This window comes from Pseudoalteromonas sp. 13-15 (genome assembly GCF_001468205.2).
Classification (GTDB): domain Bacteria; phylum Pseudomonadota; class Gammaproteobacteria; order Enterobacterales; family Alteromonadaceae; genus Pseudoalteromonas; species Pseudoalteromonas marina.
In genome coordinates this window covers 1,902,343-1,960,013 of the sequence record NZ_CP019162.1, presented here as the reverse complement: position 1 = coordinate 1,960,013, position 57,671 = coordinate 1,902,343, and the positions used below count along the sequence as shown (strand labels likewise).

The 57,671-nt window shown below is 40.5% G+C and carries 58 protein-coding genes and 1 riboswitch (1 of these 59 running past the window's edge); of the genes, 30 read left to right on the top strand and 28 right to left on the bottom strand.

What is annotated here, in order from left to right; genetic code table 11:
- The 7 genes from ATS72_RS09145 to ATS72_RS09115 all read right to left on the bottom strand — a co-directional run.
- On the bottom strand, positions 1-823 hold the start of the coding sequence (locus ATS72_RS09145; RefSeq protein ID WP_058429703.1) for a DUF885 domain-containing protein. 1,010 nt of this gene lie to the left of the window's left edge; the window shows 823 of its 1,833 coding nt (coding positions 1-823); it begins with the start codon at positions 821-823; its stop codon lies beyond the left edge, outside the window.
- A gap of 85 nt (positions 824-908) precedes the next feature.
- The gene (gene hemW / locus ATS72_RS09140; RefSeq protein ID WP_058429704.1) at positions 909-2,045 is read right to left on the bottom strand and encodes a radical SAM family heme chaperone HemW; all 1,137 of its coding nucleotides are present in this window, start codon (positions 2,043-2,045) and stop codon (positions 909-911) included.
- Positions 2,042-2,641 carry an XTP/dITP diphosphatase gene (locus tag ATS72_RS09135; protein WP_008132404.1) on the bottom strand — a complete coding sequence of 200 codons (600 nt, stop codon included), beginning with the start codon at positions 2,639-2,641 and terminating at the stop codon, positions 2,042-2,044. Before ATS72_RS09135 ends, hemW begins: the two co-directional genes overlap by 4 nt.
- Before the next feature lie 4 nt (positions 2,642-2,645).
- The gene (locus ATS72_RS09130) at positions 2,646-3,092 is read right to left on the bottom strand and encodes a DUF4426 domain-containing protein (protein WP_058429705.1); all 447 of its coding nucleotides are present in this window, start codon (positions 3,090-3,092) and stop codon (positions 2,646-2,648) included.
- A 59-nt stretch (positions 3,093-3,151) separates the two neighbouring features.
- The gene (locus tag ATS72_RS09125; RefSeq protein WP_006793194.1) at positions 3,152-3,685 is read right to left on the bottom strand and encodes a YggT family protein; all 534 of its coding nucleotides are present in this window, start codon (positions 3,683-3,685) and stop codon (positions 3,152-3,154) included.
- Positions 3,686-3,712: 27 nt separating this feature from the next.
- Positions 3,713-4,534 (bottom strand): pyrroline-5-carboxylate reductase, encoded by an 822-nt coding sequence (gene proC, locus ATS72_RS09120; RefSeq protein ID WP_006793193.1) that lies wholly within the window; start codon positions 4,532-4,534, stop codon positions 3,713-3,715.
- 17 nt (positions 4,535-4,551) lie between these two features.
- A complete protein-coding gene (locus ATS72_RS09115; RefSeq protein ID WP_058429706.1) occupies positions 4,552-5,265 on the bottom strand; it encodes a YggS family pyridoxal phosphate-dependent enzyme in 714 nt (237 codons plus the stop codon).
- 2 nt (positions 5,266-5,267) lie between these two features.
- Here ATS72_RS09115 and ATS72_RS09110 point away from each other — a divergent pair, with 2 nt between their 5' ends.
- Together ATS72_RS09110 and ATS72_RS09105 are read left to right on the top strand one after the other, a co-directional pair.
- Positions 5,268-6,308 (top strand): type IV pilus twitching motility protein PilT, encoded by a 1,041-nt coding sequence (locus tag ATS72_RS09110; RefSeq protein WP_006793191.1) that lies wholly within the window; start codon positions 5,268-5,270, stop codon positions 6,306-6,308.
- Between the two features lie 9 nt (positions 6,309-6,317).
- Positions 6,318-7,448, top strand: coding sequence for a PilT/PilU family type 4a pilus ATPase (locus tag ATS72_RS09105; protein WP_010556578.1), 1,131 nt, complete (start codon positions 6,318-6,320; stop codon positions 7,446-7,448).
- A 73-nt stretch (positions 7,449-7,521) separates the two neighbouring features.
- On the opposite strand, the gene ruvX is transcribed toward ATS72_RS09105, so the two are convergent.
- The 6 genes from ruvX to ATS72_RS09075 form a co-directional block, all read right to left on the bottom strand.
- Positions 7,522-7,971 (bottom strand): Holliday junction resolvase RuvX, encoded by a 450-nt coding sequence (ruvX, locus tag ATS72_RS09100; protein WP_058429707.1) that lies wholly within the window; start codon positions 7,969-7,971, stop codon positions 7,522-7,524.
- Positions 7,972-8,099: 128 nt separating this feature from the next.
- Positions 8,100-8,657, bottom strand: coding sequence for a YqgE/AlgH family protein (locus ATS72_RS09095; protein ID WP_008132397.1), 558 nt, complete (start codon positions 8,655-8,657; stop codon positions 8,100-8,102).
- Positions 8,658-8,825: 168 nt separating this feature from the next.
- On the bottom strand, positions 8,826-9,776 hold the full coding sequence (gene gshB / locus ATS72_RS09090; RefSeq protein WP_008132396.1) for a glutathione synthase: 951 nt from the start codon (positions 9,774-9,776) through the stop codon (positions 8,826-8,828).
- A gap of 76 nt (positions 9,777-9,852) precedes the next feature.
- Positions 9,853-10,587: a 16S rRNA (uracil(1498)-N(3))-methyltransferase gene (gene rsmE, locus ATS72_RS09085; RefSeq protein ID WP_006793186.1), complete on the bottom strand. Its 735-nt coding sequence runs from the start codon at positions 10,585-10,587 to the stop codon at positions 9,853-9,855.
- Between the two features lie 74 nt (positions 10,588-10,661).
- Positions 10,662-11,138: a hypothetical protein gene (locus ATS72_RS09080; RefSeq protein ID WP_006793185.1), complete on the bottom strand. Its 477-nt coding sequence runs from the start codon at positions 11,136-11,138 to the stop codon at positions 10,662-10,664.
- Between the two features lie 73 nt (positions 11,139-11,211).
- Entirely contained in the window at positions 11,212-12,105 is an 894-nt protein-coding gene (locus ATS72_RS09075) for a DUF350 domain-containing protein (protein ID WP_006793184.1), read from the bottom strand.
- A 77-nt stretch (positions 12,106-12,182) separates the two neighbouring features.
- Between ATS72_RS09075 and glnE the strand changes: the two genes are divergently transcribed.
- Positions 12,183-14,975 carry a bifunctional [glutamate--ammonia ligase]-adenylyl-L-tyrosine phosphorylase/[glutamate--ammonia-ligase] adenylyltransferase gene (gene glnE, locus ATS72_RS09070; RefSeq protein WP_058429708.1) on the top strand — a complete coding sequence of 931 codons (2,793 nt, stop codon included), beginning with the start codon at positions 12,183-12,185 and terminating at the stop codon, positions 14,973-14,975.
- Positions 14,976-15,072: 97 nt separating this feature from the next.
- On the opposite strand, the gene ATS72_RS09065 is transcribed toward glnE, so the two are convergent.
- The 3 genes from ATS72_RS09065 to tolC all read right to left on the bottom strand — a co-directional run bounded on the left by ATS72_RS09065 (position 15,073) and on the right by tolC (position 18,055).
- The gene (locus ATS72_RS09065) at positions 15,073-15,645 is read right to left on the bottom strand and encodes a toxin co-regulated pilus biosynthesis Q family protein (RefSeq protein WP_033025327.1); all 573 of its coding nucleotides are present in this window, start codon (positions 15,643-15,645) and stop codon (positions 15,073-15,075) included.
- A 44-nt stretch (positions 15,646-15,689) separates the two neighbouring features.
- Complete coding sequence (gene lpxL, locus ATS72_RS09060; RefSeq protein WP_058429709.1) at positions 15,690-16,616, bottom strand: LpxL/LpxP family Kdo(2)-lipid IV(A) lauroyl/palmitoleoyl acyltransferase; 927 nt, start codon at positions 16,614-16,616, stop codon at positions 15,690-15,692.
- Between the two features lie 98 nt (positions 16,617-16,714).
- A complete protein-coding gene (tolC, locus tag ATS72_RS09055) occupies positions 16,715-18,055 on the bottom strand; it encodes an outer membrane channel protein TolC (RefSeq protein ID WP_058429710.1) in 1,341 nt (446 codons plus the stop codon).
- A 151-nt stretch (positions 18,056-18,206) separates the two neighbouring features.
- On the opposite strand from tolC, the gene ATS72_RS09050 reads away from it, so the two are divergent.
- From ATS72_RS09050 to rraB, 9 genes are all read left to right on the top strand, one after another.
- Complete coding sequence (locus ATS72_RS09050; protein WP_008110587.1) at positions 18,207-18,845, top strand: NUDIX domain-containing protein; 639 nt, start codon at positions 18,207-18,209, stop codon at positions 18,843-18,845.
- 33 nt (positions 18,846-18,878) lie between these two features.
- The gene (locus ATS72_RS09045) at positions 18,879-19,337 is read left to right on the top strand and encodes a DUF1249 domain-containing protein (RefSeq protein ID WP_058429711.1); all 459 of its coding nucleotides are present in this window, start codon (positions 18,879-18,881) and stop codon (positions 19,335-19,337) included.
- Positions 19,324-20,109: a metallophosphoesterase gene (locus ATS72_RS09040; protein WP_058429712.1), complete on the top strand. Its 786-nt coding sequence runs from the start codon at positions 19,324-19,326 to the stop codon at positions 20,107-20,109. The genes ATS72_RS09045 and ATS72_RS09040 overlap by 14 nt, the downstream gene beginning before the upstream one ends.
- Entirely contained in the window at positions 20,094-20,654 is a 561-nt protein-coding gene (locus ATS72_RS09035) for a YqiA/YcfP family alpha/beta fold hydrolase (RefSeq protein ID WP_058429713.1), read from the top strand. Before ATS72_RS09040 ends, ATS72_RS09035 begins: the two co-directional genes overlap by 16 nt.
- A gap of 42 nt (positions 20,655-20,696) precedes the next feature.
- Positions 20,697-22,586: a DNA topoisomerase IV subunit B gene (gene parE / locus ATS72_RS09030; RefSeq protein WP_010556570.1), complete on the top strand. Its 1,890-nt coding sequence runs from the start codon at positions 20,697-20,699 to the stop codon at positions 22,584-22,586.
- Between the two features lie 29 nt (positions 22,587-22,615).
- Positions 22,616-23,710, top strand: a complete 1,095-nt coding sequence (locus ATS72_RS09025; protein WP_058429714.1) for a PQQ-dependent sugar dehydrogenase — start codon at positions 22,616-22,618, stop codon at positions 23,708-23,710.
- Positions 23,711-23,720: 10 nt separating this feature from the next.
- On the top strand, positions 23,721-26,018 hold the full coding sequence (parC, locus tag ATS72_RS09020) for a DNA topoisomerase IV subunit A (protein ID WP_058429715.1): 2,298 nt from the start codon (positions 23,721-23,723) through the stop codon (positions 26,016-26,018).
- 225 nt (positions 26,019-26,243) lie between these two features.
- On the top strand, positions 26,244-26,957 hold the full coding sequence (locus tag ATS72_RS09015; protein WP_006793172.1) for a 1-acylglycerol-3-phosphate O-acyltransferase: 714 nt from the start codon (positions 26,244-26,246) through the stop codon (positions 26,955-26,957).
- The gene (gene rraB, locus ATS72_RS09010; protein WP_006793171.1) at positions 26,957-27,292 is read left to right on the top strand and encodes a ribonuclease E inhibitor RraB; all 336 of its coding nucleotides are present in this window, start codon (positions 26,957-26,959) and stop codon (positions 27,290-27,292) included. Before ATS72_RS09015 ends, rraB begins: the two co-directional genes overlap by 1 nt.
- Before the next feature lie 218 nt (positions 27,293-27,510).
- On the opposite strand, the gene ATS72_RS09005 is transcribed toward rraB, so the two are convergent.
- Positions 27,511-28,482 carry a zinc transporter ZntB gene (locus tag ATS72_RS09005; protein WP_010556568.1) on the bottom strand — a complete coding sequence of 324 codons (972 nt, stop codon included), beginning with the start codon at positions 28,480-28,482 and terminating at the stop codon, positions 27,511-27,513.
- A 266-nt stretch (positions 28,483-28,748) separates the two neighbouring features.
- Between ATS72_RS09005 and ATS72_RS09000 the strand changes: the two genes are divergently transcribed.
- The 3 genes from ATS72_RS09000 (at position 28,749) to ATS72_RS08990 (ending at position 31,197) form a co-directional block, all read left to right on the top strand.
- Entirely contained in the window at positions 28,749-29,171 is a 423-nt protein-coding gene (locus ATS72_RS09000; RefSeq protein WP_006793169.1) for an ATP-dependent zinc protease family protein, read from the top strand.
- Between the two features lie 75 nt (positions 29,172-29,246).
- Entirely contained in the window at positions 29,247-30,152 is a 906-nt protein-coding gene (gene rimK / locus ATS72_RS08995; protein WP_006793168.1) for a 30S ribosomal protein S6--L-glutamate ligase, read from the top strand.
- Positions 30,139-31,197 (top strand): succinylglutamate desuccinylase/aspartoacylase family protein, encoded by a 1,059-nt coding sequence (locus tag ATS72_RS08990; protein WP_006793167.1) that lies wholly within the window; start codon positions 30,139-30,141, stop codon positions 31,195-31,197. Before rimK ends, ATS72_RS08990 begins: the two co-directional genes overlap by 14 nt.
- A gap of 61 nt (positions 31,198-31,258) precedes the next feature.
- Here the strand turns inward: ATS72_RS08990 and ATS72_RS08985 are convergent, their stop codons facing one another.
- From ATS72_RS08985 to recQ, 4 genes are all read right to left on the bottom strand, one after another.
- Positions 31,259-31,831 (bottom strand): mechanosensitive ion channel domain-containing protein, encoded by a 573-nt coding sequence (locus tag ATS72_RS08985; RefSeq protein ID WP_058429716.1) that lies wholly within the window; start codon positions 31,829-31,831, stop codon positions 31,259-31,261.
- A 119-nt stretch (positions 31,832-31,950) separates the two neighbouring features.
- Positions 31,951-33,600, bottom strand: coding sequence for a ShlB/FhaC/HecB family hemolysin secretion/activation protein (locus tag ATS72_RS08980; protein WP_425320031.1), 1,650 nt, complete (start codon positions 33,598-33,600; stop codon positions 31,951-31,953).
- A gap of 164 nt (positions 33,601-33,764) precedes the next feature.
- Positions 33,765-34,049, bottom strand: coding sequence for a DUF3630 family protein (locus ATS72_RS08975; RefSeq protein ID WP_058429718.1), 285 nt, complete (start codon positions 34,047-34,049; stop codon positions 33,765-33,767).
- A gap of 7 nt (positions 34,050-34,056) precedes the next feature.
- Positions 34,057-35,880: a DNA helicase RecQ gene (recQ, locus tag ATS72_RS08970; protein WP_008128967.1), complete on the bottom strand. Its 1,824-nt coding sequence runs from the start codon at positions 35,878-35,880 to the stop codon at positions 34,057-34,059.
- Positions 35,881-35,987: 107 nt separating this feature from the next.
- On the opposite strand from recQ, the gene ATS72_RS08965 reads away from it, so the two are divergent.
- The gene (locus ATS72_RS08965; protein WP_006793162.1) at positions 35,988-36,443 is read left to right on the top strand and encodes a thioesterase family protein; all 456 of its coding nucleotides are present in this window, start codon (positions 35,988-35,990) and stop codon (positions 36,441-36,443) included.
- A 51-nt stretch (positions 36,444-36,494) separates the two neighbouring features.
- On the top strand, positions 36,495-37,415 hold the full coding sequence (rarD, locus tag ATS72_RS08960; RefSeq protein WP_058429719.1) for an EamA family transporter RarD: 921 nt from the start codon (positions 36,495-36,497) through the stop codon (positions 37,413-37,415).
- Positions 37,416-37,423: 8 nt separating this feature from the next.
- Here rarD and ATS72_RS08955 read toward each other — a convergent pair whose 3' ends face one another.
- On the bottom strand, positions 37,424-38,659 hold the full coding sequence (locus tag ATS72_RS08955; protein WP_058429720.1) for a diguanylate cyclase: 1,236 nt from the start codon (positions 38,657-38,659) through the stop codon (positions 37,424-37,426).
- An 85-nt stretch (positions 38,660-38,744) separates the two neighbouring features.
- Positions 38,745-39,119, bottom strand: coding sequence for a DUF413 domain-containing protein (locus ATS72_RS08950; RefSeq protein WP_058429721.1), 375 nt, complete (start codon positions 39,117-39,119; stop codon positions 38,745-38,747).
- A gap of 91 nt (positions 39,120-39,210) precedes the next feature.
- Between ATS72_RS08950 and ATS72_RS08945 the strand changes: the two genes are divergently transcribed.
- The 8 genes from ATS72_RS08945 to ung all read left to right on the top strand — a co-directional run bounded on the left by ATS72_RS08945 (position 39,211) and on the right by ung (position 46,844).
- Complete coding sequence (locus ATS72_RS08945) at positions 39,211-40,065, top strand: LysR family transcriptional regulator (protein ID WP_008128976.1); 855 nt, start codon at positions 39,211-39,213, stop codon at positions 40,063-40,065.
- Between the two features lie 185 nt (positions 40,066-40,250).
- Positions 40,251-41,180: a porin gene (locus ATS72_RS08940; protein WP_039038258.1), complete on the top strand. Its 930-nt coding sequence runs from the start codon at positions 40,251-40,253 to the stop codon at positions 41,178-41,180.
- 47 nt (positions 41,181-41,227) lie between these two features.
- Positions 41,228-41,366, top strand: a riboswitch (cobalamin riboswitch).
- Positions 41,367-41,442: 76 nt separating this feature from the next.
- Positions 41,443-42,243 (top strand): ABC transporter ATP-binding protein, encoded by an 801-nt coding sequence (locus ATS72_RS08935; protein ID WP_058429722.1) that lies wholly within the window; start codon positions 41,443-41,445, stop codon positions 42,241-42,243.
- Between the two features lies 1 nt (position 42,244).
- The gene (locus ATS72_RS08930) at positions 42,245-43,249 is read left to right on the top strand and encodes a FecCD family ABC transporter permease (protein WP_058429751.1); all 1,005 of its coding nucleotides are present in this window, start codon (positions 42,245-42,247) and stop codon (positions 43,247-43,249) included.
- Positions 43,250-43,251: 2 nt separating this feature from the next.
- A complete protein-coding gene (locus tag ATS72_RS08925) occupies positions 43,252-44,733 on the top strand; it encodes a cobyric acid synthase (RefSeq protein WP_058429723.1) in 1,482 nt (493 codons plus the stop codon).
- Entirely contained in the window at positions 44,726-45,325 is a 600-nt protein-coding gene (gene cobO, locus ATS72_RS08920) for a cob(I)yrinic acid a,c-diamide adenosyltransferase (protein ID WP_006793153.1), read from the top strand. The genes ATS72_RS08925 and cobO overlap by 8 nt, the downstream gene beginning before the upstream one ends.
- A complete protein-coding gene (locus ATS72_RS08915) occupies positions 45,325-46,182 on the top strand; it encodes a cobalamin-binding protein (RefSeq protein ID WP_058429724.1) in 858 nt (285 codons plus the stop codon). The genes cobO and ATS72_RS08915 overlap by 1 nt, the downstream gene beginning before the upstream one ends.
- Positions 46,182-46,844, top strand: a complete 663-nt coding sequence (gene ung, locus ATS72_RS08910) for a uracil-DNA glycosylase (protein ID WP_058429725.1) — start codon at positions 46,182-46,184, stop codon at positions 46,842-46,844. The genes ATS72_RS08915 and ung overlap by 1 nt, the downstream gene beginning before the upstream one ends.
- 68 nt (positions 46,845-46,912) lie before the next feature.
- Here ung and ATS72_RS08905 read toward each other — a convergent pair whose 3' ends face one another.
- Entirely contained in the window at positions 46,913-47,101 is a 189-nt protein-coding gene (locus ATS72_RS08905; protein WP_006793150.1) for a DUF3545 family protein, read from the bottom strand.
- A gap of 301 nt (positions 47,102-47,402) precedes the next feature.
- The gene (gene tal / locus ATS72_RS08900) at positions 47,403-48,353 is read right to left on the bottom strand and encodes a transaldolase (RefSeq protein ID WP_006793149.1); all 951 of its coding nucleotides are present in this window, start codon (positions 48,351-48,353) and stop codon (positions 47,403-47,405) included.
- Between the two features lie 221 nt (positions 48,354-48,574).
- Between tal and yaaA the strand changes: the two genes are divergently transcribed.
- Positions 48,575-49,354, top strand: a complete 780-nt coding sequence (gene yaaA, locus ATS72_RS08895) for a peroxide stress protein YaaA (RefSeq protein ID WP_058429726.1) — start codon at positions 48,575-48,577, stop codon at positions 49,352-49,354.
- 125 nt (positions 49,355-49,479) lie between these two features.
- Entirely contained in the window at positions 49,480-50,436 is a 957-nt protein-coding gene (locus tag ATS72_RS08890; RefSeq protein WP_058429727.1) for a mechanosensitive ion channel family protein, read from the top strand.
- Positions 50,437-51,209: 773 nt separating this feature from the next.
- Here the strand turns inward: ATS72_RS08890 and ATS72_RS08885 are convergent.
- Both ATS72_RS08885 and srmB read right to left on the bottom strand, forming a co-directional pair.
- Entirely contained in the window at positions 51,210-51,530 is a 321-nt protein-coding gene (locus ATS72_RS08885; protein ID WP_006793146.1) for a BON domain-containing protein, read from the bottom strand.
- 241 nt (positions 51,531-51,771) lie between these two features.
- Positions 51,772-52,998: an ATP-dependent RNA helicase SrmB gene (gene srmB, locus ATS72_RS08880; protein WP_058429728.1), complete on the bottom strand. Its 1,227-nt coding sequence runs from the start codon at positions 52,996-52,998 to the stop codon at positions 51,772-51,774.
- A 75-nt stretch (positions 52,999-53,073) separates the two neighbouring features.
- On the opposite strand from srmB, the gene ATS72_RS08875 reads away from it, so the two are divergent.
- Positions 53,074-53,775: a tRNA1(Val) (adenine(37)-N6)-methyltransferase gene (locus ATS72_RS08875; protein WP_008129000.1), complete on the top strand. Its 702-nt coding sequence runs from the start codon at positions 53,074-53,076 to the stop codon at positions 53,773-53,775.
- Positions 53,776-53,926: 151 nt separating this feature from the next.
- Positions 53,927-55,936, top strand: a complete 2,010-nt coding sequence (locus ATS72_RS08870) for an alpha-amylase (protein ID WP_058429729.1) — start codon at positions 53,927-53,929, stop codon at positions 55,934-55,936.
- A 136-nt stretch (positions 55,937-56,072) separates the two neighbouring features.
- Here the strand turns inward: ATS72_RS08870 and fldB are convergent, their stop codons facing one another.
- The gene (gene fldB / locus ATS72_RS08865) at positions 56,073-56,594 is read right to left on the bottom strand and encodes a flavodoxin FldB (protein ID WP_058429730.1); all 522 of its coding nucleotides are present in this window, start codon (positions 56,592-56,594) and stop codon (positions 56,073-56,075) included.
- A 94-nt stretch (positions 56,595-56,688) separates the two neighbouring features.
- On the opposite strand from fldB, the gene xerD reads away from it, so the two are divergent.
- Entirely contained in the window at positions 56,689-57,615 is a 927-nt protein-coding gene (gene xerD, locus ATS72_RS08860) for a site-specific tyrosine recombinase XerD (RefSeq protein WP_006793141.1), read from the top strand.
- Positions 57,616-57,671: the final 56 nt, after the last annotated feature.

Below are 57,671 nucleotides of genomic sequence, written 5' to 3'. Positions count from 1 at the left end.
CGTCAGCACGTTTTTCAAGTTGTGCTAGGTAGTTAATAAGCTTTGAGTAAGCTGGTTTAACTGCTGATTTTAACGCGTCAGTTGCCTCACTGATAAGTGCATCTTTTTCGTCTTGGCTGATTTCAAGTGCCGTTACTTTGCGTTTAAAGTCTGCTAAAAGTGTTGAATCGTCACCTTTTTCAAATGGTGCACCTTGAATAATGTTTTTGCTTGAATCAATAACATGTGGAAACACAAACTTAGGTGCAATAATGCCTTTGTTTGCTCGTGTTTCTAAGTCAGTTACTAATTGGTCAAATACCGTAGGCACCCCATTTAAACGCGAAATGTAATCTTTTGCTTCTTTAACATTACTAATTGAATGTTGGTTTATTAAAAATGCAGGCACCATAGAGTGTGTACCAAACATTTGGTTTACCGGGTAGTTGTGGTAACGCCATTTAAAGTCAGCAATTGAGCTTTCTAAGTCTTGTTTTTTTAAGTCGTAGCTTACTTTAGTTGCATTGTCTAGCAGGTCGCGGTTAATCGCGTTTAGGGCAACTAAGTCGGCTTTAGTTTCAGCGAGGTCTTTGAGTTTTTGCTCTTCGCTGCCGTCATCCCACTTATCGTAATCTTTTTTAATACCCATGTAAGTTTGGTAAACCGGGCTGCTCATCACATCACGGTTAAAGGTATCTTCAAAAAACGCATTGGCTTTGTCAATTTCGCTTTGTACAGGTTGCGCTTGTACAATTGGAGTGGTTACAGATTGTTGTGGTGCTTGTTGGCAACCAGCAAGGAGTGCAACACTCACAGCTGCTGCAATAAAGGTAAGTTTACGCATTGTTTTCCCTTTTGTTGTTAGAAACCCATTAGGGTATTTTAATTTTTCATGTATTCGCTTTACATGACGTATAACGCCCAATGCATTATACGAACAATTCTAGCAGGTCATTTAAAAAGCGATGCCCTTTAAGGCTCACTTGCCAGTGACCGTCTTTTTCTATTAATAAACCGGTTTTTATGGCTTTATTTAAAGCTGCTTGTTGGCTTTGCAATGGCTGATTAGTCAGCGCACTGTAGTCTTCAATTGGGCATGGTTCGACAAGGCGAAAGCGATTCATAAAAAACTCGAAAGCCAAATCGTCTTGCTCAACGTGCCAGCTTTTATACAAATAAGGCTTTACCATATCCATGTAGCCACGGGGATGTTTGACCTTTTCTGTTCGGGTAATTATGCCGGTTTTTGCATTGGTAACCTTACCATGAGCACCACAGCCAATCCCCAGATAATCGCCAAACCGCCAATAATTTAAGTTATGTTGGCATTGATAGCCTGGTTTTGCATACCCTGAAATTTCGTATTGTATATAACCTGCTTCTGCAAGTAGTGCTTGGCCTTGTTCTTGAATATCCCACAGAGTTTCATCTTGAGGAAGTGTTGGGGGTTTAGATGCAAACTGAGTATTAGGCTCTATGGTAAGTTGGTACCACGAAATATGTGGCGGATCGAGGGCAATAATTTGCTTTAAATCACTTAATGCATCGTCTAAGGTTTGCCCTGGTAAGCCGTGCATTAAATCAAGATTAAAGCTATTTAAACCAGCTTCTTTGGCTTGCTCTGCTGCATAGGTTGCCTCGTTAGCGCCATGAATGCGGCCAAGCGCTTTTAACTTGTCGCTTTGCAGGCTCTGTATGCCAATTGAAATGCGGTTTATACCTGCTTTCACATACTCTTTAAATCGGCCCGTTTCTACTGTGCCTGGGTTTGCTTCGAGGGTTATTTCACAATTATCGGCAAGGCCTATAAGGCTATCTACTTCGCTTAGTAGGCGTGTATAAGCATCACCGGTCAATAAACTTGGGGTACCGCCACCAATAAATATACTGTGAATTTTTCGCCCTTGGACTAAGTGTAAGTCGGCTTTTAAATCGTCTATTAAATGCTGAACATATTCTGCTTCTGGTATGTCGCCTTTTTGCCCGTGGCTATTAAAGTCGCAATAAGGGCATTTTTGCACGCACCAAGGTACGTGCACATATAAACTTAGAGAAGGAAGAGTCACAGGCCGCCTTTTAGTTGTAGCTTATTTAGCAAAGCCTGTAGTGCTTGACCGCGATGGCTCACAGCATTTTTTTGCTCTTTGGTTAACTCGGCGCTGGTACAGTTTTGCTCTTCAACAAAAAATACCGGGTCGTAACCAAACCCGCCTTCGCCATGTTGGGTTTGTGTAATTTCGCCTTCCCAGCTTGCGCTGCAAATAAGCGGGGTAGGGTCATCGGCGTGGCGCATTAATACTAATACACACCAAAAACGCGCTTTACGATTTGGGTTATTACCTAAATCATTAAGTAGTTTATCTATGTTGTCTTGATCGCTTGCGCTCTCACCAGCAAAGCGAGCAGAGTAAACCCCCGGTGCACCATTTAAACCATCAACCTCTAAGCCGGAATCATCAGCTATGGCTGGCATACCCGTAATTTTAGCTGCATGGCGGGCTTTAATAATGGCATTTTCAACAAAGGTAGTACCGGTTTCGGCTACTTCACTAACGTTAAAATCACTTTGTGGAACTACATTAATATTAAGTGGGCTTAACATGTTGGCCAGCTCACTTACTTTGCCAGGGTTACCCGTGGCAAGGACTAAAGTTTTGTTCATAATATTATTTATCTACGTAAAATTTTTGCTGAAATTGCAGTGTTTGAAATTGATTACTTTGCTGTATTTCAATTTCAAAGCGCAGTATTTCTTCGTTTGTAAAATCGACTTGGGCAAGGTAATAAATCGACTCGCCTTCAATTACTTCTTTAAAGTTAAGCGTTTGTTTGTTGCCAAGTAGGTTTCTGGCTGTGCCAGATAACTTGGCCTTTTGAGCTGTATTGCCTGTATTGTTTTTTAACACAGAAATATTAACAATCCCTTTATATCCACTGCGCTCAAGCCCATAAGCCTTGGCAATTTGTGGCTGAATAAAGGTTGATGGAAAAGCAATGTAATGTACTTGCCACGCGCCAAGTTCTTTATATTGCCCGCCCAATGTTTGTTCGCTGTGTGCGTTAAATGCGAATGTTAAACAAGCAATAAAACAAAATTTAATTAATCGATTCATTGTTCACTCCAAAAATATAAAAAAGAGGCCATAAGGCCTCTTTTACTTAAAACAAAAGCTTAAGCTAAAAAGTCCATTAACAGCATTTGCAAAAACTGAATACCAATAATTAATACAAGTACTGATAAATCTAACCCACCCATTGGTGGAATAATTTTACGAAGTGGCTTGAGCATTGGCTCAGTAAGCTGGTGGAAAACCGCTTCAATAGGGTTGTAGCCTTGGCTTACCCAGCTGAGAATTGCGCGGATAATTAATACCCAAAATACTAAGTTTAAGCCTTCTTTTATTACGGTAATTAGAGCTTGAATAAACACGGGTTGCGCAGCCCATGCGCCGTAAATTACTAACATTAAGGTACTAATTTTGGCAATAGCTACAATAAATGCCAGCAATAGTGAGGCTAGATCAAGCCCACCTAACCCGGGTATAATTTTACGTAAAGGGTTGACTGCAAACGACGTTGCTTTAACCACAAATTGGCTCATTGGGTTGTAAAAATCGGCTTTTGCCCACTGTAGCCAAAAACGCAGTAGTACCACCATTAAAAACAAATCAAACAGAGTACTGATCAAAAATTGCATGGCATTCATAGTGTAACCTTTAATAATAAAGTAGTTTTAAAGTTCTTTTTCCATTTGCATCGCGCGAGCAATACACGCATCCATCGCATCGCCAACGGTTTTAGTTAAGCCTTCGTCTTTTAAATGCTCAACTGCGGCATGTGTAGTACCGCCTTTAGATGTTACGTTTGCGCGTAGCTGAGAAATGCTAATTTCTGGTTGGCTTAATGCCATTTCTGCTGCGCCAAGTGCTGTTTGTTGTACTAAACGACGAGCATCTTCATCATTAAAGCCAAGCGCTTTAGCTTTTTCTTCAATGGCTTCCATAAATAAGAAAAAGTAAGCTGGTGATGAACCTGTTACTGCAATGATATCGTTAATTTGCGCTTCTTGTTCGACCCACACCACAATACCTGTGCACTCAAATACTTGTTGAACAAATTCATGTTCTTGCTGCGTTTCGCCAGCGCCAAATAAGCCAGAGACGCCACGCCCTAATAAAGACGGTGTATTAGGCATGCAACGTACAATTTTTACATCTTGCCCTAACATTTCGCGCAAGCGGCTTACTGTTAAACCAGCAGCTACTGAGATAAATAGTTTATTACTGAAATCGATGCCAGACTCTTGAAACGATTTACATAAATCGCCCATCATTTGTGGCTTTACAGACAAAACAATTACATCAGCATCGCGTAGGGCTTCGTTATTGTCACTGGTGGTTTGCACCTTGAAATCGGCTGCTACCTTTGCAAGCTTTTCTTGGTTGCGGTTAGTCGCAATGATGTTGTTTGCGTCAAAGCCGTTTTTTACCATGCCACCAATAATAGCGTAGCTCATGTTACCTGTGCCTATAAATGCGATTTTTTTATCTGACATAAATCTGTTTTTACCTTTTAAGTTCGTGTTCCAAAAATGTCTGTTCCGATCCTCACCATAGTTGAGCCTGCACTAATTGCGGCTTCAACGTCATTACTCATACCCATAGATAGAGTGTCTAACTGTGGATATTGGGCCTTTAGTTTATCAAAGCAAGTTTGTAATTGCTCAAAATATTGAGTTTGTGTCGTTGGATCGTCACTTTTTGCAGGAATAGCCATCAAACCACGTAATCTTAACTGATCACATTGGCTAATAAATTCAGCAAGATTTGCGATGTCATCGGGATGACAGCCCGACTTTGCCTCCTCGGCGCTAATATTTACCTGAATAAGTACATTGATTGGTGGTTTACTAGTTGGGCGCTGAGCGTTGACGCGCTTGGCTATTTTGATTCGATCAACGCTTTGTACCCAATCAAAATTTTCTGCCACTAAAGCACTTTTATTTGACTGGATAGGGCCAATGAAATGCCAAATGATATCGCTATATGTGTGCAGTTGAGCTATTTTATCTACAGCTTCTTGAACATAAGACTCACCAAACTGGCGTTGGCCATAATTGTAGGCAGCAACGATATCGTCGCTAGGTTTGGTTTTAGACACCGCCAGCAAGGTTATTTCATCTTTGCTTCTGTGCGTGTTTTTTGCCGCGTTTGAAATTCTTGCGTAGGCGCAAGTGAGTCGTTCTGCTATTGTAACCATATAATTATCAGCCAGTTGTGGAGTCATAAATGGATATTACCGAATTATTAGCGTTTAGTGTGCAACACAATGCATCCGATTTACATTTATCGTCGGGTGTTTCACCTATGATACGCGTAGATGGTGATGTTCGCCGCATTAATATACCAGCCCTTGCAGATAAAGACGTAAACAGTTTAGTTTACGATATTATGAACGATACTCAGCGCAAAGATTACGAACAAAACCTTGAGGTGGATTTTTCGTTTGAGGTTCCTAATCTTGCTCGCTTTCGTGTTAATGCCTTTAATTCAAACCGCGGTCCTGCGGCAGTATTTCGTACAATACCGAGTGAAGTATTAACACTTGATGATTTAGGCGCGCCAGATATTTTTAAAACAATATCAGACAACCCGCGTGGGTTAGTGCTTGTTACCGGGCCAACAGGGTCGGGTAAATCAACAACACTTGCGGCCATGGTTGACTACATAAATCAAAATAAACACCACCATATTTTAACGATTGAAGATCCAATCGAATTTGTTCACGATAACAAGTTAAGCTTAGTTAACCAACGTGAAGTTCATCGTGATACACACAGTTTTTCAAACGCACTACGTAGTGCGCTGCGTGAAGACCCCGATGTAATATTAGTGGGTGAGTTGCGTGATTTAGAAACTATTCGCCTAGCGATGACCGCTGCTGAAACCGGTCATTTAGTGTTTGGTACGTTGCATACAACCTCAGCGCCAAAAACCATTGACCGTATTATTGATGTATTCCCTGGTGAGGAAAAAGCAATGGTACGCTCTATGTTGTCAGAGTCATTGCGTGCGGTTATTTCACAAACACTCCTTAAAAAAATTGGCGGTGGGCGAGTGGCTGCTCATGAAATTATGATTGGTGTACCCGCCATACGTAACTTAATTCGTGAAGACAAAATTGCACAAATGTACTCGTCTATTCAAACGGGGGCATCAATTGGTATGCAAACAATGGATCAATGTTTAACAAACTTAGTTAACCGAGGCATTGTGACCAACACCGCAGCGCAAGCTAAAGCGCAAGACAAAACACAATTTGGTGGTTAAGGAATTATCATGACTTTATCTTTAAACCGTTACTTAATCACTATGATTGAGAAAAAAGGCTCTGATTTATTTGTATCTAGCCGTTTACCTGTTAGTGCAAAAATAAACGGTGAATTAATTCCTTTGGGCGACGACAAACTCACTGACGAAGAGTCTTTACAGTTGGTTGAGTCTGCGATGAGCGAAAAGCAAAAAGCGGAGTTTCATGCTACTAAAGAATGTAACTTTGCTATTGCAACCGACGAAGGGCGTTTTCGTATTTCTGCGTTTTGGCAGCGCGATAGAGCAGGTATGGTTATTCGCCGAATTGTGACACAGATCCCCGATGTCAGTGATTTGGGCCTACCTTCTACACTTACCGACGTCATTATGGCTAAGCGCGGTTTAGTTTTGTTTGTTGGTGGAACAGGAACCGGTAAGTCGACCTCATTAGCAGCCTTAATTGGCTACAGAAACCGAAACCAACGAGGTCATATTTTAACAATTGAAGATCCTATTGAGTTTGTTCATGAGCATCGCAAAAGTATTATTACTCAACGCGAAGTAGGGCTCGATACAGATAGTTTTGAGTCGGCGCTTAAAAGCTCATTACGTCAAGCTCCTGATGTTATTTTAATTGGTGAAATACGCTCGCAAGAAACCATGGAATACGCATTAAGCTTTGCTGAAACAGGGCATTTATGTGTGGCTACACTGCATGCCAACAATGCCAATCAAGCCATTGACCGTATTATGCATTTGGTACCAAAAGAAAAGCATGACAAGCTAAAATACGATCTAGCCCTTAACTTACGCGCCATTGTAGCTCAACAATTAATACCTACCTCAGATGGTGACGGCCGCGTTGCCGCCATAGAAATATTGCTTAATTCACCTATGGTGGCAGAGCTGATTAAAAACGGCGATATTGGCGGCATTAAAGAGGCCATGGCTAAATCTAACGATATGGGCATGCAAACCTTTGACCAAGCCCTTTTTGAGTTATACAGGCAGCAACGTATTAATTACGCAGATGCACTGCATCATGCTGATTCACCAAATGACTTACGCTTGATGATTAAACTGCGCAATAACGAACAACAAGGTGCGGGCTTTTTACAAGGTGTCACTATTGATGGAATGGGGGATGACGATAACTAATTAGTTATTGTTATTAAAAAAGCGCGACTTTCCAGCCGCGCTTTTTTAGTATTTAACACACCTAATTACAGCGTTACTCACCGTAAAATGATTCAAAAAAACTTTCTAAAATAATTACCGCAGACATATTATCTACATTTCCTTTACCTAAATTTTTATAACCACCTTGCTCAAATAAACGGGCTTTTGCGTCAGCAGTTGTTAGGCGCTCATCTTGTGTTTGTACAGGAATGCCATAGTGATTATGTAATCTGTTAGCAAACTTTTTAGCTTTGAATGTCACCTCTTGTGAAGTGCCATCCATATTAAGCGGTAAACCGACCACCATTAAATCTGGCTGCCATTCGTTTACTTGTACTGCGATATGATCCCAGTTTGGAATACCATCTTGCGCTTTTACGGCTTTAAGGCTTGATGCGCTGCCAGTGAGTTCTTGCCCTACGGCAATACCAATACTTTTAGTGCCAAAATCAAACCCCATTACGGTGCGCTCGCCTTGTGGCTTAAGTGTTCTTTTTGTCATTGATAATGTTTTTCTTAGGCTGCTTTTCAAGCCGTTATGTTAAAGGTTTACATAAAAAAATTCACTTGTAATAGCGTATCTATTTCCAAGTGAATTTATATTATGAACTTAATTTAGAAAGGGGATATTTAAGCATGCCCGGCTTCAGGGCTGAGTTGGCCTATATCAAAGCCAAGCATTGAAACGGCTTTTTCCCATCGTTTTTCAGCGGGCGTGTTAAAAATAATGGCCGGATCCGCTTCTATAATTAGCCAGCTGTTATCAAGCAGTTCTTGTTCTAGTTGGCCTTGTTCCCAACCTGCATACCCTAAGGTGATAATAAACTGCTCAGGGGCATGTGCTGTCGTTAAGCTTGCAAGCACATCTTTAGAGGTGGTGATCATAATATCACTACTGAGCTTTTGGCTTGAGGTATACCCGAGTTTAGGGGAGTGAAGCACAAAACCTCTATCTGTTTTAACTGGACCACCTGCAAACACAGCCACTTTAGCTGCTTGCTGGGTTTTGTCGTTATCGATTTCTATTTTATCAAGTAGCTCACCAACGGTTACGTTGATGGGTTGGTTTATCACCAATCCCATTGCCCCATCTTCATTGTGCTCGCAAATATACGTAACAGCACGTTTAAAAAAAGGGTCTTGCATTGACGGCATGGCGATTAAAAAATGATTTTCTAATGACTGCATAGATTTCACCCTTTCAGTTAATGAATTTTGAGTATGGCACAACCCTGTATTTTATAACTAAATAAGTTAACTGATTTTATTAAAATATTAATACAGCAAGTGCTGCATTAATATTTAAACGTTAAACGCATTGCGTTAAGCCAATTTAACTTATTTAACCTGAGGCTACTATTTAGCTAATTTTCTCTCAATAGCATCAAACAGAATACCTGTGATTGATATATCATACGCGGCTTCAATTTCACGCACACACGTAGGTGCTGTTACATTAATTTCGGTTAGCTTGTCGCCAATAATATCAAGGCCAACAAATACAAGACCTTTTTCTTTAAGAGTGGGCGCAACGGCCTGTGCAATTCTCATATCTGACTCGCTCAATGGGCGAGCTTCACCACGACCGCCTGCGGCTAGATTTCCGCGAGTTTCACCGTTTTGTGGAATTCGCGCTAAGCAGTAGGGAATGACTTCGCCGTCAACCACAAGAACGCGTTTATCGCCTTGTGTAATAGCAGGAACATAATTTTGTACCATGGCATAACGGCTACCGTGTTCGGTCAAGGTCTCGCAAATAACACCTATGTTTGCATCATCTTCTTTTACACGAAAAATAGACGCGCCGCCCATACCGTCAAGTGGCTTTAAAATAATGTCTTTATGCTCAGCTAAAAATTCACGAATTTGTTTTTGGCTGCGCGTAACTAAGGTATCTGGCGTGTGTTCGCTAAACCATGCAGTAAACAGCTTTTCGTTAGCATCACGCAAGCTTTGTGGTTTATTAATAATTAACGTGCCTTCATCTTCAGCGCGCTCTAAAAGATACGTTGCGTAAATGTATTCAGTGTCAAACGGCGGATCTTTGCGCATTAAAATTACATCAAGATCGGCAAGGGCAATGGTGGTTTTTTCTTCTAGTTCGTACCATTTTTCTTCGTTGTTAAATACACGCGCTTTGGCAGCGGTGGCATAAGACTTACCTTTACGAAGTGATAAATCATCCATCTCCATATAGTAAATTTCGTAGCCACGCTCTTGCGCCTGCATCATCATTGCAAAGCCGGTGTCTTTTTTGATGTTAAACCCACTAATAGGATCTGAAATAATACCTAATTTAATTGCCATGCGCTGTGCCTTAATCTATGTGTAATTACTACTAGAGTTTACTAATAGCTTTGATATGAGGGTGTTTTTAGCTATTTCAATTAGCTAAATCACCAAATTGTAGCTGTAATGCACTTAAGACCGTTAAAGCGGCGGTTTCAGTTCGTAAAACACGTGGCCCTAAACGAATATCAACAAATTCTTGTTGTTTAGTTTGTGCCATTTCTTCGTCAGTAAAGCCGCCTTCTGGGCCGACTAAAAACCGAACGCCATCTTCAGGTACAGTAATGGTTTTAATGCTGTGTTCTGCGCGAGGGTGAAGCGTGAGCTTTATCGCGTTAGTTGATTGCTCAAGCCACTGTTTTATGTCTATAGGGGGGTGAACAACCGGTACATAATTTCGCCCCGACTGCTCGGCTGCCGCAATCGCTATTTTTTGCCATTGTTGATGCTTTTTATCAAGGCGGTCGCCAATGAGCTTTACGCCACAGCGCTGACTAAAAATAGGGGTGATTTCGGTAATACCTAACTCAACTGACTTTTGAATTGTAAAATCCATTTTATCACCACGCGATACGCATTGGCCTAAGTGAATTTTTAATGGTGATTCTACGTCGTGAGGATTAAATTGCTGTGGCATAACCACTACATTTTTTTTACTCACTTCTATAATTTCACTTAGGTATTCACCCCCTTCACCATTAAAAATAGACACATGTTCGCCTACTTTCATACGAAGTACTCTGCCTATGTGGCCAGCTGCATCGTCATCGAGTGACACGGGAGTGTTTAGTGTAATAGAAGACGCTTGGTAAATATGAGGAACTCGCATGTGATTTCACTTATAAGTTGGCGATAAAGTTATATACCGCTATGTTAAGTAAGCTGCGAGCTAGGTGCAATTATTTATTGTTTATTAAGTAACTCTGTTAACTCAATAATATCGACTGATGTATCGGCTATGTCGGTATGACAAGATAGGTGGTTTGAAAAGCCTTCGTCTTTTACAGGGCTAAAAGCAAAACCGCTTTCATCTTGAGTGACTAAAAAACGTTTTTCATGCAGTGAGTTATAAATAAAACGTTGTTTTTCATCAGCCAGTAAATAATCGGTTTGATTAAACAATACACCTTTAATGTCATGATGTTCATGCAAATAACTGGCAAGCTCAGAAACGCTAATTTCGTTTTCAAAATCGCAATAACAATAATCTTTAATGAGTTCATCAAACATCATTTTAACTAACTGGCGAGTATTAGCACCTGCAATGACTAAGGTACTTGGGGCATCTCGCTTTGCACTATTAAAATAGTGACCAGCAAACGCTCTGCTAAATTCGTTATCTATATCGATTAATAGATAGTTAGTAACTTCAAATGGCATAATGTCCCAGTGCAATTAAGCAAAGTGTTATGTAAGCAAGTTTTGTGTAAGCCCAAGCGAAAAATGTTTAATGTTAAATAGAAAACATGCTAATTAGTAAATAGCCTATTGCACAAAAAACAGCAAATTCAATACAAGCAATACCTATGTTGTCTTGATGATCAACTTCAAGTGCTGCATCAATATTGGGTAGTGATATTTTTTTTACAATAAATGTTAACGCATATAACAGTATCCACATTACACCGCAATGCATTACCAGTGTAAACAGGTTTTCAACCATTTTACCGTTTTGAAACGTAGCACTCGACAAGCCAGCATACGAGGCAAGCGCTAAACCAATTGATTTACCAGCATAGCGAATACCAATAGAGGTATTTTCTAAATTAAAATTACTTTGTAGCGAAGCGCCTTGATTGGCTTTTGCAAAACGATGTTCGCGTATTTTACTATCAAGTGCAAACATACCTTGCAGTAAAAAAAAGCTGACTAACGCGATTAATAAGTTACTGAAGCCTTGAGTGTGGGTCCATGTATAAAGGCCTAAGGTCATAATGAAATTAGCTATTAGCATGCCAGAGTCTACTAAGGCGGCGCATACATTTTGTTTTAAAATAGCCGCTTCTTCGTTAAAACGATGCAAAATCCACTTTCGGTGAATCAAATGTCCCACTTTTATAAATGAAAACAACAGCAACACTAATATTGCTACTTTAAGTGGATTGGATTGTGCGGTACTTACACTTATTTCATCAAATAAAAAGGCAATGGTTGCAATAACAACCGAAATCTCTGAAGCAAAATTGATCCCCATGGCAAAGTTATCATGCTGGGCTAATTCATCTTTAAGCGCTTGTTTTAATTTAATTTGAGTTATTATTCTTAATGAAAAAATAGTTAAGCAAATAACAGCAAAACTAATAGTAATCGCAACAAAACTAGTGTTAGATAAAGATAAATATGACATGGTTGTCCTAATTAGAGTTAACCTTAAAGGTTTTAATCATTCTAGTACGGTTACTGATGATATAAAAGAGAGGATTGATGAGTAACGCAATACAACTTCCTATTCAATTACAAAAACTTGGGTTAAAGCGCTATGAGCAGCTGTACCCGCAGCACCCTATAGAAAGCGAAGTTGTAAGGTTATTAGCGTTAAGCGACTTTGCTTGGCGCTGTATTCAGTCTCAGCCTGATTTAAAAAGCGGGTTACTATGTGAAGACGAAATTAAAAGTAGAGACATACCTTCCCCCTTCGAAAACTTAACACTGGCAGATATAAACGAAGCACAATGTCATCAAATACTTCGCAAATATCGTGAAAAATACTGGCTTAAAGTCGCTTTTTTAGATTTATGTTGTGAAAACCCAATTGCAGATAGCATTGAGTATATTAGCCAGCTCGCTGATAAGTTAATTCAAAGCGCTAACGAGTGGGCCCATGCGCAAGTGGCCACGCTCAATGGTGAGCCTGTAGATGAGCAAGGGCAATCTTTGCCTTTAATGGTACTTGGTATGGGCAAGTTAGGTGGTAAAGAACTTAACTATTCTTCAGATATCGACCTTATATTTGCATACCCTCGTAGTGTTAAAACTCAAGGCGGCCGAAAAAGTATTGAGGCGCAGGTGTTTTACACAAAAGTGGCTCAAAAGCTAATAGCAGCACTTAACCAAACAACAGGGGATGGGCAGGTATTTAGGGTTGATATGCGCCTTAGGCCATTTGGTGAAAGTGGCCCATTGGTCATGAGTTTTAACGCTATTGAAGATTATTACCAAGAGCAAGGGCGTGATTGGGAGCGTTATGCCATGCTTAAAAGTCGTTTAATTGGTAAGCCCAATCATTATTGGGATGAATTTAATCAATTGCTTAAACCTTTCGTATACCGACGCTATATTGATTTTTCAGTTATTGAATCGCTTCGTAAAATGAAACTCATGATTGCGCAAGAAGTTCGCCGTAAACGTTTAACCAATAATATAAAACTGGGGGCTGGCGGAATACGAGAAGTTGAATTTATTGTTCAAGCACTGCAAATGGTACGCGGCGGGCGAGAGGCTAATTTACAGACGCAATCATTACTTAATGCGTTAAACCAGTTAGCACTAAACCAGGTTATTGATGACGACGAAGCAAAAGAGCTGAAAAGTAATTATCTTTATTTACGAAAGGTAGAGCAATACCTGCAAATATTCGACGATCAGCAAACGCAAACTTTGCCTGATGATGAGATAAACCAACAACGGTTAAATTACCTATTAGCGCAACCAGACTTTGCAGCGTCAGTAAATGAAATTGAGCAGGTAATGGCGCAGGTGCACAATGAGTTTATTCAGGTAATAGGGGAAGAAACAGAGCCTCTAGACACGTGTGAAGGTGCATTTATAAGTGCGTGGGATCATTGTGATGTCAGTTTTTTAAATGAACCTAAAGACGAATGGCAAGAACCACTGCAAGACTTTAAATTACGCTTGTCAAAAGTAAAAGTTGGAAATCGAGGGCGTGAGATTCTTGATAAACTCATGCCAGCCATGCTTAAACAGCTAAGCGACTTTAATGCCAGTGCCATAGTATTTGGTACTGTGTGCCAAATTCTTAATAAAATTATTTCGCGTACTGCCTACTTAGAACTGCTATATGAAAACCCAGGCACGTTAAAGCAGTTAGTTTCTTTGTGTTGTCATAGTAAGTGGATTGGTGAGCATATTTCTCGTTACCCAATTTTACTTGATGAATTAATTGACCCTGCCGTGCTTTATAAACCAACACCACTTAGCGCTTATAAAGACGAAATACGTCAATATTTTTTACGCATAGAGCACGACGATTTAGAGCTACAAATGGAGTCGTTAAGGCAGTTTAAACAAACTCATCAATTACGGATAGCTGCCGCAGACGCGACTGGCGTTTTGGATGTTATGAAAGTAAGCGATCACTTAACCTCTTTGGCAGAAGCCATAGTCGAGCAGGCCGTAAACATTGCATGGCATAACACGGTAAAGCGCTTTGGCATGCCGCCAAACACTGACAATGAACACAAGGGTTTTGCCGTAATTGCCTATGGTAAAACGGGTGGTTTTGAAGTGGGCTACGACTCAGATTTAGATCTTGTGTTTGTTCACAATCACGATGGCTCGAGTCAAACCAATGGCGATAAAGCGATTGATTCTCGCCAGTTTTATTTAAAACTTGCCCAACGTTTAATGCACTTATTTAATACGCGAACGGCGTCGGGTATTTTATACGAGTTAGATACACGTCTTCGCCCAGAGGGTGCTTCGGGTTTACTTGCTATCAATTTAGAGAGCTTTAATCACTATCAACAAACACAAGCGTGGACATGGGAGCATCAAGCGCTGGTTCGTGCTCGTATTATTTTAGGTCAAAATGAGTTAGAAGAACGCTTTTCGCAAATACGTAAAAATATACTTTGCCAAGCGCGTGAAACGGCTGTGTTAAAAGATGATGTCATTAAAATGCGAGAGAAAATGCGTGGCCACCTTGCAAAAGGTAACACGCAGTTATTTGACCTAAAACAAGATGCTGGTGGCATGGCCGACATTGAATTTATTACGCAATACCTTGTTCTTAAAAATGCACACGATAGCGAGCAACTAAGCGTATTTTCAGATAATGTAAGAATACTTACTGATGCTGCTAAAATAGGCTGTATTACAAAAGAGCAAAAGCAGCAGTTAATTAAAGCGTATATTGACTACCGTTCGTGTTACCACGTACTCAGCTTAGATCAGCAAGGAAAGTTAGTTGAACGCGAACAGTTTTTACAAGACATCACTAATGTGACTGCCATTTGGAAAGCAGTTTTTGAGCTGTAGGATTTGTTCAATCATATTTGTTTGCTTTATAAGCAAACACGCTCTAAGTGATGTGCTTTGATAAAAAATCACGCAAAAGCGTGATTTTTTATCTAACTCAAATGTTGAGTTTTAAGCAGTTAGCACGCACAAACTCAGAGGGCAATTCAGTAATTACTGCCGCTCTTTGCTTATTACAAAAGTAGGTGTAAACCTCGTGTTCAAAGTCATCATTTATAGCTCTGCCTACTTGGTACAGGGCTGAGGTGAAATTACTGTCCACCCTAAAATGATCTTTAACGACATAGTCTTTACTTAAGTACCAATAGAGCTCAATGCCTTCGCTTTTAGCATACTCAACTAAAACATCTTTCAATGTTGAACCGTTTTCGAAGCGCCTAGGCTCCACACTTCCTGTCCAACTTGCAGGCATGGGGGTAACAGTGCGCGTACGCTGTTCTAAAACTCTATCGACAGTTTGATCTGGCTTTTTTAAACTCAATACGTATTGGTCGCGCTCTTTGTTGCTTTTAACTTGATTTCGAATCGAGGCATAAAAGCGAGATAATCCTTCGGCAGCGGCATTTTTAGATTCTTTTAAATCTAATGTTGGAACATTTCCCATTAAAAAGTACGCAGCAAGCGCTATTAATATGACTGCAAATGACAAGTACCTAATCCAAAACCACATTACAACAACCACCCTTATTTGTTCCTGTTATTGTTATACCATTACTAATTGTAAAATGAAGGAGTATTTTTATCTGGTCGCGTTTTAAAACGGCGATGTAGCCACATGTATTGTTCTGGTGCGGCATTAATTGATAATTCCATGCGTTGATTAACACGCGTGACATCGGCTTTGTCATCACCGCTTGGGAAGTTTTCAAGCTCTGGAACAATTTCTAAATGGTACTTTCCACTTTCGTCTCGGCGGGTAATCAAACTCATAGTTTCGCAATTTTTACTGCCAGCAAACATCAGTGTACCTGTTGTAGTTGCGGTATCTTGCACTGCATAAAAAGGGACGAATTCACAGCGGTTACGGCCGTAGTCTTGATCGGGTAGGTAGTAGCACACTTTTTTATTTTTTAAGGCTTTTAGTAAGCCTTTTACGTCTTTTTTACCGACCAAGTATTCATTAGAGCGAAGGCGACCATTAGTTGTAAAGTACTCCATTAGTGGGTTGTTGTGCGGGCGGTAAAAACCGATACCCATACAGCCCAACCCCATTAATCGGCCTGCCATTTCAAGGTGTAAAACATGAGGTACTAGTAACAGTACGCCTTTTCCAGATTGTTGCACTCGTTCGAAGTGTTCAAGCCCTTTTAAAGACCCTAAAGCTTTTTTCGCTCGCCACTGCGGCCACCACCATGCCATTCCGGTTTCAACCATCGCAATGCCAGTGTTTTCCATATTTTTTAGCACCAATGCTTTTTGATCTTCGTCGCTCATATCAGGAAAGCAGCGTTTAATATTTACTTCGGCAATGTGTCGGCGGCGTTTCATGTATTTATGAACTAAACGGCCAAGTAGTTTGCCCAGGGCTAATTGAAGTTTTTGCGGAAGCCAAGAAATTAGGTATAAGAAAAAAACGCCAATCCACGTTAGCCAGTATCGAGGGCCTAAAAAAGATGCTTTAAAAGGAGATGAGGTGACCACAAAAATTGCTCTAAAATTAAAAACGCTAGTTTAACGCTAAGCGCTGTAAAATACAAAAAGCCAGCATGTAGCTGGCTTTGTATGTGTTTTTTGACTGCTTAGACTGCTTTTAAACCCTGGTTTATAGCTACTAGGTCTTTGCTTGTTAGTGTACCCGCCGCTTGCTTTAAGCGCAGAGTAGACAGGACATAACGATAACGTACATCAGCAAGGTTACGTTTAGCATTGTATAGGTTTTGTGTGCTTACAAGTACATCAACAATTGTACGCGTACCAACCTCAAAACCTGCCTCTGTTGCTTTTAAAGCACTTTGGGCAGAAACAACAGCTTGCTCTAACGCTTTGTAAGTTGCAATGTCAGACACTACTTGATTGTAAGAGGTAATAACCGTGCGGGTAATTGCGCGGTAATTGGCTTCGTAATCTTGGCTAGCTGCCACGTAAAATGCACGTGCTTGATCAGTAGCTGCAACTGTTGCACCCCCAGAGTATAAAGGCAGGCTAAAGTTAAGGCCTACCGAGGTTGAGTCTGCACGAGGTTGTCTAGTTAGGCTTGTACCATCTCTGTCTGCGTCTGTTAAAGAGTCGCCATAACTTGCGCTTAGGGTTAGCTTTGGATAGTGGCCCGCTCTTGCCAGTTTAATTTGATCTTGGGCTATATCTACGGTTACTTTAGCAACTTGCAAGCTAATATTTTTATCTTTAGCAATATTTAAAAAGTCGCTAGAGTCTCGAGCTGGCTTAGTTGTAGAAAATGTCTCTGTATTTAAAAAGTCTAACTTAGCGTGGTATTTACCCGTAATTTCTCGTAGTTGCTCACGCGCTGTTTCTACTGAGTTATTAGCAATAATTTCTTGTGCAACAGAGTTGTCGAACTGTGCTTGTGCTTCGTGTACATCGGTAATTGCCGTTAAACCAACAGCATAACGTTGTTTAGTTTGTTCAAGCTGGCGTTCGATGGCGCGTTTTTCCGTTTTAATAAATTCAAGGTTATCAATCGCACTTAAAACGTTAAAGTAGCCTTCAGCAACACGAACAATTAAGTTTTGTTTAGCCGAGTCGTATTGAGCATTTGCTTGCAACGCTTGTTTGTCTGCAATGTCTAACGAGTTCCATGCGCCTAAGTCGAATAAGGTTTGGCTTAAGCTAAGACCACGGGTGAATTGATTAGAGTCGCTTTCAACTTTTTCATCCACACTTTCAAAAGAGGTTGAGTCACTTTTTGTGTAACCCATTGTTAAACCAATTTGCGGCAATAATGCAGCCATTGCAGTATCTGCTTGGTAAGATTGTGCATCTGCTTGGGCTTTTGCTTTTAAAACGGTAGGATCGTTGGCCGTTGCAATTTCAAAAACTTGTAGTAAATCTTCAGCGTTTGCTGCTGTTGTGCCTAATGCGCATGATAAACTAACTAGCGCCGCAAGAATGTTCTTTTTCATGTGTTGTTCGGTCCTTAGACAATTTTTATACTAAAACCATGGTAACCTGTTTTACGTAATAACTAAAAATAAAAAGAGTAAAACAGTGCGTCGAAATGTAACAGAATATATTAACGTACTTCAAAGTTTTTAATAAGTAGAGGATGCTTACGTGCCAGATAAAAAACTTGTTCAGTTTACGCATAAAGATGTCAGCGTAAAGCCGGTCAAAAATTTGTATAAAGGCTTTTTTCAGGTTGATTTGTATCAGTTTGAACATGCCTTGTTTGCGGGCGGTAAATCAGAACTTATTAGTCGCGAGATTTTAGAGCGTGGAGACGCCATTGCTGTGTTGCCTTACGACCCCATATCAGACACTGTGCTTTTAATAGAACAAATACGTATAGGGGCTATTAAAAGCAAACATTCACCTTGGCTACTAGAATGTATTGCTGGAATGACTGACGGCAGTGACGATTATGAATCGGTCGTAAAGAAAGAAGCGTACGAAGAAGCTGGGCTTAATTTAACAGAGCTTGAATTTATGCTTTCGTACCTTTCAAGCCCTGGTGGTACAACAGAGCGGTTACATTTATATCTTGCACGAGCCGATTTAAGTGACGTTGAGTCTGGTGTGTATGGCCTTGAAACCGAAGGTGAAGATATAAAAACTCATGTACTCAGCGTTGATGATGCGCTAACTCGCCTCAACAATGGTGAAATGGATAATGCTGCAACCGTTATTTGCATGCAGTGGCTTGCGCTTAACCATGAAAAAATGAAACACAAGTGGACAGACTCTTCTTCATAGCCACAAATTGGCTCACAGTATAATGGTGGTATTTTGACAGTACAATTAGCAACAAATAGATATATCCAAAACCTCCCAAAGTATTTAACGCTTTGTGAGCACAATTACTTACGACTTTTAAAATTGTTACCGGCTGAACGAGCGATTGGCTGCAGCCGAGAAGTGAAGTTGGGGAACAGTGAGTTTGCGACTAAGGTTGATGGCAGTGCAAAATACACTATGGATATTTCTATTAAGCAGCTAAGCGGCATGGTAAAGGGGATTGCACCGCTTTATTTAACTGTGAGGTTGTATCACGATGCTAAAGTGGCTGAAATTATCCATCACGATTACCATCAGCGTATTAAGCCTTCTTATGGTTACCCTAATCCAAAAATGCACCAAAAAGATGAAAAATATCAACTTAATGCATTTTTATACGACTGGCTTGTAGCCTGTGTAGAACACGGACAAGCAACGCTGAATTGGGATGTAAATAATGGCTTGGTTTGATGAACCTTACCTCATTGATAAGTCGTCGCTACGCATAGCACATATTACCGATTGTCATTTATTCTCAAATAAAGCAGGTGAGTACTTTGGCGTAAATACGGCGAATTACTTTGAACAGGCGCTGGCTCATATGGCTAAGCAATCCCTTGACTTTGTAATATTTGGCGGCGACCTTACACAAGATCATAGCGCAGAGTCCTATTTTTTATTTAGTGAGCTGATTAACCAAAGTGATTTAAGATGCCCTGTTTTTTGGGTTCCAGGTAACCATGATGATATTGCCCAGCTTAACCGAATGAGTGGTGGGCAAATAAATCGCGCTAAACATATAGTGGCAAATGGCGTTGAGTTACTTCTTATTAATTCTAAAGGGCCAACGCCTGCAGGGTGGGTAACAGGCACGCATTTGAATGAAATTACCGAACGGCTGTTTGCTTCGGCGAGTTCCAAAATTATGTTTTGTCACCATAACCCACTCCCCATTGATGGCTACCTAGACAAACACATGCTCGAAAACGGGCCGCAATTACTTAATATATTAGTTAATAGCGAAAACGTTTTCGGCTTGTTTCATGGTCATGTGCATAACGAATACATGCAAACGTTTAGAGCGCTTCCCATTTACGCGACCCCAGCCAGCTCAGTGCAGTTTAAAAAACACAGCCCCGAATGGATACAGCAAGACCATGGGCCAGCATACAGGCTAATATGTGTAAGCACGAATAAAGAGAATATAAGCACAGATATGGAAGTAGTATGGCTAAACGGGTAATCTATATTCATGGTTTTAATAGCTCAGATAAATCATATAAAGCTGTGCGCTTTGGCGAGCTTATGGCACACTATGACGTTGACTATTGTGTACCGCGCCTAAACCATGAGCCCATACAAGCCATCATAGCGCTTGAGCAATTACTTACACCTAATACTGTTTTATTAGGAAGCTCATTAGGCGGATTTTTTGCCACGTATTTATCGCAGCGTTATCAAATTCCTGCTGTGGTTATAAATCCCGCGGTTGCGCCATACACTTTATTAAAGCCGTTGCTTGGTTTAAATTATAATCCGTATCAAGATTATCATTATGAATTGAATAGCAGCCACATAGCGGCTTTAAAAGCGTTGGCTGTTGATGACCTAAAGCACCCTGAATTACTGTATTTATTACAGCAAACAGGCGATGAAGTGTTAAATTTTCAACACGCAGTAAACTATTATTCGCAATGTAAGCAAAGGGTCGAGTTTGGTGGCGATCATAGCTATCTTGGCTTTGAACAAACCTTTGCAAGTATTGTAGATTTTCTTAAAATCACGTAAAACTAGTTAAGCATAGCCTTAGCGCATATAAAGATAAAAACTATGAGTGATCAAAATTATAACGCCGAAGCCATTGAAGTACTTAATGGATTAGATCCGGTAAAAAGACGCCCCGGGATGTACACCGATACTGTGCGCCCAAATCATTTAGGCCAAGAAGTAATCGATAACAGTGTCGATGAAGCTATGGCGGGCCATGCAACTAAGATTGACGTAATTCTACACGAAGATAACTCGCTTGAAGTCAGTGATGATGGTCGTGGTATGCCCATAGATATTCACCCAGAGGAAGGTATTCCAGGTATAGAGCTTATTTTTACTAAGCTGCATGCCGGTGGTAAATTCTCAAACAAAAACTATCAGTTTTCAGGTGGTTTACACGGGGTAGGTATTTCAGTTGTAAATGCATTATCTACACGTGTAGAAGTAACAGTTCGCCGTGATGCGCAGCAATACAGAATGGCCTTTGAAAACGGTGATAAAGTTGAAGATTTAAACGTTATAGGCACTGTCGGTAAACGTAACACCGGGACTACCGTGCGCTTTTGGGCCGATGCCAGCTATTTTGACTCTGCTAATTACTCTATTACCAAGCTTAATCATTTATTAAAAGCCAAAGCGGTACTTTGTCCTGGTTTGCGTATTAAATTTGTTAATAAACAAACAAAAGAAACGCAAGAATGGTTTTACGAAACCGGCTTAAAAGATTATTTAATTGAAGCGGTTAAAGGTTTCGAAACGCTGCCACAAGACCCATTTGTAGGTGAGTTTAAAAGCGCTATTGAAGGTGTTGATTGGGCTGTGGTATGGCTGCCAGAGGGCGGTGAATCGATAGCTGAAAGCTATGTAAACCTAATCCCCACTGCGCAAGGCGGTACACATGTTAATGGTTTACGCCAAGGCTTACTTGAAGCTATGCGCGAGTTTTGTGAATTTAGAAACCTATTACCTCGTGGTGTAAAACTTACCCCAGACGATATATGGGAGCGCTGTAGTTATGTGCTTTCGGTTAAAATGCAAGACCCTCAGTTTGCCGGCCAAACAAAAGAAAAACTGTCTTCACGCACTTGTGCGGCACTTGTTTCGGGTGTTGTAAAAGATGCATTTAGCCTTTGGTTAAATGAACATACAGATACAGCCGAGTTGTTAGCTGAGCTGTGTATATCAAACGCACAAAGTCGTTTAAAAGCCGCTAAAAAAGTAGTGCGAAAACGCGTTACAGCGGGACCTGCATTACCGGGTAAACTTACCGACTGTAGTGCAGCAGATAACGACCGTACTGAACTGTTTTTAGTAGAGGGTGACTCTGCTGGTGGCTCGGCTAAGCAAGCGCGAGATCGTGAGTTTCAAGCAATAATGCCGCTGCGTGGTAAAATTTTAAATACGTGGGAAGTTGAGTCAGGGCAAATATTAGCATCGCAAGAGGTACATGATATTTCGGTGGCTTTAGGGATCGATCCGGATTCAGCCGACATGAGCGGGCTACGCTACAATAAAATTTGTATATTGGCCGATGCTGACTCCGATGGTCTTCACATTGCCACACTGTTATGTGCTTTGTTTGTTCGACACTTTCCGCAGTTAGTAAAAACAGGTCATGTATACGTAGCAATGCCACCATTATTTAGAATAGATATTGGTAAAGAGGTATTTTACGCCCTAGATGAAGATGAAAAAACCAGTATTTTGGCCCGTATTGAAGCAGAAAAAAAGCGCGGTAAAGTAAACGTACAGCGATTTAAAGGATTGGGTGAAATGAACCCACTGCAACTTCGCGAAACCACCATGGATCCAAATACAAGACGTTTAGTTCAGCTAACACTTGATGAAGAAGTTCAAACCATGGAAATGATGGATATGTTACTTGCTAAAAAGCGTTCGCCAGACAGGCGCCAATGGTTAGAAGATCATGGTAACAAGGCACAAGTATAATGATGCGTGTTGGCCACTAGGAGATAGAAATGAATAAACTACTAGCAAGTATATTGTTACTGAGTTTAATAAGTGCGCCTGCAATGGCTAAAAACATACTAGACAAGCTTAGTGTTGCGCCTGGTTTTGAACTTAGTTTATTTGCAGACGATGTTGAAAATGCGCGCCAAATTGCAGTATCAAAAAAAGGCATTGTTTACGCAGGCTCGCGCAAAGCAGGTAATGTGTATGCGCTTATCGATCATAATAGCGATGGCGTAGCCGATAAAAAAATTGTGATTGCAGAGGGTTTAAATATGCCCTCAGGGCTGGCTATTAAAGAGGGTGATTTATACGTAGGTGAAGTGCATCGTATTATTCGCTTTAAAAATATAGACACCCAATTAAAAGACCCAAAGTTTGATGTGATCTACAACGCATTGCCTTCAGAGCGCCACCATGGCTGGAAGTTTTTACGCTTCACACCCACAGGCGAATTGCTTATTCCTGTAGGTGTACCGTGTAATATTTGCGCCGAAGACGAGCGCTTTGGTCGTATTTTTTCACTAAACGTAGAAACCAAGCAAATTAAAACAATAGCGCAGGGCGTTCGAAATACCGTTGGTTTTGATTTTCACCCAAGCACTCAGGCTTTGTGGTTTAGTGATAATGGCCGCGACATGATGGGCGATGATATTCCACCAGATGAAATAAACCGCGTAAGTAAAGAAGGGGAGCACTTTGGGTTCCCTTATATTCATGCCGGTGCGATTAGTGATCCTGAATTTGGTAAAGGAAAAAATATTGCTGATTACACGTCTCCTGCGCTCGCATTGCCTGCCCATGTGGCACCATTAGGTATTCATTTTTACAACGCAAAACAATTCCCAGCAAGCTACAAAGAGCAGTTATTTGTTGCTGAACATGGCTCATGGAATCGTAGTAAAAAAGCAGGCTACAAAGTAGCTATAGCCACAATAGAGCAAGGCCGTGTGACTAAATACACGCCGTTTATTACCGGCTTTATGAAAGACGAAACAACATTTGGACGCCCAGTTGCATTTGCAGAGTTAGGTGACGGCAGTCTGTTAGTAAGTGACGATTACGCCAATGTAATCTACCGCGTAAGCTATAAGAAAAACTAGGTAAGCTTTAATGAGTGATACAGATACCTTGCTAATGCAAGGAATAGAGCAACAAACAATGGGGCGCTTTACTGAAGACGCCTATTTAAACTATTCCATGTACGTGATCATGGATCGTGCTTTGCCACATGTTGGTGATGGCTTAAAACCAGTGCAGCGTCGTATTATTTACGCGATGAGCGAATTAGGTTTATCGGCCGCAGCTAAATATAAAAAGTCAGCCCGTACCGTGGGTGACGTACTCGGTAAATATCACCCTCATGGCGATAGTGCTTGTTACGAAGCCATGGTACTTATGGCGCAACCGTTTTCGTATCGCTATCCACTTGTCGACGGCCAAGGAAACTGGGGGGCTGCTGATGATCCTAAATCATTTGCTGCAATGCGTTATACTGAAGCGCGTTTATCTAAGTTTTCTGAAGTACTGCTTAAAGAGCTTGGCCAAGGCACGGTAGATTGGACACCAAACTTTGATGGTACACTAGACGAACCAGTTGTATTGCCCTCACGCTTACCGCATATTTTACTTAATGGCATTACCGGTATTGCTGTTGGTATGGCAACTGATATTCCGCCTCATAACGTGAGAGAAGTAGCCAGTGCATGTTGTTTATTACTCGACAAACCAAAGACAGAGCTTGATGAATTATTAGAGCTAGTACACGCACCTGACTACCCAACCGATGCCGAAATAATTACCCCAAAAGCCGATATTCATAAAATATATAAAACCGGCCGAGGCTCAATTAAAATGCGTGCGGTGTATAGTGAAGAGCAAGGCGATATTGTGATCACCGCGCTTCCGCATCAATGTTCAGGCGGTAAGGTACTTGAGCAAATTGCAGCGCAAATGAACGCAAAAAAACTGCCTATGATTGCTGATTTACGTGACGAGTCAGATCACGAAAACCCAACACGTATAGTGATTATACCGCGCTCTAATCGTATTAAAGCAGAGCCATTAATGGCTCACTTGTTTGCGACCACCGATTTAGAAAAAAACTACCGCGTAAACTTAAATATGCTGGGGCTAGATGGTCGTCCGCAGGTTAAAGATTTGCGTAGTATTTTAAGTGAGTGGCTCATATTTAGGCGCGAGACTGTTCGTCGTCGTTTGCAGTATCGTTTAGATAAAGTACTGGCGCGCTTACATATTTTAGAAGGCTTATTAGCAGCATTCTTAAATATTGATGAAGTGATTGAAATTATTCGCAGTGAAGATAAGCCAAAGCCTATTTTAATGCAGCGCTTTGATTTAACCGATATACAAGCAGAAGCTATTTTAGAGTTAAAACTCCGCCATTTAGCTAAACTTGAAGAGTTTAAAATTCGTGGTGAGCAAGACGAGCTTGCTAAAGAGCGTGATAAATTAGAACTCACGCTTGGTTCTGACCGCCGTATGTCAACGTTGCTTAAAAAAGAAATTCAAGAAGCGGCAGAAATGTATGGCGACGATCGTCGTTCTCCTGTTATCGAGCGCTCGGAAGCGAAAGCTTTAAACGAAAAAGATTTAATTCCATCGGAATCAGTGACTGTTGTTCTTTCAGACAAAGGGTGGGCACGCGTTGGTAAAGGCCATGACTTGGATGCAGAAGGGTTAAGTTACCGCTCAGGCGATGCCTACAGAGCTTCAGCTCGCGGTAAGAGTAATCAGCCCGCCGTATTTTTAGATTCAGCAGGGCGTGCATTTGCAACTGATGCACACAGTTTACCGTCGGCACGTAGCCAAGGCGAGCCAATGACTGGGCGTTTTAACTTAACAACAGGTGCAAATTTTGAGCACGTTGTTATGGCTGAAGATAGCCAAGTATTACTAATGGCATCGGACGCGGGTTACGGTTTTATCACTGATTTTAAAGATCTTGTGAGTAAAAACAAAAACGGTAAAGCGTTAGTGAGTGTGCCTAAAGGCGGTATTTTACTCAAACCAATTAGAGTGAGCGATGTAGCTAGCGATTACTGTATGGCTATTTCTAACGAAGGACGCATGCTTTTATTCCCACTACGCGATTTACCTAAACTAGGTAAAGGTAAGGGTAATAAAATTATTTCTATCCCTGGTGCAAAGGTACAGGCTCGTGAAGAGTTTGTAAAAGTACTGGCTGTTGTCCCTCTAGGAAGTAGCGTTACATTGCATGCAGGTAAACGCAAGCTAACCCTTAAACCAACAGATTTAGAGCATTATCATGGTGAACGAGGTCGTCGTGGGAATAAGTTACCGCGAGGCTTGCAGCGTGTTGATGAAGCCGTTGTTGAGCTAACGCCTCAAGATGAAGAGCCTGTTGAAAGTACAGCAGATGAATCATAAGCGTTGAGCTCACGTATTACGGCCTGCAATTGCAGGCCGTTTTTGTTTGTAGAGCCCAATTTTTACCATTTTATTGTTATGTGTTAAGCAATTAATTTTAGCATTGACTCTATTTCAGCGTACAGTTGTTCGCTATTGTCTCGTCTGTGTCACAAAATAACGTTATAATAGTGTCATAGTGCGTAATGACATGCGCACCGCACACAATTGATTTGGAGAACGAGTTTGTTAGCTGTAATACGTGTTTTTATTATGTTTATGTTTATATTGTTGAGTTGTATTTTTGGTTTATTACTTTCATTAGTCAGGCCTTTTCACCCAAATAATGTTCACATAATTGCAGGCTGGTTTGGTTCTATGGCCAAAATGATCGGTGTTAAATTAGTGCTGACACGCCATCAAGATGCCGAAAATATTGGCCCTGCAGTGTACGTTGCAAATCATCAAAATAGTTATGATTTATTTACAGTACCAGCAATGGTACCAAAAAACTGTGTAAGCCTTGGTAAAAAGAGCCTAAAGTGGATCCCATTTTTTGGTCAACTTTATTGGCTGTCGGGCAATATTTTAATAGATAGAGCGAATCGTTCAAAAGCGGCTGGTACTATTTCAAAAGCAGCTGAAAAAATTAAGAAAAATGGGCTATCTATATGGGTATTTGCAGAAGGTACACGAAGCTATGGGCGCGGTTTATTACCTTTTAAAACAGGTGCTTTTCATACCGCGATGAGTGCGGACGTGCCAGTGGTTCCCGTGTGTATGAATACAACGCATAAAACCATTAAGCTAAATCGTTGGGATAATGGTACAATTTACATCGAAATGTTAGCGCCTATATCACTTGATAAAAGTATAAGTGCGCGAGAGCACGCTCAAAACGTACATACTGTTATGGCTGCTAAAATAAACGAATTAGATGCTCAAGTGAGAGAGAAATAATGGAAAACTGGCGCGAAATAAGTGAAGACATCGTAAGTTCACTACTTGAAGATGGATCAGATCCTGAAATACTTTATGAAGTAGAACACCACTTTGTGTGTGAAGACTTCCCTAAACTAGAGCAAGCCGCATTGGCTGCTTTTAAATTAGGCTACGATGTTGAAGAGCCAGCAGAGCTTGAGCTTGAAGACGGCAGCAAAATTTGGAGCTTCGACATAGTAGTAGAAGCTGAGCTAGACGTAGACGTCATTATGGAAGACGTTGATAAACTAGCAGCACTTGCTGTTGAATGCGACGTTGAGTACGACGGTTGGGGCACTTACTTTCAAGAGTAATTAGCGACTCAAGTATGAAAAATAAAAAAGGCGAGCATTTAATAATGCGCGCCTTTTTAGTTTTTAATTGATTGCTATATCAGGTTCATATCAATACTTAATAAACTTGAAGGGCTAAATCTGGGAGGCCATGGTTTAAACTTAGGTATTTAGAATAACTAAACATTTGCCCTGTCATGACATGATTTTTCAGCCTCAAGATAGATTACTTAATACTTTTAGAGCCATTTTTTATTTTTAAAATACACGCCAATACCACCGGTAAGTATCACTAAAAATACAATAAATAGCGTAAATGCGTAAGGGTTGTCTGTTCCAGGTATACCGCCTACGTTAACGCCAAGCAAACCAGTTAAAAAGCCTAAAGGTAAAAACAAGGCTGCCACTACTGACATCACATACATACGTTGGTTTAACTGCTCAGAAACATGGTTAGTAACTGTTTGTTGAATAATTTGTGCACGCTCTATTGAGCTGTCTAATTCTTCAAGGTAGCGAATAAGTAAGTTAGTGGTTTCGTTTAGCTTTGCCTTATCGTCATCTAAAAGCCACTCATAATGACCGTTTACCATTGTAGTGAGCGCCTCTTTTTGAGGCTTTAAATAACGCTTAAGCGCAATAGTTTGGCGGCGTAACTGCGATAGCGCTTGGTTGTCAAAACGCTTACTTGGCTCGTCTATTTCTTCTTCAAAGCCATCAAGTGTTTCATCTAAAGAGTTAATAACACTTTGCATGCGTGAAGTCAGTTTTTGTGTAATAGCACACACAAGCTCTGATATAGAGCACGGGCCTTTATTGTCTTTTAACGAGTTAAGTACATCGTCAATAGATAAAAGGCGACGCTTGCGAGAAGTGATGACTATATTTTCGTTAATAAATAAACGTACCGACACCATGTCCTCGGGGCTTTGCGCTGGGTTTAAGTTTACACCGCGCAAAAACAGCATGTGTCCATTTGCAGACTGCGTGATACGTGGGCGTGTTTCATCCGCCGTAAATGACTCTAGCTCATAATCGGTTAAAAGCTCACAGTGTTTGAGCCAGTTGACTACGTCGGTTTGGCTGTAATCCATATGGACCCATAATTTACCTTGCTCAGGTTGCCAGTTGTGAAGGTCTTCGCTGCTTTTAACAGCACGTGTACCGCCTTTTTCATCAAGCACTAGGGCATGAAGCAAACCATTAATCATAATAAGATCTCAAAAGAGTGTATTTTTAATACTGTAAACTATAGTGTATCTACATACCCAAAACATATTTACTTTTAATAAGTTAAAACATATTCAATTTAAGTAGAGTCATAGTGCTGATTTAATTTTATGCTCAGCAAGGCGCGCATTGTGTGATGAGTTACCTTAAAAGATCAATTTAATTTACTCATCGACTAGATAAATTTATTTCGTTGGTGTTTTTTCACCCGTAGCGTATAAACCTCTTTTTTACTAAGGGCACATTTATGACGACAAAAATAACAATAGGTTGGCGTGAGTGGTTAAGTTTACCTGAGCTTGGTATTGAGCGGATCAAGGCTAAAGTTGACACTGGTGCACGCACTTCATGTATTCATGCAATTAACATTGAAGAATATGAAGTTGATGGCGAAAAGTGGGTTAAATTTACAGCTCAACCGTTACAAGATGACGAAGAAACTCAAATTACTTGTAATGCTAAAGTGAAAAAAATGAAATACGTAACCAGTTCCAGTGGTGAAAAACAGCTGCGTTATTTTATAGAAACAACATTACATGCGGGTGAACATAGCTGGCCTATTGAAGTCACCCTCACAAGCCGTGCAACCATGAAGTTTAGAATGTTGCTAGGTCGAACAGCCATGGAGAATCGTGTCATTGTTGACACGGCTTTATCTCATTTATTATAAAAAGTGTTGGGCTTAAGTTGCATAAAAAGCAGCTATTAAGCACTAATGCTGTAAAATTTAGTTAAGGTTTTAACTATGAAAATCGGTATTTTATCTCGTAACAGAAAGCTATATTCAACACGTCGTTTAATCGAGGCTGCAGAGGCTCGTGGGCACGAAGTGAAAGTGATAGACGCACTTCGCTCGTACATGAATATAAACTCTGAACAGCCTGAAATTCACTATCGCGGTGAAAACTTAAAAGATTTCGATGCCATTGTGCCGCGTATTGGCGCATCGGTAACATTTTATGGCTGTGCCGTTTTACGCCAGTTTGAAATGATGGGGGTATACCCAGTAAACGAATCTGTGGCTATTTCTCGTTCACGCGATAAATTACGTTCGTTACAGTTATTATCACGCAAGGGTGTAGGCATGCCTGTAACGGGGTTTGCGAGCAAGCCTGATGACGTGAAAGATTTACTCGAAATGGTTGGTGGTGCACCGGTTGTGATTAAATTACTAGAGGGCACACAAGGTATTGGTGTTGTACTTGCTGAAACGCGCAAAGCTGCTGAAAGTGTAATCGAAGCTTTCATGGGCTTAAAAGCCAATATTATGGTTCAGGAATACATTAAAGAAGCGGGTGGTGCGGATATTCGCTGTTTTGTGTTAGGCGATAAAGTAATTGCAGCGATGAAGCGCCAAGCGCAAGAAGGTGAGTTCCGTTCAAACCTTCACCGTGGTGGTAGCGCTACACTAGTTCGTATTACGCCTGAAGAGCGTAAAACCGCCGTTGCTGCAGCAAAAGCTATGGGCTTAAATGTAGCGGGTGTAGATTTACTTCGCTCATCTCGTGGGCCTTTAGTGATGGAGGTTAACTCATCACCAGGTCTTGAAGGTATAGAAATAGCAACTGGTAAAGACATTGCGGGCATGGTGATTGATTTCATCGAAAAAAATGCCTCAATCAAAGGAACCGCAACTCGTGGCAAAGGTTAAAATTAACCGTCCTTTCACTTTATTAGGTGAAAGCATTGGTGTTGGTGAACGCAAAACGTTAGCTTTAGAAGCTGCAAAGCTTTACACCCACTCACCCCTTAACATACCTATAGAGGTTGTTAATGGCGTAATGGAAGGCCCTGTACTGATGGTATGTGCCGCTATTCATGGTGATGAATTAAATGGGGTAGAAGTTGTACGTCAATTACTGGCTAAAATAGATCCAAGCCAGCTACGTGGCACGCTTATCGCTGTACCCATTGTTAACGTGTTTGGTTTTATTCATAAGTCGCGCTATTTACCCGACCGTCGTGACATGAACCGCAGTTTTCCAGGTTCTGAAAGAGGGTCGCTAGCGGGTCGTATGGCGTATATGTTTTTCAATCAAGTTGCAGTGCATTGCACACATATTATTGACTTACATACTGGGGCTATACACCGAACAAACTTGCCACAAATACGTGCAAATTTGGCGGATGAAGCTACGGCGCAGATGGCCAAAGCCTTTGGCACACCAGCAGTAATAGATGCGTCATTGCGTAATGGTTCATTAAGAAGTGAAGCGGCGAATTTAGGCATACCGGTTATTACTTACGAAGCGGGTGAAGCGCTTCGTTTTGATCCGATAGCAATAGCCGCAGGTGTACAAGGTGTTGATTATGTAATGCGTCATTTAAAAATGATGCGTGGTAAACGCCCTAAAAAAATACCTGAGCCTATCATTGCGCGTTCAACAAGTTGGGTGCGTGCTGAAGTAGATGGTATTGTGCGCGCTCAAGTTTCGTTAGGAGAGCGTGTTACAAAAGGGCAAGTACTGGCTTTTATAAGTAGTCCACTTGGTGATTCTGAGCTAGAACTGCGTGCGCCACGAAGTGGGATTATTATAGGTCAGCAAACTATGCCATTAGTAAATGAAGGCGATGCTGTATTCCACATTGCTTACTTTGCAAACGACAATAGCGTGGTTGAGCAGCAGCTAGAAACATTTATTGATGGAATAAATGATTTAGAAGATGAGCTAAAAACTGCAGAGCTAAATAACTAATACTTAAGCAATTAGTAAAAAGCCGCTTTAATCATTAAAGCGGCTTTTTTTATATGAAAATTTATGTTTTTTTAGGGCCTATAATACGTTTAACAGCAGGTGCTTTTGATGGTTTAGGTTCTGCGTTTAAAACCAAAACAGGGCGGGTAACAAATAAGTTATTAGGGTAGATGACGCGGTGCCCATCAATATGTTCAAGTACGACATTCATTAAGCCCATTTCGACAATTCGCCCTTCAATATGATTTGCGCCATCGATAATGCGTACCCAAAAGCCAACACGGCAGTCGTTTTGAATAAACATTAATAAAAACGCGGTCAGGTTACTTAATAATGACCATGCTGCAAATAGCGCTACACCTAACATTGCAAATAGTGACGAGCCTAGAACCAATAATCCTCTTAGTTCAATACCCCAAAATACCAGCACTAAACATAACATGACAAAGGCAAGAATAATTTTAAGAAGTAACTCTGCGCGGTATTTACGGTGCAAATCAACTTTACCTTTAATGGCTTTTTCAAGCAGCTTTTTAGTTAGCTTTAAAAGCACTGGAAACAGTAACAAGGCAATAATGGTGACTATGAGTTTATATTGATTGGTGAGTAATTCTAAAACATCTAAAAATTCCAAAATAGCGCCTTTTGCAGTTATGTGACAATTAAAAGTAGTAAATAAAGCAACGTGTTAGATGAGCCTTAACTAGCTTAAAGGCCTTAGTTTAGCGTGTTATTTTGGTGCTAAGTAGCTATTTAAAAAGATTTTTTTACACTGACAAGCCACTGTACAGAGTCGACATCGTCGGCGCTATCTATGGGGGCGGCTATATCAAGGTGGATCATAGTTCCTGCATTTGCTCTACTTGGTGCTAGGCGCAAACCAACGCCTACATTTTTGAGAACATGATTATTTTCACCATTTGTTTGGTCATTAAACCATGCCCTACCAATATCTATAAAGCCTGCGCCACCTACTTTAAATAGTTGTAGCAAATCGTACTCCCAGTAGTAGCGTTTTTCTAGGCTCACTAAAAAGCTACGGTCGCCATGTTGGTAATCCATAGGGTAACCACGCAGGCCTGTCTCGCCACCTAAGGTAAGCTGTTGGTCGGCTGTTAGGTTTTTTGCATATTGCACGCGACCTTTTACATACCAAGACTGATCAACACTTGTATTTAGATAATATTGTACTTGCGAGGTCGCTTTAAAATTTTCGAGTTGTTTTTGTTCTTTATTCCAAAATCCCTCTAGGTTCGTGCTAAAACGCCAAAGCGTATTATCGCCAGAAAAATGCGCTGTTTTAACATTAAGCGAATACACCAAGCGGCTATCGTCATCACTTAATGACTCATCTGAGTAACCGAGTAATGCTTGTGCATTCCAGCCTAGGTTTAAATCTTCAGTGCGATAAATACTGTCAAAATTTCGTACCTTAATAAAATTATCTTCAAACCAATGGCCGCTAATATAGGGATAACTGTAGCTTCTATCTTTAGCTAAAGGCTCAAACGTGGTTTGAATAGCAGTAAATGTATGCTGCTCATCTACATAACCTAAGCTAATTCGCTGGGTCCAGCTATTACTTAATGCTTTAGAATGACCAATAAAAATGCGATTGAGATCGGTTGTTTGATCAAATTCACTAATTTCTTTACCACGCCGGTATAAGGATTCTTCTCGCTGCTCTGAGTAGCTTAAAATACCGTAGCTGTAAGGTGTGTCTATGGCATAAAATGGATAAGTAAGCTCAAGTAAATGACGCTTACCATCGCTGTTATCGGCATACTCTACGCGACCACGGTAACGGCTAGAAAAAATATTAGGATCGTCATATACAAATAAATAGCCACTACGATCGCTATCGGTTGTACGAGAAAAAGACAACCTTTTACCCCACCCAAGCAAGTTTGATTCTCTAAAACCAATGCTCGATTTATTTTCGCCTCCGCTGCGGCTAAAGTTTATTTCTGGCAAGAGTGTCCATAAATCACGGGTAATTACTTTTACATCTATGTCGCCATCACAGTTTTCTGTTGCGCTAATTTGTGCGTCGTATAGGTAGTTTTCTTTTCGCAGCAGACGCTCTGATTCAGAAAGTTTTTTGGCATCGTAAAGGTCGCCAGAGCTAAAAAGTAGTAAATTTTTAATTACCTCAGGCTCAGTTTGAATGTGTGCTCGGTTAGCAAACCTAAACAATGCGTTATTTTCTTCTTCAAGGTGGGTATTAAATACGTTGAGTTGCTCAAGCGTAATGGTGGCAATTTTTGCGTCAGGCTTTGCGGCAATAAGCACTGTTTCATCGTTAAGTTGGCGACGTAGTTTTTCTTCGCTCAAATTTATTGATGACTCAAGAGGACAGCTACCAATGTTTGAAGGAAATTGCTCAGCAAAGGCGCAAGGCATTAATAAAAAAAGACAAATTAACCCACCACAATAGGGCGAAAACCACGTATTACTAACCATTAAGCCTCTTATCTACTGCGTAGCAAACGACTACCGTGATATCAGCTTACATCATTGTTATTTAATTGTAAGTAAAAAGCATGGGTGTTAACAAAATAATTAATTTAGCTTAAGTAATAGGCCAGCGTTGCTAATAAGTGCTCAGCTTCTGGGCCTTCGCCGTTAATCCAAATACTTTGGCTGTAGTGTTCGTAATTTAGGTTAAACGCTTGTTGGCTATAAGAAAAACGTACCTGATGCCTATCCGCTCCCGCCGAATACTCGCTAATAGCGATATCGTCTGAATGTAGGAATAAGGTACTCCACAGCTCAAAGTCTTCATCGTGTGGCGGCTCTGTTGGGGTAATGATGATGCATTGGTGCGTGTGGTCGTAATCTATTTTGCTCATAATTGGCTTATTGTGTGGCTAAGTAGTTGCGAATTGCTGTTAAAAAAGCACCGCCGTATTTGTTTAACTTGGTAAAACCAACGCCTGACACTTTTAAAAACTCACTGTCGTTCGTGGGCATTAGCTGCGCCATTTCGGCTAACGTTTTATCATTAAATACCACATACGGTGGCACATCGTCGGCATCGGCTAGTTCTTTGCGTAATGAACGCAAGCGAGCAAATAGTTTTTTATCATAATTAAATTGCGCTAGTTTATCTTGATATACGTGTTTTGCTTGTAAGCGAGGCTCAGCTAATTGCAGCGCGTATTCGCTTTTTAATATAGCGCGGGCGGCTTCGGTTAAGCGCAAAGAGGCGCCTTGTGTTATATCTTGGCTTAGTAATCCTTGGTGGATTAATTGGCGTAAAATACTTAGCCAAAACTCACTGCTTCTGTCTTTACCAATACCATAGGTGCTCAACTGGTGATGATTGTTATCGCGAATACGACTCGTGTTGGCGCCACGTAATAGCTCTACAATGTATCCTAAACCAAATCGCTGTTCAGCTCTGTATACACACGAAAGCGCTTGTTGGGCAACAAGCGTACCGTCAAAGCTTTTTGGTGGGTTTAAGCAAATATCACAGTTACCACATTGCTCGCGTTGGTATTCACTAAAGTAGTTAAGTAGTATCTGACGGCGGCACGTTTGTGCCTCAGCAAAGCTTGCCATGGCATTAAAGCGCTGCTCTTCTACACGGCGACGTTGCTCGTCGTCAATATCTTCAAAAAAGCGCCTTACACGGCCTATATCGGCAGGATCAAAGTACATAATTGCTTCGGCAGCTAAGCCATCGCGTCCTGCTCTTCCTGTTTCTTGATAGTATGCTTCTATACTTTTGGGAATGTCGTAGTGCAAAACAAAACGTACATTGGGTTTATTAATCCCCATACCAAAAGCGACGGTTGCTACCACTATTTGAATATCGTCACGGGCAAAACCTGTTTGCACAAACTGGCGTTGTTCGTTGCTCATACCTGCATGGTAAGCGGCTGCATTAAGGCCTGCGTCGGCAAGTTTTTCTGCTATGTCGTCAACACGTTTTCGGCTAGTGCAATAAATAATGCCACTTTGGTTTTTTTGTTCTTTTAAGTAGCGTAATAGTTGCACCATAGGTTTAAATTTTTCTTCTATGGTGTAACGAATGTTAGGTCTATCAAAGCTGCCAGTATGAATGTAAGGCTGCTGAAGTTTTAACTGTTCAACAATATCAAAGCGTGTGGCTTTATCGGCCGTCGCTGTAAGGGCCATCATGGGCACATGGGCAAAGCGTTGCTTAAGTTCGTTTAAGCGAAAATAATGCGGTCTAAAATCATGACCCCAATGCGATACACAATGCGCTTCATCGATCGCAAATAAGCTTATTTTTAAATGCGATAATCGCTCTAAAAAATCACGTTGTAATACTTTTTCGGGGGCTACATACAATAGTTTAATAAGCCCTTGGTGAAGTTGCTGATAAACACGTTGCTGTTCTTCGCGAGCTAGGCTGTTATTAACATATGCCGCTTTTACACCCAAAGCTTGAAGCTGCGCGACTTGATCTTGCATAAGCGAAATAAGTGGCGAGATAACAATGGTCACCCCTTCAAGAACTAACGCCGGAATTTGATAACACACAGATTTTCCGCCACCAGTGGGTAGCAAAACAAGTGTGTCCTGAGCATTTAAAGCGGCATCAATAACGGCTTTTTGGCCATCTCGAAACTCGCTGTAACCAAACACTTGTTTGAGGACAGTCTCGGGTTTTCGCACTAAGGTGCTTGAAGGTAGTGTAGATGTATTCATTGGCGGGTATTTTAGTGTTTTTTTTATAAGATGTCTTTAGCTTTACGCTCGTAGTTTTAAACAAGGTATGTTTTACTCGATGTACCTATTAATATCCGAGAATAATAATGAATAAAGAAATGTTAATTGAACAAGTTGGGGCGCTATTCGTAAATGGTATGCCGTTTAATCAATTTTTAAATATATCGGTAGAATCACTTAGCCCAGAACAAGCTAAAATTACATTCCCGTGGCAGGATGTTTTTATAGGTAACCCAGCCCAAAAAATTCTTCATGGTGGGATTATTTCAGCGGTGCTCGATAACGTCGGTGGTATGCTCGCAGCGGCGAGTGTGATAGATAAGCTGACCGATTTAGATATGAACAGTGTACAAAAAAAATTAGCAACACTGGGCACTATTGATTTACGCACCGATTATTTGCGCCCAGGAAAAGGGGATGTGTTTACCGCCAGTGCCACGCTTATTCGTTCAGGTAATAAAGTGTGCGTGTGCCGAATGGAATTACATAATGAGCAATCTGTACAAATCGCTTTTGGCACGGGCACGTATTTAGTTGGATAAAACCTGTTTGGCGAGTAAACTGGCGACCTTTTAAATCACTAAGTGTTTACTATGCCAATTGTTACCGAGCAGCGTAAAGGCGCAATATTTGCCTGTCTTGCTTTTGTTATGTGGGGTCTTGCTCCCATTTACTTCAAGTTAATACAACATGTGACTGCATTTGAAATATTAATGCATCGTGTTGTGTGGTCAGTCGTATTTTTAATTTTAGTGGTGAGTGTTCTAAAGTACTGGCGTAAAATTAAGCACATTATAATACAGCCCAAACTGATGTTAATGCTGGTTGTCACCTCGGGGCTACTTGGTTTTAACTGGGGATTATTTATATGGGCGATTAACAATAACCATATGCTCGATGCAAGTTTAGGCTATTACATAAATCCGCTGTTAAATGTTTTATTAGGCATGCTTTTTTTAGGTGAACGCCTCCGAAAATTTCAAGGTGTGGCTGTTGGGCTTGCGTTCTCGGGTGTGATATTACAGTTGGTGAGTTTTGGCTCGTTCCCTGTTGTTGCTTTTTCACTCGCGGTATCGTTTGCACTTTATGGCCTGTTACGAAAAAAGCTTCCTGTTGAGGCGTTACCGGGCATTTTGCTCGAGGCGTTAATATTGCTACCAGTGGCGTTGGTTTATTGGTGGATGATGGCACCTTCTGCTACTTCAAGCCTGCCAAATAACGATTGGCTTACTAATTTACTTCTTATTAGTGCTGGTATTGTTACCACATTGCCGCTGCTTTGCTTTACAGGTGCCGCTAAGCGCTTGCAATATACAACCCTAGGCTTTTTCCAATATATAGGGCCTAGTTTAATGTTTATACTTGCTGTGGTGTTTTACGATGAGGTATTTGATACAGAAAGGCTTATTACCTTTGCATGTATTTGGAGTGCTCTGGCTATCTTTAGTTGGGATTCTTATCATCAATCACGTAAGCGTAAAAAAGCGGCCATTACAGCCGCCGAAGTTGCTTAACTATTTATTTAGCTAGTTACTTGGTTGCGACCAGCTTCTTTAGCCGCATAAAGTTTTTGGTCGGCCTGTTTTAATAATGTATCCATTTGATAAACGGGCCCGCCAAAAAAGCCAATCGAAATAGTCAGTTTTATTTTTTCTTTACTAAACTCTTGGCTGTTATTTTCTACAAAATATCTAAACCCTTCAAGTCTCTTCAGTGCTTCTGGGGTGTTTTCATCTGCAAAGTAAACGGCAAATTCTTCACCACCTAAACGCGCGACTAAATATTTTTCAAAGTATTTTTTAAAGCAAATAGCCAGTCCTTTTAAAACCTGATCGCCTGCATCATGGCCATATGTGTCGTTAATAGATTTAAAGTGGTCTATATCAATCATAGCCAGTGAGCCGTTTGCCTTTTTGAGGCTGAGCGCTTTTAAAGACGTATTTGCTTGCTCAAAAAAGTAACGACGATTAGGTAGGTCAGTAAGGTAATCCGTATTCGCTTGGCGCTTAATTGTGGCTATTTGTTGAAGCATGTCGACGTTTTGGCTTAGCCTGCAATAAAACTCTTCGTTATTAAAGGGTTTATGGAGGTAGTCATTTGCGCCATTTTTTAAAAATAAAGTAGATAGCTCCGACGAGTCAGCGCCTGAAATACCAATAATTGCTTTTTCGTCGTTATTGTATAATCTGCGAATTTCACTGCATAACTCATCGCCATTCATGTTGGGCATCTCGTTATCAGTGATGATCACTGAGATGTCGGGTGACTTTGCCAACATTTCAAGTGCTTGCTTGCCATCCTCAGCTTCAGATACTTGGTATTTATGACGTAGCAATAAGCTCACAATATAGTGGCGGGTAGATATAGAATCATCAACAACTAATACTTTTACACTTTCGTTGCGAGGCAAACGCTTAAGTTGTTTTTCAAGGTATTGATAAGCTTGTTTATTTTCTTTTATTATGTAATCAATTATTGGGAATTTTTCAACAGTATCACGTGTTCTTTTATCAATGCTACCCGTCATGACAATGGTAGGGATTTCTGCGTTAATTGTGCACGGTACTGCCTCACCATTAGGCGCATCAGGCAAAATAAAATCTACAACAGCGCAAAAGTAATTATTTTGACTAATTAGTATTTTTGTTTGTGCTAACGTTTCTGCTACATCTACTTCGTAGCCTACTTTTAGCGCTATATGTTTCTGCACAAGCGCTATAGCAGGTGTATCTTCAACTATTAATATTTTTCGCTTCACGGAACACCCAGTTTATATTATGCAAAAAAATTGCTTAATACACTTTGTAACCGTAAAAGCGCCAAAAAGCAAATAGCTGAGTGTGTTATAGGCTATCTGATTCTGAAAAACTTTCATGATTTATTGGCGCAGGGCTCGATATTTTTGAGCGGCCAAATAAGGTATGAAACTTCGTTTTACAAGTTGTGAGCTTTAGGTATTTCAGCCATGCTCGCTCAATCGGATTAGTGGGTTCTTGTGAGCCAGTTACTACAGCTACAAAATTTTCTTGGTACTCATTTTGTGGTTCAATCGCTTTACTATATAAACCTTTTAAAACAATGCCATGTTGTTCTAGTATACTGGCTTCTAATAAGGTGAAATTTCCGCTGCGGCTAAAACCACGTGGAAAATTTTGATCATCATAAAATTGACGTTGGCTAACAAATGCTTGGCGTAGTAGTGAAATGTTAATGCTCATAGCTATATCCTCATACCCTATTAATTAGTTGGAGTATGATGCAAGTTTGGCAATTTTTTAAACAAGTTATTTTTATCGTGAGGATAAAAAAGTGGATATCGATTTATTAAAAACATTTGTTGAAGTAGTGCGCACGCGTCATTTCGGTAAAGCCGCAGAGAACCTCTATATAACGCAGTCGGCGGTTAGTTTTCGTATTCGTCAATTAGAGCAAGGGCTTGGTGTTAATTTATTTATTCGCCAGCGTAATAATATTCAATTAACAGCGCCTGGTGAGCGGTTGTTGCCTCATGCGCAAATGATCATAACAGGCATGCAGCGCGCCAAAGTAGATGTAGCCCTTGCTGATAATATGCATAAACAAATTAGCTTGGCAGGGACGCCTAATATTTGGGATGCCTTTTTGCAGTTTGGTATTACTAATATTGTGTCGGCTATGCCTGGAGTCTCTTTGGTTGCTGAAGTTAAAGCCCAGCAAGAAAGCACGCGATTATTGCTTGAGCGCACGCTTGATTTAGCCATTTTATTTGATCCACCAAAAGTAGATGAGTTAGTTGTTGAGCGTATTTGTGAACTGCCTATTATTCCTGTAAGTGGGTATGACACTGCAACAAACGAAAACTTTTTTGATAATCAGTACGTGTATGTTGACTGGGGAACGACATTTTCACTTTGGCATGCACGCCAGTTTACCGGTAAAACGCCTCCTTACTTTAGAACAAGTACCGGACGAATTGCGTTAGATTTAATACTACAATGTGGTGGTAGCGCATTTATTCCACATGTTTTGGTTGAGCAACATTTAGAAAATGGTGAATTATTTCATGTAAAAAATGTAGAAAATACGTCAAGAGATATATTTGTAGCCTACCATAGAGATAACGAACAAAAGGAACTGATAGAAACACTCATAAATTTACTACCTACCATTAAGGCACATGCTTAGTAATTGGGTTTTAAGTGGGTACATATTTGTATGATTGATGTTCATGTCCTTTTGATTTCATAAATAATGCAGTTTTATTAACTTTAAAAGTCAAAAATATTTCATTTGTAATATTTCTGTCATTTAGTGGTGACAAACTGCAGTCGTTTTAAAAATTAGTCTTTTGTGATTATCGAGGAAATAACATGAAATTTGTAAAATCGAGCTTATGTGTCGCTTTGCTAAGTGGTTTATCTTTTAATGTACTTGCTGACGTTGATGTTTACGGTAAAGCAAATGTGACTGTTCAGTCTACAGATGACGGCGAAGGGTCGTTCACTGAAATTAAAAGTAATGCATCTCGTTTTGGCCTTAAAGGTTCAGAAAAAATTACCGATGGCTTAGAAGCAGTTTATAAGTTTGAGTTTCAAGTTGATGTAACAGATGCAGACTCAAAAGGCGACGACGATAATATTTCTGCGCGTAACCAATATGTTGGTGTTAAAGGCTCGTTTGGTCAGGTAGTAGTGGGTCGTAACGACACGGCGTTTAAACAAGCGCAAGGTAAACTCGATTTATTTAATGACCTTGAAGGCGATATTAAAAACGTATTCAAGGGTGAAAACCGTTTAGGTGATTCAATTACATATACTTCAAACTCATACGAAGGTTTTAAAGTACTTGCTACTTTTATTGCTGAGGATGATGTAGATGCTGATAACGGTTACTCAATGGCAGTAACTTACGGTGATTCAGCACTTAAAAAGAGTGCGGTATATGCCTCAATTGCAGCTGACAGCGAAGTAAATGGTTACGATGTTGTACGTGCGTCAATCCAAGGTAAAGTTGAAGACTTTAAACTCGGTGCTATGTACCAAACTCAAGAAAAAGTAGACGGTTCAGCTGAAGGTGACGGTTACTTATTAAATGCAGCATACAGCATGGGTAAAAATACGTTTAAAGTTCAGTACCAAGCAATGGACTTTGACGATAGCGATGATAAAACAGCTATTTCAGTGGGTGTTGATCACAAGCTTAACAAAAACATTAAAGTATTTGGCTTTTACTCAAGCTTTGATATGGACAACAACGTAGACCAAGATTACTTAGGTTTAGGTATGGAATATAAGTTTTAACGACGAGTTAAAACACTCCCTTTTTAACCGCGCTGTAATTAGCGCGGTTTTTTTTGCTTTAAATTATTTACTTACCCGCCCATAATAGAGCTTCATTTGGAATGAGGTGCAATTCCTCAACTGTTCCCGCAACTGTAATTAGCGCTATGCTTTAAGTCAGATACAAATCAATTTTTAATGAGCGGGCCTACTCATGCTAATTTTAATGTACTCCTTTTTGGTGGTTGCATTACAAGTGGGTACTCGTGTCTAGGACAGAGTATTGCAAACTAAAGCACCAATATTAAACGTTCAAAATCTCTCGTGGGGAATAGCAAATAAACCTATTCTCAAACACATTAATGTGCAAATACCCGAAGGTAAATTTGTGGGCTTAATTGGCCCTAATGGCGCAGGTAAGTCGAGTTTACTGCGTTGTTTATATCGTTTTAATAAGCCTAATGAAGGGGTTATAGAGTTTAATAACCATGATATTTGGCAGCTTAAAAGTGATGAATATGCAAAGTGCGTTGCTGTTGTTTTACAAGAGGCGCCATCGCATTTTAATTTGTCGTTATTTGATGTTGTGGCTCTTGGCCTAACGCCTCATAAATCGTTATTTAGTTCAACATCGCAAAGCGAAAAACAACAAATCACTCTAGCTATAAAAACGGTAGGGCTTGAGCTGCACACAAATCAAAATTTTGAATCGCTCTCTGGGGGCGAAAAGCAGCGGGCACTCATTGCACGTGCTATTGTTCAGCAACCTCAGCTGTTAATTATGGATGAGCCCACTAGCCACCTTGATGTTAAATATCAAATACAGGTTATGGAGCTGGCAAAGTCTCTTGGTGTTACAGTATTTGCTTCGTTTCATGATCTTAATTTGGCTAGCGCTATGTGTGATGAGCTTGTCGTCATTAAAAATGGAGAAATAACGCATACCGGCTCTCCTGCAGAGGTACTGACTGAGCACATGCTTGATGATGTATTTGGTGTATGCGCTCAGGTTAGTAACCATCCTCAAGAATCTCAATTGGGTAAAGTTACGCCTCATATTACCTACTTTTATGGTTACAAATAATATGTTAGCAATGCATGTACGCCATTCAGTTGCACTGATTATTTGCATTACTATTGCCTTAGTAAGTTTATTTTTAGCATTGAGCTTTGGTGCTGCAGATACCTCAATACAGGATGTATTTAACAGTTTTATTTATTTAAATGATGCTTCATTCACCAGCCGTATTATTTTTGAATTAAGAATGCCCCGTACATTATTGGCGTTTTTAGCCGGTGCGGGGTTAGCTATTGCTGGGCTAATTTTACAAACCGTGACACGTAACCCACTAGCAGATCCTTACTTATTCGGTATATCGTCAGGTGCTTCGTTTGGTGTAGTTGTACTTATGGCATTTGTAGGAATTAGCGCGGGTTTTATGCTTTCGGCCGCAGCCTTGCTTGGTAGCTTATTAGCAATGAGCTTACTTATATTAATTGCCACAAGGCAGCAGGGCGGGCAAGTTGAGTCTATGTTACTTGCTGGTGTTGCACTCTCGTTTTTATTTAGTGCATTTACGAGTTTGTTGCTTTATTGGAGCGAGCCGCAAGCCGTTGCAGCTATTTTATTTTGGACCTTAGGAAGTTTTGCTCGTGCGCAGTGGGCAACACTTTGGATCCCCTTTTTAGTGATTACACTGTGCACCTGCGTAATGATTAGTTTTAGGCGCCAGCTTAATGCCATGTTATTAGGTGACGAAAGTGCCATAACCCTTGGTGTTAAAGTGCATCGATTTAGGGTGCTGATGCTAATTTTAAGCTCATTAATAACCGCTGTGCTGGTGGCAATGTGTGGCGGTATTGGTTTTGTTGGATTAATGGTGCCACATATTGTGCGCTTTTTTATTTCACAAGGCACCGTAGCAGGGCTATTAATAACAAGCTTAGCAGGAGGCACATTTATGGTGTGGGTCGATGTACTGTCTCGTTCTTTACTTCAAAATCAAGAGTTGCCAGTAGGGGTGATCACGGCCGCTATGGGGAGTGCGTTTTTCTTAAGTTTACTCTTTTTTAGAAAGTCTAAGGTGTAGCCATGAAAACACTCATGATACAGGGTACTACCTCGGATGCGGGAAAAAGCACCTTAGTGGCTGCACTTTGCCGAGTATTTGCAAATCAAGGCATAAAAGTCGCACCGTTTAAGCCACAAAATATGGCACTTAATAGCGCAGTGACAAACGACGGTGGCGAAATTGGCCGTGCGCAAGCTTTGCAAGCTATTGCTGCTAAGGTAGAGCCCGAAACCGACTTTAACCCGATATTACTTAAGCCCAATAGCGATACAGGCGCCCAAGTTATTATTCATGGTAAAGCGATTAGCAACATGGAAGCCGGCAAGTACCACGATTATAAAAAAGTCGCCATGGACGCTGTCATTTCATCACACGAGCGTTTAGCAAAACGGTTTGATCTTTTATTGGTGGAAGGTGCGGGAAGCCCCGCTGAAATAAACCTGCGTGAAAACGACATAGCTAACATGGGCTACGCTGAAAAAGTAGACTGCCCAGTGATTATTATTGCTGATATAGATAAAGGCGGTGTATTTGCTCATTTAGTGGGGACATTGGCATTACTTAGCGAATCAGAGCAAGCACGTGTAAAGGGTTTTGTAATTAACCGTTTTAGAGGCGATATAAGTTTGCTTCAAGGAGGGCTTGACTGGTTAGAGCAATACACGGGTAAGCCTGTTTTAGGAGTACTGCCATACCTTCACGATTTAACTCTCGACGCGGAAGATGCTGTTGCAATAAACAATAACGTTACCCATGCAACTATCAATATTGCAATATTATTAGTGCCGCATATTAGTAATCATACCGATTTTGACGCACTGCGTTTACACCCAAATATTAATGTTAACTATATACGCCATACGCAGGTCATTCCTGATGTTGATCTTATTATATTGCCAGGTAGTAAAAACGTACTTGGCGATTTAACCTTTTTGATAAACGAAGGGTGGGATAATCAGATAAAACGTCACTTACGCTATGGTGGAAAAGTACTTGGAATTTGTGGGGGAATGCAAATGCTGGGTAACATAATTTACGACCCCGAGGGTGTTGAGTCGTCATTAAAAAGTGTGAGTGGGTTGGCATTATGTGAGTTTGAAACCACACTCACATCGCAAAAAGTATTAAGTAAAGTGACGGCCACTTTAAAGCTAAATAATCGACAAACTTTATGTAGTGGTTATGAAATCCATGCGGGAGTAAGTAAAGGCAATGCATTAAAGACCCCTTTAATTACCTTTAGTCAGCATCCAAATGGGTTTAAAACAGATGGTTTTATAAGTGACGATAATGCAATTGCGGGCACTTATTTACACGGTTTATTTGATGAGCCCAACGCCACAATGGAAATTTTAAAATGGGTAAAGCCAGATTTAAATATTGATCCAATAAGTATTGATACACACCGCGAACAGCAGTTAGCGCGTTTAGCAACCATGTGCGAAACACATTTAGATATAGCGCAAATTACCTCGATTTATAAAGGGCATAATAATGACTGAACAAACAAACGACAAACACAAACAGCGCCAGCAAAAAGTAAAAGAACACGTAGATGCCCGTGTTGAAGCCGCGCAAGAGGTTAAAGGTATTTTTCAGGTTATTACTGGCAATGGTAAAGGTAAATCGACTTCTGGATTTGGCGTGGTAGCACGCTGTGTTGGCCACGGTCAAAAAGCCGCTGTGTGTCAATTCATAAAAGGGACATGGGAGTGTGGTGAGCGTAATTTATTACAAGGCGCAGGCGTTGAGTTTGCTGTAATGAATACTGGCTTTACGTGGGATACACAAAATAAAGAAGCCGATACCTTAGCAGCACAAGCAACATGGCAAGAGGCAAAGCGCATGCTTGCTGACAGCAGTATTAACTTAGTGTTACTTGATGAGCTAACCTATATGGTGACTTATGGTTATATCGACTTAGACGAAGTACTAAGCGCACTTAATAATCGCCCTGCTATGCAGTCGGTTATTATCACGGGGCGCGCAGCGCACAGAGCATTGACTGACCTTGCCGATACAGTGAGCGAAGTACGTAATGTAAAACACGCATTCGACTCAGGTGTAAAAGCGTTAGAAGGGTTTGACTACTAGTGTTTAAATTGCTTTTTATAGGTTTCATGCTGCTTAGTTTACAAGGCTATGCTTTGGCGAACTCAGCGCCTGAGATTAAAAAACTACGTATAGTTGCGCTTGCCCCACACATAGTCGAAAACCTATTTGCCATTGGTGCAGGTGACAATATTGTGGGCACCGTTGACTATGCCGATTACCCATATGAAGCAAAAAATATAGCTCGCATTGGCGGGTACTATGGTATTTCTCTTGAGAAATTATTAGCCTTAAAACCTGATTTAGTGATTGCTTGGAAAAGCGGAAATCAGCAGGAAGATATCGCACAAATAGAGCGCTTGGGTATTAAAGTTCATTTAAGTAACCCTACAACCATAGAAGCCGTGCAAACTGAGCTACTAACACTTGGTAAACTAACAGGGTACGAAAAGCAAAGCCAACAGGTTGCTAAAGCTTTTAAGCAAAAGTTAGCCGCTATTATTAAAAACCAGCAAGGGAAGCAGCCTATATCTGGTTTTTATCAGTTATGGGCTGAGCCTATGATGACAATCAGTGAAAGTACATGGATTGGCCAACTAGTAAATACCTGTCACGTAAATAATGTGTTTGCTAATAGCACGACCCCGTATCCACAAATCAGCATTGAAAATGTCATTGTTACTAAGCCTCAAATTATTATTATTCCTGACGAAAAATCTAATACCCCGCAGCCTAATGTTAATTGGCAGGCATGGCCAGAAGTGCCTGCGGTTACAAATAACCAGTTTATTCGCGTTAATGCCGATTTACTTCACCGTTTTACACCGCGTATGTTAGATGGGCTTGCTGATATGTGTGATAAAATAGACACGTCACGAAAAATAATAAAGAGTATGTAATGAGCGACTGGGATACATTTTTACAAAACGAGCTACAGCACCCTTATATGCAGCAAACTTTAAATGCAGTTGAAAACCGCCGAATGGAAGGTATTGCTGTTTACCCTCCCGAGTCGCACGTATTTAATGCATTTAATGCCACGCCGCTAAACAATATTAGGGTGGTAATTTTAGGGCAAGACCCTTACCACGGCGAAGGGCAAGCTCATGGGTTGTGTTTTTCTGTTATGCCCGAGGTAAAAAAACTCCCACCCTCGCTTAAAAATATGTACAAAGAGCTAGCTACAGATATTGATGGCTTTGTTATTCCTGAGCATGGTTACTTACAAAGCTGGGCAGAACAAGGCGTGTTTTTACTAAATACTGTTTTAACGGTAGAGCAAGGGCAGGCCCACTCCCATAAACATTTAGGTTGGGAGCAATTTACTGATAATGTTATTGCCCATATTAACGCGAACTGCGAAGGTGTAGTATTTATTTTATGGGGCGCACATGCGCAAAAAAAAGGTAAAAGTATAAACAGTGCACGTCATCGTATTTTAAAAGGGCCGCATCCGTCGCCGCTGTCGGCTCACCGAGGCTTTTTTGGTTGTAAGCACTTTTCGAAAACTAACGAACTGCTGTTAGCGCAAGGTAAAAAACCTATAAATTGGCAAGTTTAGCTTAATAAGCTTAGCATTAAAAAAGCCCTCATAAATGAGGGCTTTTGTGTAATTGGTGGGTATAGAAATTAAAAATCTAGCTCATCAATTGCAATTGTGTCTGCAAAGTAATCAAATTCCTCTAATTCTTTACGTAGACGTTGTTTATCTTTTATTGCTTCTATTTCGCGCCATTTTCTTTTTTTGTTCTTCTGAGAGGTTTTTCTTTTTTCATCAGGACCTTCTAGTATCTCTAATATATCGTTTAGGCTATCCATGAACTTCTCCTATTGATTTTATTGACCTCAAGAGTACCTATACCACAGGCCCAGCTAAAATAGAATAAAAAAGTGACAGAGATGTTACGAAGTTGTGATGTTTAAATGAAGGTTTATACAAGTAAAGTATTGCTTTTAAATACAAAAACACTTTGTATAAAATTTCCAAAGAAATTTAAGTCGATGAGAGTTATTTTGTTTACAGCTAAAATGTATGAGGGAGGTCGGGTTATTAGTCCGCACTTTACAGGCATAAAAAAACGCCGCAATTGCGACGTTTTTTAAAGTACGTTCAAACCAATTACATTGCTTTAAAGCGTGCTTCTAGCTGTTCTTGAGCATCAGCAAAAGAGCGAATACCTTCAGCTAGCTTTTCAGTTGCCATTGCATCTTGGTTATGTAACCAACGGAACTGAGCTTCTGTAAGCGGCTCAGGTTTTGGCTCTTTAGGAATATCACTTTCTAGTAAGTATTCTTGTGCGCCTTCAAGGTTACCTAAGTCTTCTAAAAGATTAGGGCTAATAGTTAGCTTGTCACAACCTGTTAGTGCAATAATTTCGCCAGTATTACGGAAACTTGCGCCCATCACTACTGTTTTGTAGTCATGACGCTTGTAAAATTCAAAAATGCTGCGTACTGATTGAACACCTGGATCTTGTAGTGGATCCGTTGGTTTTTCCATGCCGTTAGCAACGTGCCAATCTAAAATACGACCAACAAATGGCGAGATTAGAAATACATTTGCATCAGCACATGCACGGGCTTGGGCGTCGCTGAATAATAAAGTAAGGTTACATTTAGTCCCTTCTTTTTCTAACTGCTCAGCGGCTTTAATACCTTCCCACGTAGACGCAACTTTAATTAAAATTTTGTCTTTGCTTACGCCTTCTTTTTCGTAAAGGCTAAGTAATGTGTGTGCTTTATCAATAGTTGCTTGAGTATCAAACGATAAACGTGCATCTACTTCGGTAGAAATATAACCCGGTACAATCTCACTAATTTCTTTACCAAGTAAAACAGCAAAGTAGTCACATGCAAGTTCTAGTTGTTTAGCTGGATCTTGCTCGGTTTCTTTTGCATAGCTCCAAGCTTTATCTAGGTAAGGCTTATAAGCTTCAATCTCGCTCGCTTTTAATAAAAGCGACGGGTTTGTGGTTGCATCTTCTGGTTGATGCTTTTTGATCGCTTCAATATCGCCAGTGTCGGCTACGATAGATGAATGTTGTTTTAGCCTTTGTAGAGCTGAAGTCATTTGCTTTCCTCATTCCAAGCAAGTTAAAAGAAAAATCGACCCTTAATATATACCATCCATACTGCAACAGTGTGACAATGCTTGATAGGTCTTATGTCCTTATCAATTAAAAAACGGCAATGTATGAATTTTTAAGGGAGGATTTATATAAACAAAACGTGCTTTTCGTTTCATTTAATGTTGAAATTGACATTAAATAATTTACAAGTCAATAGCTAACTATGATCACTGTTATTTCACCTGCAAAAAATCTTGATTACGACACGCCACCGGCAACCGATAAGTTCACTCAGCCTGAATTACTCGAGCACAGCGAGGAACTCATGAAAGTATGCCGTGAACTAACACCTGCGCAAATTGGCAGTTTAATGAAAATTAGCGATAAGCTTTCTGGCCTTAACGCTGCTCGCTTTAGCGAATGGTCGCAACCCTTTACCATTAATAATGCCAAACAAGCCGCGCTTGCTTTTAATGGTGATGTATACGGTGGGTTAGAGGCGAGTACTTTAACTGCAAGCGACCTTGATTACGCGCAAAGTCATTTGCGTATATTATCTGGATTATATGGCCTGTTAAAACCGCTTGATTTAATGCAAGCGTACCGACTAGAAATGGGCACTAAGCTTGAAAACTCTCGTGGTAAAAACCTGTATGAGTTTTGGGGCAGTATTATTGCTGATAAGCTAAATGAAGTAACAAAAGCGCAAGATGTACAATATCTCGTTAACCTAGCTTCAAACGAATACTTCAAAGCGGTAGATAAAAAAGCGCTCAACGCGCAAATTATTACGCCGCACTTTAAAGACTGCAAAAATGGTCAATACAAGGTAATTAGCTTTTATGCTAAAAAAGCGCGCGGCATGATGGCGCGTTACATTATAGAAAACCAAGTAATGCAACTAAGTCAGCTAAAAGAGTTTACCGTAGCGGGTTACTATTTTAGCGCTGAGGCAACAACGAAAGAGTTAGAGCCGGTATTTATGCGCGACGAGCAAAACTAACGCGTTTAATTAAAGCTAAACACATACCCAAAAAGCCATGCATTGCATGGCTTTTTATATGCTGGCGCTAAACTTGCAAACATGAGTTAAGTATTCACATTATTATTTACTCATAGGTGCAAAAAATGATCAGCATACCCTCGATAACAGAAGCTGAAAAACTTATCGAAGAAAAACTCGGCGGTTGGTTTGATGTTGTTATAAGTCACATTCCTAATTTTATAGTGGCGGTTATTATTGCCATTATATTTTCAATGCTAGCGCGCTTTGCTGGCAACCTAATGAAAAACATATTGCGCCGTTCACTCGACTCTCAACAAATAGCCGATTTAATGGCTTCAATATTTAAGGTTATTGTGCTGTGTGTTGGGGTATTTATAGCGCTGGATTTTGTGGGTTTAAAAGGCACGGTTACCTCTTTATTAGCCGGTGCGGGTATTGTTGGTTTAGCCATAGGTTTTGCGTTTCAAGATATGACCGAAAACTTGATTGCGGGCATAGCAATGGGTATACGCAAGCCCTTTAAAACAGGAGACGTAATCGAAACCGACGACGTGTTTGGTTCAGTGCACTCAATAAACTTGCGTAACACGCTAATAGAGAGCTTTTACGGGCAGTTAATTTTAGTACCAAACAAGGTATTATTCAGAAATGTGTTAAAAAATTACACCACACTCGGAGTTAGACGCATAGAAGTACCGGTAGGCATTTCGTATGGTGACGACATTGAAAAAGCGAAAGAAGTTATTGTAGATAAGATTAACAATTTGGACTTTGTCATTCGTAAAAACGAAACCGATGTTTATGCTGAAGGCTTTGGCGACAGTAGCATTAATTTATTGGTGTGGTTTTGGATTAAATACCCAGGTGAACCAGACTTTATGACAGTGCGCCATAAAGGTGTAGTTGCCGTTAAACAAGCGTTGGATGAAGCTGATATTAGTATTCCATTCCCTATTCGCACGCTCGATTTTGGTATTAAAGGCGGTGAAAAACTCGATGCCATGATCAGCGATAAAATTAACCAGCAATCATCAAATAAAGGCAACGCTGGTGGAGCTGATTCAGGCCAAAACGAATAAATGAGCCATTAATACCAGTGGGAATTATTTACTCACTCGCAACGCAATTTTACATTTAAATACGCGTTGTGGGCTTAAATAAAAATGACTTATGAGTCACAACGACTAAATGCAGCTTTATAAAGCTGCATTTTTTTATGGCTATTTAAGTGTTTGAGCAGGTGAGAGCAACGTTAATTGATTATTGATTAAGGCCTATCTATTTACCCTTTGGGGTGAAATTGAAAGCGGGCTATGTGATATATCGATAAGGCTAAGCCTATTGTGTAGTTACTTCCCTAAACCGACGATAACGCAACATAAATATAAAACATGCAGTAACTTTTGTGTTCCTCTCATAGGTTGCTTCTCCTTGTTGCCTAAATAATAGGTAATAAGGAGCAAGTAGGGCGTATAAGCTGTATACGACTTTAAGTTATACCTACATAGGCGAAGTCATTAAAATAATGCAGGAGTAGGTACTTAGCTTACTTGGTCACAAATCGCGCACCGTAATTATGTTGCTCCTTGATAGAACACGCTTTAATAATGTCAGTTAAACAGGCCTAGGCTTAATATAAATTTATTATTTAAAGAGCGGATTATTTGGGCAAATATTAGGTTGTAATGTATGCAATTTACAATTGGTATTAGGCGGTAAGTAAGAGGTAATTAAAGCGAGTTTTTTAATGTAGTTAATGTGAGTTGCAAGTAAATACTGGCACAAAAAAGGCGCAGCATGTGTTGGAGTAACATGTTGCGCCTAGGATCAATTGAGTTAATAAAAATGCGATTCAAATAACACTAATTTTGTTACGGATGATTTTAACACCATCCATATTTTCTAAAAACTTTTGAGCAAGCGCACGTTCAAAACCGGTTTGCGCTTGACCATGTAATACTACCTCGCCATCTTTAACCTGTACGCGAATATTGCTTAATGCAAAGTTGGGGTTAGTACGAAGCGTGCTTGTAATGGTTTGCTGAAGGTTAGGTTGAGTTGCTACGCTGCTGACTACGGCTAGGTGTGTTGCTGCACTCACTTTGGTAGCGCAGGCTAACAAAAATAAACAACAAAACGAAACTAACGCGATAGTTAACTTTAAGCGGTTCATAACTCAATCCTTTTTATATCAATTAAAAATTTAACCAAACCATTAAATACTCTGGCTATTCTGTGTTTATTATTACAAGTTCAGTGCCATTTTTAATCTATTGAAATATAAGGTTATTTTGTTAAGTGAGAATTCAGGTGGGCAATAATTACATTTAAATGGGTAGGTGTTACATGCACCGGTTACCTATGTTACACGCATTAAAAAGCCGGCATACGCCGGCTTTGGTAAATATGCTAAGTTACTTTTTCTTTTTAACTTTCGCTTTTTTCTTTGCTTTCATTTTTACCGGATCTTTGCGCTTTTTAACCGGTGGCTTAGCCTCTTTATGCTGAGGCTCTATTCCTTTAATTACACGGCGTTTAAGCTTTTGTTCAATGTAGCGTTCTACTTTGTACAAAATACCAATATCATGCGCTTCAACTAATGAAATAGCGATGCCTTTTTTACCTGCGCGACCAGTACGGCCAATACGGTGAACATATACGTCGGCGGTACGTGGCATATCAAAGTTAATAACGTGGCTAATGTCAGATACGTCAATACCGCGAGCAGCTACATCTGTTGCAATTAATATTTTAGTGCGGCCACTATGAAAGTTTTCCATTGCTTTCATGCGCTTGTCTTGTGGCATTTCACCTCTCAGCCAAGCGGCTTTTACACCGTTATTAGTTAATTCACCAATGAGAGTTTCTAAACGCTCACGGGTTTTAACAAATACAATGGCTTTACTCACGTCTGGGCCGTTAAGGGTGTTGACTAAAAGCTCGAGTTTATGGTGGTAATCATCCGCAAGATGAACCCACTGGTGAATTTTAGCTTTTTCTTTACGAGACGACTCAGCTTCTAACAAAGCCGGATCGTTTAATGTGGTTTCTGCAAATCGCTCTACGCTGTCACCCTCAAGGGTTGCTGAGAATAAAAAACACTGACGGCGGTTTTTAGCTTCATCACAAATACGGCTCATTTCTTTTTTGAAACCCATGTCTAGCATGCGGTCGGCTTCATCAATAATAAGCATTTCGACATGTTCAGCATGAAAGTTTTCAGTTTCAAGGTATTCCATTAATCGCCCTGGTGTAGCAATTAATATGTCGTTATTTTTTTCAAAAATTTCTTTATGCGTTCCGTAGTTTATACCACCGGTCACTACACCTATTTTTAGGTGCGTACGTTTGGCGAGTAACTCACATTGCTCATGAATTTGATAAGCCAGCTCACGTGTTGGCGTCATAATTAATACGCGGGCAAAACCAGGTTCACGGCGCGGAAAATCCAATAAGTATTGAATCGCAGGAATTAAAAATGCCGCTGTTTTACCTGTGCCAGTTGGCGCAGACGCTAAAATATCACGTCCCTGAAGAGCTTCAGGAATAGCTTGTTGTTGAATACTGGTTGGCTTCTCGTAGCCCATTTTATCAATGGCATCGAGTAATTTGGTATCAAGATCAAATTCAGAAAATTGCATAGAGTGTCTAAAATAGTGGACAATTACCTTGATTATACGCGCTATGCTGCGCTTGGTGAATGAAAAGGTGAAAAAATGTCTGGTTTTGCATTTAAACAATTTAAGGTTGAACACGACCTCTGCGCAATGAAGGTTTCAACCGACGGCATTTTGCTTGGTGCGTGGGCAAACTTAGCTGGTGCAAACTCGTTACTAGACATTGGTACAGGCACGGGGTTATTGGCGTTAATGTGTAAACAGCGCAGGCCAGCATTGAGTATTACTGCGGTTGAAATAGATGAAAACGCATACAATCAAGCATTACAAAACGTAGCAAATAGTCCGTGGCCCAATATAGCTATTAAGCATCAAACTATTCAAAGCTTTAATAGTGACGCTCCCTTTGATGTCATCATTTCTAATCCGCCTTACTTTAATCACAGTTTAAAAGGCAATAATGCCGCCCGAAACACTGCGCGTCACACCGATGGTTTGAGCTTTGAGGAGCTAATTAACGCGTTTAAGCGGCTTAGCCATTCACAGTCACGGTTTAGTTTAATACTGCCAAACACTGAGGCTTTAGTATTTATTGAGCTTGCTACTCAAAAAGGGCTTTATTTAAATGCACATTGCCAAGTAAAAGCGACACCTAGCAAACCCATAAGCCGCAGTTTAATGACGTTTAGTTATCTAGAATCACAAACCGACAATTCAACGCTATGCATCAGAGAGTTAAACAATAATTACACTACTGATTACATTACTTTGTGTAAGGCATTTTATTTAAAGATGGCGTAATTGTGAGGGGTATTATCTAATAATAAAGGATAGTTTACCCATAATGAATACGTATTCAGTTGTTATTTAATCAATCTCAAGACTAGTGTTAACCACTTGTAAATAACGTTGGGCATGTTGTTTAGCCCGCCAACATTTGGAAACACACACTATGAAGCTGAATAAAATGGTCACCACCGCCGGTTTAAGCCTAGGTTTGCTTTTGCCTAATCTTGCAGCTGCTGCACCCACTACGTTTGTTCATTTATTTGAATGGAGTTGGCCCGATGTTGCACAAGAATGCGAGCAGTTTTTAGGGCCAAAAGGGTATGCTGCTGTACAAGTGTCTCCGCCTAACGAGCATATTACAGGCAACCAATGGTGGACTCGCTATCAACCTGTGAGCTACCAACTGCAAAGCCGAGGTGGTAACCGAACGCAGTTTGTAGATATGGTTAACCGTTGTAAAAGTGCAGGGGTCGATATTTATGTAGATACCTTAATTAATCACATGGCGGCTGGCAGTGGTAATGGCGTTGCGGGTAGCACGTTTGGTAATAAACAATACCCAATTTATAGCCCACAAGACTTTCATGAAAGCTGTAGTATAAATCCAGAAGATTACGGTAATAATCGTTACCGCGTTCAAAACTGCGAGTTAGTAGGACTTGCTGATTTGAATACGTCTTCAAATTACGTGCAAAATACTCTCGCTGCTTATATTAACGACCTTCAGGCTATTGGAGTAAAAGGTTTTAGATTTGATGCGGCTAAACACGTAGCAGCTAGCGATATTCAAAGCCTTATGGCTAAAATAAATGGCTCGCCGTTAGTGTTTCATGAAGTGATTGATCAGGGAACAGAAGCCGTTGATGCCTCTGAGTATTTAAGTACAGGGCTAGTTACCGAGTTTAAATACAGTACACAACTCGGTAATACATTTAGAAACGGCTCGCTTGCATGGTTAAGTAATTTTGGTGAAGGGTGGGGCTTTATGCCAAGCTCGTCAGCGGTCGTATTTGTAGATAATCACGATAACCAGCGGGGGCATGGTGGTGCGGGTAACGTAATTACCTTTGAAGATGGCCGCTTATACGACCTAGCTAACGTATTTATGTTGGCGTATCCGTATGGCTATCCAAAAGTAATGTCGAGTTACGATTTCCATGGTGATACCGATGCGGGCGGGCCGAGTGTTCCCGTTCATAACAGTGGTAATTTAGAATGTTTTGCAAGCAATTGGAAATGTGAGCATCGATGGTCATACATAGCGGGTGGCGTCGATTTTAGAAATAACACCGCCGACAACTGGGCTGTGACAAATTGGTGGGATAACACTAATAATCAGATTTCATTTGGCCGCGGTAGCTCAGGTCATATGGCCATTAACAAAGAAGACGCAGCGCTCAATGCCACTGTGCAGACAGACATGGCGCCCGGCCAATATTGTAATGTATTAAAAGGTGAACTATCGGGCGATGCTAAAAGTTGTAGCGGTGAGGTTATTACAGTTAATAGTAACGGCACTATTAATTTAAATGTGGCACCTTGGGATGCGATGGCAATTCATAAAAACGCTAAGTTATCACAAGGTTCGACTTCAAATCCGAGTGGTGATTGGCAGCGTACCGTCATTTTTATTAACGCACAAACTCAAAGTGGGCAAGACATGTTTGTACGCGGCGGAATAGATCATACCTATGCAAATACAAATTTAGGTAGAAACTGTCAAACAACTAATGTGGAATGTGCGATGCCTATTCGTCATAATAATTTAAAAAATGCCACTACAAGCCCATGGAAAGTAAACGATAACTATCTAGATTGGTACGGTATTGAAAGCGGGCAAAGCGCCCAGGCAGAAGGTACCGCAGCCGATTGGACTACAAACGTGTGGCCAAGTACATATGGTGCCCAAAAAACAGTGACTAATGACGGCTTTGGCGTTACGCCCCTTAATATTTGGGGCGAACACTATTGGATGCTAGATGTAGACATGGATTGCAGTAAAGCAGTAAATGGGTGGTTTGAGGTAAAAGCATTTGTTAAAAATAGCCAAGGCTGGGAAAGCGATATAAACCAAGCCAATACACCCTTTGCCAGCACTAACCATGTGGCACAATGTGGAAAAATAAATATGTTTGAATTTAATAGCTCAAATGTAGATATTCGTAACTTTTAAACCTATTCGTTAAATTTAGCGATTTGCATTATTACTAAAGCCAAACACCTAAGCGTGTTTGGCTTTTTACCATAAACAATATTGGTAATGTGTTAAATCGCTGTTATATAGCGTGGCAAGTATTACGCTTAAGCAGTTAAAGCGTTTCACTGTACTCGGTCATTACTTGCTCAACCCAGCTGGCTATGCGCTCATCGCTCAGCTCGTACTGGCTGTCTTCGTCAAGGGCGAGCCCTACAAACTGTTTGCCATCTGGGGTGAGTGCCTTTGAGGCTTCAAACTCGTAGCTGCTGTCGTTCGGCCAAAAGCCAAGTTGTGTAAATGTTTGTGTGTTTATTTCGTCGTGCAGCATACCTAGAGCGTCTTGAAACCACTGTCCGTAACCTTGTTGGTCGCCCATGCCAAATAAAGCAATGGTTTTACCATTTAGGTTTACGTCTTTTATGTCGTCCCATTTAGACTCCCAGTCTTCTTGTATTTCGCCAAAGTCCCATGTTGAAATACCAAAGATGATAAAGTCGTACTGCTCTGCATTTTTTAGTGGTTCGTCTTTAATATTGTGAAGGCTAACTATATTGTCACCAATAAGGTCACGTATTTTTTCTGCTGCCATTTCGGTGTAGCACGTAGTAGAGCCAAAAAATAAACCAATTTGCATCGTATTTATCACTGTGTAATTGCCTGATATGATAGGCTCAAGTTTACCGTAAGGTATTTTTAATTGATACCTTAGCAAAGCATGAGAGCATAATGTGACAACGCTATCTGACGATTTTTCAGAAAATAAAAGCAGTATGAGCACCAATAGCGACTACCTAGAAACCTTTTTAGATAGCCTTTATTTAGAGCAAGGTGTAAGCGAAAACACATTAAGTGCTTACCGTAGCGATTTAGATAAGTTTTGCCAGTTTTTAAAAGGCGAAAACTTAATGACGGTAACAGGGCATGACATTGAAAGCTACTTAGCGCATCGGGTTGATTTAGGCCTAAAGCCGCGCAGTACAGCGAGAAGTATCAGTGCGCTAAAACGGTTTTATCAGTACTTTGTGCGTGAAAAAATGATTACCGACACACCAATGCTAAATATTGCCCAACCCAAAGCGGGGCAATCGTTACCTAAAACACTTTCTGAAACCGAAGTAGAAGCGCTTCTTAACGCCCCCAATACTGAAGAACCCATGGGGTTACGAGACAAAGCCATGCTTGAATTGCTTTATGCCACAGGCCTGCGTGTCAGTGAGTTGGTTGGGCTACGTATGGAGCAAATTAACTTACGCCAAGCGGTTGTGTTTGTAAAAGGTAAAGGCAACAAAGAACGTTTAGTGCCGCTGGGCGAAGAAGCCATGCATTGGCTTGAGCTTTTTTTAAAAGTTGGGCGCGCACAAATGATCAAACACGCCACCGACTTTGTATTCCCGTCAAAACGTGGTGTAGGCATGACTCGACAAACCTTTTGGCATAGAATCAAACACTATGCTATTTTGGCATCGGTTGAATCGCCATTATCGCCCCACACATTGCGCCATGCATTTGCTACGCATTTATTAAATCATGGGGCCGATTTACGTGTTGTGCAAATGATGCTGGGACACAGCGACCTATCAACAACGCAAATTTATACTCATGTTGCTAATGAACGGTTAAAATCGGTACACGCGCAGCATCATCCGCGCGCTTAATTTGAAATTAAATAGTATTAAGCCGGTCAATATATTAAGTATTTTTAGGATAGAGA

What these genes read in the sequence shown, in the direction of transcription:
- ATS72_RS09095 (WP_008132397.1), bottom strand. Translation starts at nt 8,657, where the DNA reads ATGCAGTCATTAGAAAATCATTTTTTAATCGCCATGCCGTCAATGCAA.
- ATS72_RS08950 (WP_058429721.1), bottom strand. Translation starts at nt 39,119, where the DNA reads ATGAGCATTAACATTTCACTACTACGCCAAGCATTTGTTAGCCAACGT.
- srmB (WP_058429728.1), bottom strand. Translation starts at nt 52,998, where the DNA reads ATGCAATTTTCTGAATTTGATCTTGATACCAAATTACTCGATGCCATT.
- rsmE (WP_006793186.1), bottom strand. Translation starts at nt 10,587, where the DNA reads ATGCGAGTTCCTCATATTTACCAAGCGTCTTCTATTACACTAAACACT.
- cobO (WP_006793153.1), top strand. Translation starts at nt 44,726, where the DNA reads ATGACTGAACAAACAAACGACAAACACAAACAGCGCCAGCAAAAAGTA.
- ATS72_RS09115 (WP_058429706.1), bottom strand. Translation starts at nt 5,265, where the DNA reads ATGACTCCACAACTGGCTGATAATTATATGGTTACAATAGCAGAACGA.
- ATS72_RS09080 (WP_006793185.1), bottom strand. Translation starts at nt 11,138, where the DNA reads ATGCCATTTGAAGTTACTAACTATCTATTAATCGATATAGATAACGAA.
- ATS72_RS09005 (WP_010556568.1), bottom strand. Translation starts at nt 28,482, where the DNA reads ATGATTAATGGTTTGCTTCATGCCCTAGTGCTTGATGAAAAAGGCGGT.
- ATS72_RS08870 (WP_058429729.1), top strand. Translation starts at nt 53,927, where the DNA reads ATGAAGCTGAATAAAATGGTCACCACCGCCGGTTTAAGCCTAGGTTTG.
- ATS72_RS08925 (WP_058429723.1), top strand. Translation starts at nt 43,252, where the DNA reads ATGAAAACACTCATGATACAGGGTACTACCTCGGATGCGGGAAAAAGC.
- ATS72_RS08980 (WP_425320031.1), bottom strand. Translation starts at nt 33,600, where the DNA reads ATGCCTTGCGCCTTTGCTGAGCAATTTCCTTCAAACATTGGTAGCTGT.
- ATS72_RS09135 (WP_008132404.1), bottom strand. Translation starts at nt 2,641, where the DNA reads ATGAACAAAACTTTAGTCCTTGCCACGGGTAACCCTGGCAAAGTAAGT.
- rraB (WP_006793171.1), top strand. Translation starts at nt 26,957, where the DNA reads ATGGAAAACTGGCGCGAAATAAGTGAAGACATCGTAAGTTCACTACTT.
- ATS72_RS09105 (WP_010556578.1), top strand. Translation starts at nt 6,318, where the DNA reads ATGACTTTATCTTTAAACCGTTACTTAATCACTATGATTGAGAAAAAA.
- tal (WP_006793149.1), bottom strand. Translation starts at nt 48,353, where the DNA reads ATGACTTCAGCTCTACAAAGGCTAAAACAACATTCATCTATCGTAGCC.
- ATS72_RS08890 (WP_058429727.1), top strand. Translation starts at nt 49,480, where the DNA reads ATGATCAGCATACCCTCGATAACAGAAGCTGAAAAACTTATCGAAGAA.
- ruvX (WP_058429707.1), bottom strand. Translation starts at nt 7,971, where the DNA reads ATGACAAAAAGAACACTTAAGCCACAAGGCGAGCGCACCGTAATGGGG.
- ATS72_RS08965 (WP_006793162.1), top strand. Translation starts at nt 35,988, where the DNA reads ATGAATAAAGAAATGTTAATTGAACAAGTTGGGGCGCTATTCGTAAAT.
- proC (WP_006793193.1), bottom strand. Translation starts at nt 4,534, where the DNA reads ATGTCAGATAAAAAAATCGCATTTATAGGCACAGGTAACATGAGCTAC.
- parE (WP_010556570.1), top strand. Translation starts at nt 20,697, where the DNA reads ATGAGTGATCAAAATTATAACGCCGAAGCCATTGAAGTACTTAATGGA.
- ATS72_RS09065 (WP_033025327.1), bottom strand. Translation starts at nt 15,645, where the DNA reads ATGTGGTTTTGGATTAGGTACTTGTCATTTGCAGTCATATTAATAGCG.
- ATS72_RS09075 (WP_006793184.1), bottom strand. Translation starts at nt 12,105, where the DNA reads ATGTCATATTTATCTTTATCTAACACTAGTTTTGTTGCGATTACTATT.
- ATS72_RS09125 (WP_006793194.1), bottom strand. Translation starts at nt 3,685, where the DNA reads ATGAATGCCATGCAATTTTTGATCAGTACTCTGTTTGATTTGTTTTTA.
- recQ (WP_008128967.1), bottom strand. Translation starts at nt 35,880, where the DNA reads ATGAATACATCTACACTACCTTCAAGCACCTTAGTGCGAAAACCCGAG.
- ATS72_RS09130 (WP_058429705.1), bottom strand. Translation starts at nt 3,092, where the DNA reads ATGAATCGATTAATTAAATTTTGTTTTATTGCTTGTTTAACATTCGCA.
- ATS72_RS08930 (WP_058429751.1), top strand. Translation starts at nt 42,245, where the DNA reads ATGTTAGCAATGCATGTACGCCATTCAGTTGCACTGATTATTTGCATT.
- gshB (WP_008132396.1), bottom strand. Translation starts at nt 9,776, where the DNA reads ATGGCAATTAAATTAGGTATTATTTCAGATCCTATTAGTGGGTTTAAC.
- rimK (WP_006793168.1), top strand. Translation starts at nt 29,247, where the DNA reads ATGAAAATCGGTATTTTATCTCGTAACAGAAAGCTATATTCAACACGT.
- parC (WP_058429715.1), top strand. Translation starts at nt 23,721, where the DNA reads ATGAGTGATACAGATACCTTGCTAATGCAAGGAATAGAGCAACAAACA.
- fldB (WP_058429730.1), bottom strand. Translation starts at nt 56,594, where the DNA reads ATGCAAATTGGTTTATTTTTTGGCTCTACTACGTGCTACACCGAAATG.
- ATS72_RS09110 (WP_006793191.1), top strand. Translation starts at nt 5,268, where the DNA reads ATGGATATTACCGAATTATTAGCGTTTAGTGTGCAACACAATGCATCC.
- glnE (WP_058429708.1), top strand. Translation starts at nt 12,183, where the DNA reads ATGAGTAACGCAATACAACTTCCTATTCAATTACAAAAACTTGGGTTA.
- ATS72_RS08875 (WP_008129000.1), top strand. Translation starts at nt 53,074, where the DNA reads ATGTCTGGTTTTGCATTTAAACAATTTAAGGTTGAACACGACCTCTGC.
- ATS72_RS08885 (WP_006793146.1), bottom strand. Translation starts at nt 51,530, where the DNA reads ATGAACCGCTTAAAGTTAACTATCGCGTTAGTTTCGTTTTGTTGTTTA.
- yaaA (WP_058429726.1), top strand. Translation starts at nt 48,575, where the DNA reads ATGATCACTGTTATTTCACCTGCAAAAAATCTTGATTACGACACGCCA.
- ATS72_RS08905 (WP_006793150.1), bottom strand. Translation starts at nt 47,101, where the DNA reads ATGGATAGCCTAAACGATATATTAGAGATACTAGAAGGTCCTGATGAA.
- ATS72_RS09040 (WP_058429712.1), top strand. Translation starts at nt 19,324, where the DNA reads ATGGCTTGGTTTGATGAACCTTACCTCATTGATAAGTCGTCGCTACGC.
- ATS72_RS08975 (WP_058429718.1), bottom strand. Translation starts at nt 34,049, where the DNA reads ATGAGCAAAATAGATTACGACCACACGCACCAATGCATCATCATTACC.
- rarD (WP_058429719.1), top strand. Translation starts at nt 36,495, where the DNA reads ATGCCAATTGTTACCGAGCAGCGTAAAGGCGCAATATTTGCCTGTCTT.
- ATS72_RS09025 (WP_058429714.1), top strand. Translation starts at nt 22,616, where the DNA reads ATGAATAAACTACTAGCAAGTATATTGTTACTGAGTTTAATAAGTGCG.
- ung (WP_058429725.1), top strand. Translation starts at nt 46,182, where the DNA reads ATGAGCGACTGGGATACATTTTTACAAAACGAGCTACAGCACCCTTAT.
- ATS72_RS09000 (WP_006793169.1), top strand. Translation starts at nt 28,749, where the DNA reads ATGACGACAAAAATAACAATAGGTTGGCGTGAGTGGTTAAGTTTACCT.
- ATS72_RS08940 (WP_039038258.1), top strand. Translation starts at nt 40,251, where the DNA reads ATGAAATTTGTAAAATCGAGCTTATGTGTCGCTTTGCTAAGTGGTTTA.
- tolC (WP_058429710.1), bottom strand. Translation starts at nt 18,055, where the DNA reads ATGAAAAAGAACATTCTTGCGGCGCTAGTTAGTTTATCATGCGCATTA.
- ATS72_RS09035 (WP_058429713.1), top strand. Translation starts at nt 20,094, where the DNA reads ATGGCTAAACGGGTAATCTATATTCATGGTTTTAATAGCTCAGATAAA.